The sequence below is a fragment of the Enterobacter cloacae complex sp. OE43NF genome (assembly GCF_023544405.1).
GTDB classification, from domain to species: domain Bacteria; phylum Pseudomonadota; class Gammaproteobacteria; order Enterobacterales; family Enterobacteriaceae; genus Enterobacter; species Enterobacter cloacae.
Map to the genome: position 1 here is coordinate 1 of NZ_JAMJFW010000021.1, position 57,671 is coordinate 57,671.

The 57,671-nt window shown below is 55.7% G+C and carries 54 protein-coding genes and 4 tRNA genes (1 of these 58 running past the window's edge); 14 read left to right on the plus strand and 44 right to left on the minus strand.

Annotated elements, in window-relative coordinates; translation table 11 throughout:
* Positions 1 to 127: 127 nt before the first annotated feature.
* Genes hemG through pepQ form a run of 4 tightly spaced genes read right to left on the minus strand, consistent with a single transcriptional unit; the run spans position 128 to position 4,121 of the window.
* The gene (gene hemG / locus M8370_RS11755; RefSeq protein ID WP_250021093.1) at positions 128 to 673 is read right to left on the minus strand and encodes a menaquinone-dependent protoporphyrinogen IX dehydrogenase; all 546 of its coding nucleotides are present in this window, start codon (positions 671 to 673) and stop codon (positions 128 to 130) included.
* Between the two features lie 10 nt (positions 674 to 683).
* Entirely contained in the window at positions 684 to 2,135 is a 1,452-nt protein-coding gene (trkH, locus tag M8370_RS11760) for a Trk system potassium transporter TrkH (RefSeq protein ID WP_013099227.1), read from the minus strand.
* 40 nt (positions 2,136 to 2,175) lie between these two features.
* A complete protein-coding gene (locus M8370_RS11765; protein WP_013099228.1) occupies positions 2,176 to 2,790 on the minus strand; it encodes an IMPACT family protein in 615 nt (204 codons plus the stop codon).
* Positions 2,790 to 4,121: a Xaa-Pro dipeptidase gene (pepQ, locus tag M8370_RS11770; protein WP_013099229.1), complete on the minus strand. Its 1,332-nt coding sequence runs from the start codon at positions 4,119 to 4,121 to the stop codon at positions 2,790 to 2,792. The genes M8370_RS11765 and pepQ overlap by 1 nt, the downstream gene beginning before the upstream one ends.
* A 190-nt stretch (positions 4,122 to 4,311) precedes the next feature.
* On the opposite strand from pepQ, the gene fadB reads away from it, so the two are divergent.
* Complete coding sequence (gene fadB, locus M8370_RS11775; protein ID WP_250021094.1) at positions 4,312 to 6,501, plus strand: fatty acid oxidation complex subunit alpha FadB; 2,190 nt, start codon at positions 4,312 to 4,314, stop codon at positions 6,499 to 6,501.
* 9 nt (positions 6,502 to 6,510) lie between these two features.
* Complete coding sequence (gene fadA / locus M8370_RS11780; protein WP_020688730.1) at positions 6,511 to 7,674, plus strand: acetyl-CoA C-acyltransferase FadA; 1,164 nt, start codon at positions 6,511 to 6,513, stop codon at positions 7,672 to 7,674.
* A 161-nt stretch (positions 7,675 to 7,835) separates the two neighbouring features.
* Here the strand turns inward: fadA and fre are convergent, their stop codons facing one another.
* Positions 7,836 to 8,537, minus strand: coding sequence for an NAD(P)H-flavin reductase (gene fre / locus M8370_RS11785; protein WP_062729351.1), 702 nt, complete (start codon positions 8,535 to 8,537; stop codon positions 7,836 to 7,838).
* Positions 8,538 to 8,567: 30 nt separating this feature from the next.
* A complete protein-coding gene (gene ubiD / locus M8370_RS11790) occupies positions 8,568 to 10,070 on the minus strand; it encodes a 4-hydroxy-3-polyprenylbenzoate decarboxylase (protein WP_161496900.1) in 1,503 nt (500 codons plus the stop codon).
* A 173-nt stretch (positions 10,071 to 10,243) separates the two neighbouring features.
* On the opposite strand from ubiD, the gene rfaH reads away from it, so the two are divergent.
* On the plus strand, positions 10,244 to 10,735 hold the full coding sequence (gene rfaH, locus M8370_RS11795) for a transcription/translation regulatory transformer protein RfaH (protein WP_013099234.1): 492 nt from the start codon (positions 10,244 to 10,246) through the stop codon (positions 10,733 to 10,735).
* Here rfaH and tatD read toward each other — a convergent pair.
* From tatD to udp, 9 genes are all read right to left on the minus strand, one after another.
* Complete coding sequence (gene tatD / locus M8370_RS11800; protein ID WP_250021096.1) at positions 10,732 to 11,514, minus strand: 3'-5' ssDNA/RNA exonuclease TatD; 783 nt, start codon at positions 11,512 to 11,514, stop codon at positions 10,732 to 10,734. The genes rfaH and tatD overlap by 4 nt on opposite strands.
* Positions 11,515 to 11,555: 41 nt before the next feature.
* Positions 11,556 to 12,326 (minus strand): Sec-independent protein translocase subunit TatC, encoded by a 771-nt coding sequence (gene tatC / locus M8370_RS11805; protein ID WP_013099236.1) that lies wholly within the window; start codon positions 12,324 to 12,326, stop codon positions 11,556 to 11,558.
* Between the two features lie 2 nt (positions 12,327 to 12,328).
* On the minus strand, positions 12,329 to 12,871 hold the full coding sequence (gene tatB, locus M8370_RS11810) for a Sec-independent protein translocase protein TatB (RefSeq protein WP_023621768.1): 543 nt from the start codon (positions 12,869 to 12,871) through the stop codon (positions 12,329 to 12,331).
* Between the two features lie 3 nt (positions 12,872 to 12,874).
* Positions 12,875 to 13,129: a Sec-independent protein translocase subunit TatA gene (tatA, locus tag M8370_RS11815; RefSeq protein WP_013099238.1), complete on the minus strand. Its 255-nt coding sequence runs from the start codon at positions 13,127 to 13,129 to the stop codon at positions 12,875 to 12,877.
* A 76-nt stretch (positions 13,130 to 13,205) separates the two neighbouring features.
* Positions 13,206 to 14,846 (minus strand): ubiquinone biosynthesis regulatory protein kinase UbiB, encoded by a 1,641-nt coding sequence (gene ubiB, locus M8370_RS11820; protein WP_020688734.1) that lies wholly within the window; start codon positions 14,844 to 14,846, stop codon positions 13,206 to 13,208.
* Complete coding sequence (gene ubiJ, locus M8370_RS11825) at positions 14,843 to 15,448, minus strand: ubiquinone biosynthesis protein UbiJ (RefSeq protein ID WP_029883134.1); 606 nt, start codon at positions 15,446 to 15,448, stop codon at positions 14,843 to 14,845. The genes ubiB and ubiJ overlap by 4 nt, the downstream gene beginning before the upstream one ends.
* A gap of 13 nt (positions 15,449 to 15,461) precedes the next feature.
* Positions 15,462 to 16,217: a bifunctional demethylmenaquinone methyltransferase/2-methoxy-6-polyprenyl-1,4-benzoquinol methylase UbiE gene (gene ubiE / locus M8370_RS11830; protein WP_013099241.1), complete on the minus strand. Its 756-nt coding sequence runs from the start codon at positions 16,215 to 16,217 to the stop codon at positions 15,462 to 15,464.
* Positions 16,218 to 16,283: 66 nt separating this feature from the next.
* The gene (gene rmuC, locus M8370_RS11835; protein WP_150058295.1) at positions 16,284 to 17,741 is read right to left on the minus strand and encodes a DNA recombination protein RmuC; all 1,458 of its coding nucleotides are present in this window, start codon (positions 17,739 to 17,741) and stop codon (positions 16,284 to 16,286) included.
* Positions 17,742 to 17,879: 138 nt separating this feature from the next.
* Positions 17,880 to 18,641 carry a uridine phosphorylase gene (gene udp / locus M8370_RS11840; protein WP_003860792.1) on the minus strand — a complete coding sequence of 254 codons (762 nt, stop codon included), beginning with the start codon at positions 18,639 to 18,641 and terminating at the stop codon, positions 17,880 to 17,882.
* A 255-nt stretch (positions 18,642 to 18,896) separates the two neighbouring features.
* On the opposite strand from udp, the gene M8370_RS11845 reads away from it, so the two are divergent.
* Positions 18,897 to 19,703, plus strand: coding sequence for a dienelactone hydrolase family protein (locus M8370_RS11845; protein WP_013099243.1), 807 nt, complete (start codon positions 18,897 to 18,899; stop codon positions 19,701 to 19,703).
* Positions 19,704 to 19,762: 59 nt separating this feature from the next.
* Here M8370_RS11845 and metE read toward each other — a convergent pair whose 3' ends face one another.
* Positions 19,763 to 22,024 carry a 5-methyltetrahydropteroyltriglutamate--homocysteine S-methyltransferase gene (gene metE / locus M8370_RS11850; protein WP_250021098.1) on the minus strand — a complete coding sequence of 754 codons (2,262 nt, stop codon included), beginning with the start codon at positions 22,022 to 22,024 and terminating at the stop codon, positions 19,763 to 19,765.
* A gap of 115 nt (positions 22,025 to 22,139) precedes the next feature.
* On the opposite strand from metE, the gene metR reads away from it, so the two are divergent.
* On the plus strand, positions 22,140 to 23,093 hold the full coding sequence (gene metR, locus M8370_RS11855) for an HTH-type transcriptional regulator MetR (protein ID WP_013099245.1): 954 nt from the start codon (positions 22,140 to 22,142) through the stop codon (positions 23,091 to 23,093).
* Here the strand turns inward: metR and M8370_RS11860 are convergent.
* The 3 genes from M8370_RS11860 to pldB all read right to left on the minus strand — a co-directional run bounded on the left by M8370_RS11860 (position 22,981) and on the right by pldB (position 25,781).
* Positions 22,981 to 23,880, minus strand: coding sequence for a carboxylate/amino acid/amine transporter (locus M8370_RS11860; RefSeq protein ID WP_023621553.1), 900 nt, complete (start codon positions 23,878 to 23,880; stop codon positions 22,981 to 22,983). The genes metR and M8370_RS11860 overlap by 113 nt on opposite strands.
* Before the next feature lie 82 nt (positions 23,881 to 23,962).
* On the minus strand, positions 23,963 to 24,763 hold the full coding sequence (gene yigL / locus M8370_RS11865) for a sugar/pyridoxal phosphate phosphatase YigL (RefSeq protein ID WP_013099247.1): 801 nt from the start codon (positions 24,761 to 24,763) through the stop codon (positions 23,963 to 23,965).
* A gap of 25 nt (positions 24,764 to 24,788) precedes the next feature.
* The gene (gene pldB / locus M8370_RS11870) at positions 24,789 to 25,781 is read right to left on the minus strand and encodes a lysophospholipase L2 (protein WP_013099248.1); all 993 of its coding nucleotides are present in this window, start codon (positions 25,779 to 25,781) and stop codon (positions 24,789 to 24,791) included.
* 111 nt (positions 25,782 to 25,892) lie between these two features.
* On the opposite strand from pldB, the gene rhtB reads away from it, so the two are divergent.
* Positions 25,893 to 26,513 (plus strand): homoserine/homoserine lactone efflux protein, encoded by a 621-nt coding sequence (gene rhtB / locus M8370_RS11875; RefSeq protein ID WP_013099249.1) that lies wholly within the window; start codon positions 25,893 to 25,895, stop codon positions 26,511 to 26,513.
* Here the strand turns inward: rhtB and rhtC are convergent.
* From rhtC to pldA, 3 genes are all read right to left on the minus strand, one after another.
* Positions 26,510 to 27,130 carry a threonine export protein RhtC gene (gene rhtC, locus M8370_RS11880; protein ID WP_014833703.1) on the minus strand — a complete coding sequence of 207 codons (621 nt, stop codon included), beginning with the start codon at positions 27,128 to 27,130 and terminating at the stop codon, positions 26,510 to 26,512. The two genes, rhtB and rhtC, sit on opposite strands and share 4 nt — an antisense overlap.
* A gap of 61 nt (positions 27,131 to 27,191) precedes the next feature.
* Entirely contained in the window at positions 27,192 to 29,021 is a 1,830-nt protein-coding gene (gene recQ, locus M8370_RS11885; RefSeq protein WP_038420793.1) for an ATP-dependent DNA helicase RecQ, read from the minus strand.
* A 90-nt stretch (positions 29,022 to 29,111) separates the two neighbouring features.
* The gene (pldA, locus tag M8370_RS11890; protein WP_250021100.1) at positions 29,112 to 29,981 is read right to left on the minus strand and encodes a phospholipase A; all 870 of its coding nucleotides are present in this window, start codon (positions 29,979 to 29,981) and stop codon (positions 29,112 to 29,114) included.
* A gap of 162 nt (positions 29,982 to 30,143) precedes the next feature.
* Between pldA and yigI the strand changes: the two genes are divergently transcribed.
* Entirely contained in the window at positions 30,144 to 30,611 is a 468-nt protein-coding gene (yigI, locus tag M8370_RS11895) for an acyl-CoA thioesterase YigI (protein WP_250021101.1), read from the plus strand.
* Positions 30,612 to 30,662: 51 nt separating this feature from the next.
* Positions 30,663 to 31,559 carry an EamA family transporter RarD gene (gene rarD, locus M8370_RS11900; protein WP_029883129.1) on the plus strand — a complete coding sequence of 299 codons (897 nt, stop codon included), beginning with the start codon at positions 30,663 to 30,665 and terminating at the stop codon, positions 31,557 to 31,559.
* 71 nt (positions 31,560 to 31,630) lie between these two features.
* On the opposite strand, the gene corA is transcribed toward rarD, so the two are convergent.
* The 8 genes from corA to lptM all read right to left on the minus strand — a co-directional run bounded on the left by corA (position 31,631) and on the right by lptM (position 38,592).
* Positions 31,631 to 32,581, minus strand: coding sequence for a magnesium/cobalt transporter CorA (gene corA, locus M8370_RS11905; RefSeq protein ID WP_008501540.1), 951 nt, complete (start codon positions 32,579 to 32,581; stop codon positions 31,631 to 31,633).
* A 151-nt stretch (positions 32,582 to 32,732) separates the two neighbouring features.
* A complete protein-coding gene (ysgD, locus tag M8370_RS11910) occupies positions 32,733 to 32,789 on the minus strand; it encodes a YsgD/CorL family protein (RefSeq protein ID WP_212743980.1) in 57 nt (18 codons plus the stop codon).
* A 149-nt stretch (positions 32,790 to 32,938) separates the two neighbouring features.
* Positions 32,939 to 35,101, minus strand: a complete 2,163-nt coding sequence (uvrD, locus tag M8370_RS11915; protein ID WP_013099255.1) for a DNA helicase II — start codon at positions 35,099 to 35,101, stop codon at positions 32,939 to 32,941.
* A 108-nt stretch (positions 35,102 to 35,209) separates the two neighbouring features.
* A complete protein-coding gene (gene yigB, locus M8370_RS11920; protein WP_250021102.1) occupies positions 35,210 to 35,926 on the minus strand; it encodes a 5-amino-6-(5-phospho-D-ribitylamino)uracil phosphatase YigB in 717 nt (238 codons plus the stop codon).
* Entirely contained in the window at positions 35,926 to 36,828 is a 903-nt protein-coding gene (gene xerC / locus M8370_RS11925) for a tyrosine recombinase XerC (RefSeq protein ID WP_013099257.1), read from the minus strand. Before xerC ends, yigB begins: the two co-directional genes overlap by 1 nt.
* Positions 36,825 to 37,532 carry a DUF484 domain-containing protein gene (locus M8370_RS11930; protein ID WP_013099258.1) on the minus strand — a complete coding sequence of 236 codons (708 nt, stop codon included), beginning with the start codon at positions 37,530 to 37,532 and terminating at the stop codon, positions 36,825 to 36,827. Before M8370_RS11930 ends, xerC begins: the two co-directional genes overlap by 4 nt.
* Entirely contained in the window at positions 37,529 to 38,353 is an 825-nt protein-coding gene (dapF, locus tag M8370_RS11935; protein WP_013099259.1) for a diaminopimelate epimerase, read from the minus strand. Before dapF ends, M8370_RS11930 begins: the two co-directional genes overlap by 4 nt.
* 35 nt (positions 38,354 to 38,388) lie before the next feature.
* Positions 38,389 to 38,592, minus strand: a complete 204-nt coding sequence (gene lptM, locus M8370_RS11940; RefSeq protein WP_013099260.1) for an LPS translocon maturation chaperone LptM — start codon at positions 38,590 to 38,592, stop codon at positions 38,389 to 38,391.
* Positions 38,593 to 38,727: 135 nt separating this feature from the next.
* Here lptM and cyaY point away from each other — a divergent pair, with 135 nt between their 5' ends.
* Positions 38,728 to 39,048, plus strand: a complete 321-nt coding sequence (gene cyaY, locus M8370_RS11945) for an iron donor protein CyaY (RefSeq protein WP_013099261.1) — start codon at positions 38,728 to 38,730, stop codon at positions 39,046 to 39,048.
* A gap of 95 nt (positions 39,049 to 39,143) precedes the next feature.
* Here the strand turns inward: cyaY and cyaA are convergent, their stop codons facing one another.
* Positions 39,144 to 41,687, minus strand: a complete 2,544-nt coding sequence (gene cyaA / locus M8370_RS11950; protein ID WP_013099262.1) for a class I adenylate cyclase — start codon at positions 41,685 to 41,687, stop codon at positions 39,144 to 39,146.
* A 350-nt stretch (positions 41,688 to 42,037) separates the two neighbouring features.
* Here cyaA and hemC point away from each other — a divergent pair, with 350 nt between their 5' ends.
* From hemC to M8370_RS11975, 5 genes are all read left to right on the plus strand, one after another.
* Positions 42,038 to 42,979, plus strand: coding sequence for a hydroxymethylbilane synthase (gene hemC / locus M8370_RS11955; RefSeq protein WP_032618596.1), 942 nt, complete (start codon positions 42,038 to 42,040; stop codon positions 42,977 to 42,979).
* Complete coding sequence (hemD, locus tag M8370_RS11960; protein ID WP_250021104.1) at positions 42,976 to 43,716, plus strand: uroporphyrinogen-III synthase; 741 nt, start codon at positions 42,976 to 42,978, stop codon at positions 43,714 to 43,716. Before hemC ends, hemD begins: the two co-directional genes overlap by 4 nt.
* A 21-nt stretch (positions 43,717 to 43,737) precedes the next feature.
* Complete coding sequence (hemX, locus tag M8370_RS11965) at positions 43,738 to 44,934, plus strand: uroporphyrinogen-III C-methyltransferase (protein WP_045902197.1); 1,197 nt, start codon at positions 43,738 to 43,740, stop codon at positions 44,932 to 44,934.
* A 2-nt stretch (positions 44,935 to 44,936) separates the two neighbouring features.
* Positions 44,937 to 46,136: a protoheme IX biogenesis protein HemY gene (hemY, locus tag M8370_RS11970; RefSeq protein ID WP_246932788.1), complete on the plus strand. Its 1,200-nt coding sequence runs from the start codon at positions 44,937 to 44,939 to the stop codon at positions 46,134 to 46,136.
* Between the two features lie 155 nt (positions 46,137 to 46,291).
* A complete protein-coding gene (locus M8370_RS11975; RefSeq protein ID WP_058680743.1) occupies positions 46,292 to 47,503 on the plus strand; it encodes an MFS transporter in 1,212 nt (403 codons plus the stop codon).
* A 506-nt stretch (positions 47,504 to 48,009) separates the two neighbouring features.
* Here M8370_RS11975 and M8370_RS11980 read toward each other — a convergent pair.
* The 13 genes from M8370_RS11980 to wecB form a co-directional block, all read right to left on the minus strand.
* Positions 48,010 to 48,086: transfer RNA gene (locus M8370_RS11980), tRNA-Pro, on the minus strand.
* 42 nt (positions 48,087 to 48,128) lie between these two features.
* Positions 48,129 to 48,215 (minus strand) — tRNA-Leu (locus M8370_RS11985).
* 20 nt (positions 48,216 to 48,235) lie between these two features.
* Positions 48,236 to 48,311: transfer RNA gene (locus M8370_RS11990), tRNA-His, on the minus strand.
* Positions 48,312 to 48,378: 67 nt separating this feature from the next.
* Positions 48,379 to 48,455 (minus strand) — tRNA-Arg (locus M8370_RS11995).
* Between the two features lie 102 nt (positions 48,456 to 48,557).
* On the minus strand, positions 48,558 to 49,943 hold the full coding sequence (thrP, locus tag M8370_RS12000; protein ID WP_038420798.1) for a bifunctional threonine/serine APC transporter ThrP: 1,386 nt from the start codon (positions 49,941 to 49,943) through the stop codon (positions 48,558 to 48,560).
* Between the two features lie 197 nt (positions 49,944 to 50,140).
* Complete coding sequence (gene wecG, locus M8370_RS12005; protein ID WP_194501179.1) at positions 50,141 to 50,881, minus strand: lipopolysaccharide N-acetylmannosaminouronosyltransferase; 741 nt, start codon at positions 50,879 to 50,881, stop codon at positions 50,141 to 50,143.
* Between the two features lie 12 nt (positions 50,882 to 50,893).
* A complete protein-coding gene (wzyE, locus tag M8370_RS12010; RefSeq protein WP_014833719.1) occupies positions 50,894 to 52,246 on the minus strand; it encodes an ECA oligosaccharide polymerase in 1,353 nt (450 codons plus the stop codon).
* Positions 52,243 to 53,322, minus strand: coding sequence for a TDP-N-acetylfucosamine:lipid II N-acetylfucosaminyltransferase (locus M8370_RS12015; RefSeq protein WP_250021109.1), 1,080 nt, complete (start codon positions 53,320 to 53,322; stop codon positions 52,243 to 52,245). Before M8370_RS12015 ends, wzyE begins: the two co-directional genes overlap by 4 nt.
* Positions 53,319 to 54,569, minus strand: a complete 1,251-nt coding sequence (wzxE, locus tag M8370_RS12020; protein ID WP_013099272.1) for a lipid III flippase WzxE — start codon at positions 54,567 to 54,569, stop codon at positions 53,319 to 53,321. The genes M8370_RS12015 and wzxE overlap by 4 nt, the downstream gene beginning before the upstream one ends.
* Position 54,570: 1 nt before the next feature.
* Complete coding sequence (rffA, locus tag M8370_RS12025) at positions 54,571 to 55,701, minus strand: dTDP-4-amino-4,6-dideoxygalactose transaminase (protein WP_014833721.1); 1,131 nt, start codon at positions 55,699 to 55,701, stop codon at positions 54,571 to 54,573.
* 4 nt (positions 55,702 to 55,705) lie between these two features.
* Complete coding sequence (gene rffC / locus M8370_RS12030; RefSeq protein WP_250021110.1) at positions 55,706 to 56,383, minus strand: dTDP-4-amino-4,6-dideoxy-D-galactose acyltransferase; 678 nt, start codon at positions 56,381 to 56,383, stop codon at positions 55,706 to 55,708.
* A complete protein-coding gene (wecC, locus tag M8370_RS12035) occupies positions 56,380 to 57,642 on the minus strand; it encodes a UDP-N-acetyl-D-mannosamine dehydrogenase (RefSeq protein WP_062935474.1) in 1,263 nt (420 codons plus the stop codon). Before wecC ends, rffC begins: the two co-directional genes overlap by 4 nt.
* Positions 57,639 to 57,671: the 3' portion of a non-hydrolyzing UDP-N-acetylglucosamine 2-epimerase gene (gene wecB, locus M8370_RS12040; RefSeq protein WP_028028026.1), read on the minus strand. It continues 1,098 nt past the right edge of the window; the window shows 33 of its 1,131 coding nt (coding positions 1,099–1,131); the start codon falls outside the window, past its right edge; the stop codon is at positions 57,639 to 57,641. The genes wecC and wecB overlap by 4 nt, the downstream gene beginning before the upstream one ends.

The window sequence follows — 57,671 nt, forward strand, 5'->3', positions numbered from 1 at the left end:
CCTGCTGACCCGGCGGCGTGTGTGCCGTTGTTCCGTGTCAGTGGAGGCGCATTATAGGGAGTTATTCTGAAGTGACAAGCACAAAATACAAAAAACTTTTCGTTCGCTCACTTTTCAAACTCCACGCTTAAATACGCCGCGATTCGGGTGATAAATGCGCGATTCCCCGGGCAAAACTGCTCACCTGCGTCCAGTCGGTGTAAACCACTTCTTTACGCGTATCGGTTTCACCGCCGGTCATTTTCATAATCAGCCGAATCATAAAGCGGTCATACCAGCGGTAGCGGGGATAACGCAGCGCCCCTGCAAAGACGGCACACAGGTCTGGCTGCCACGGCGAATTCAGCAAAAACTTGCGCGTGTAGCTGTTGGTCTGCGGTGTACGTTTTTCAGGTTTGCGGGCCACCAGATTGACCGAGTAGAACGCCCCGGGCAGCTTATTGAGCGCTGCCGTATGCTTTTTCACAAAGCGATCCAGCGCAGGATGGAAATGCCCGTAACGTATAGACGCCCCAATCACCACGCGGTCGTAATCCTGCCAGGCGATTTGCTCCGTACGGTTCAGGTTCACCACATCAGAGTAAATGCCCAGCTCTTGTAGTTCAGAAGCCAGATAAGAGGCAATCTCACGCGTTTGCCCGTCTCGCGTAGAGAACAGAATAAGTGTTTTCACCGACGACTCCTTACTCGCGCCAGAATGTTGGGGTGAACAGCACCAGCAGCGTAAAGACCTCAAGACGCCCAAACAGCATATTGGCGATTAGGATCCATTTCGCGACCGGGTTCATACTGGCAAAGTTATCCGCCACGACCCCCAGGCCAGGCCCGAGGTTATTAAGTGTTGCCACAACGGACGCAAAGGCAGAGAAATCATCCACCCCCGTCGCGATGATTGCCAGCATACTGACGATAAAGACCAGGGCATACGCCGAGAAAAATCCCCACACCGCTTCGAGAATACGTTCCGGCAGGGCACGGTTGCCCAGCTTGATGCTATAGACTGCATTCGGGTGAACCAGGCGTTTTAATTCACGGTTCCCCTGCTTGAAGAGCAGCAGAATACGAATCACCTTCAGGCCACCGCCCGTCGACCCTGCGCAACCACCAATAAATGCCGAGCACAGCAGCAGCACAGGCAGGAACAGCGGCCAGCGCGCAATGCTGTCCGTGGTAAAACCTGCGGTTGTCGCCATCGACACCACCTGGAAGAACGCCTGGTTTAGCGTGGTCAATGCCGAGTTATAGACATCATGGAACCAGAGCACCAGCGTACAGATGACCACCAGCGTGAGCTGGACGCCAATAAACATACGGAACTCCGGGTCGCGCCAGTACACCTTCAGGCTACGTCCGCTGAGTAATGAGAAGTGTAGACCGTAGTTACAGCCGGAGATCAGCAGGAAAATAGCAATAATGGTGTTGATCGTTGGACTATCAAAGTAGCCCACACTGGCATCGTGGGTAGAGAATCCGCCGATGGCGATTGTCGCGAAGCTGTGCCCGATGGCATCGAACGCGGGCATACCGGCAAACCACAGCGCCAGCGCACAGGCAACAGTCAGTAAAACATAAATCAGCCACAGGGTCTTCGCCGTCTCGGCAATACGCGGGCGCATCTTGTTATCTTTCAGTGGCCCTGGCATTTCTGCCCTGTATAGCTGCATGCCCCCGACGCCCAGGATAGGAAGGATGGCCACCGCCAGAACAATGATCCCCATACCACCGAACCATTGCAGCATCTGGCGATAAAAGAGAATGGCGTGGGGTAACGAATCCAGCCCAACCAGCGTAGTCGCGCCGGTAGTCGTTAAGCCGGAGAAGGATTCAAAAAAGGCATCCGTGATGCTCAGATTGGGCTGTTCAGAGAAGATAAAGGGCAGCGAACCGACGCTTCCCAGCACCGTCCAGAACAGCACCACAATCAGAAACCCTTCACGTGATTTCAGCTCACCTTTCTGACGACGGTTTGGCCACCACAGCAGCGAGCCAATCGCCAGCGCAACAAAGAAGGTCTGGGTAAATGCCCGCCCCGCGCCGTCCCGGTAGATAAGCGCCACCAGTCCTGGGAGAATCATTGTCCCGGAAAAAAGTATGACCAGCAGTCCAACGATTCGGGTTATGGCACGAAAATGCATCTCTGCCGCTTCCTTTGGTATTCAAAAAGTGAGGTGGGGATTATTCTTCAATCGGCAGCAATTGCAACGAACCGCGACTAAAATCCGCCAGTTTTGCCGAAAAAGCAGCCTGTTCAGCCTGAGGAAGCGCCACGCGCAATTGCACCATTGCCTGGTAATCACTGTGTGCAATCACACCGTTAAACTGTTTAAGCAGCGCTTCGACACCCGATAGCTGGGCGTAGTCGCACAACAAAGTATATTCGGTGAGTGGCGTTTTGCGGGTAGTGACCAACATATTAAGCGCCTGCTGTACGCCCCCGCCATACGCTTTCACCAGCCCACCGGTACCTAATAAAATGCCGCCGTAGTAGCGAACAACCACGGCGGTGATTTCACCCACGCCACTGCCCATGAGCTGGGAAAGCATAGGTTTACCGGCAGTACCCGCCGGTTCACCGTCATCAGAAAAACCCAGCTGCTGCGAATCGTCTGGCGGCCCGGCGACCCACGCCACGCAGTGGTGACGGGCGTCGGGATGCGCAGCGCGGACAGACTCAACAAACGCCTTTGCCGCCTCTACGCCATCGGTATGTGCCAGCAGCGTAATAAAGCGGCTTTTCTTGATTTCTTCAACAAAGGTGACCGGCTCAGCCGGTATCAGCCAGCTTTCCATCAGGCCAGCTTCAGGTCTCGCGTCATATTCTCGATACCGTTCTCATGAATCACGACGTTATCTTCGATACGAATACCGCCAAACGGCTTCAGCGCGTCAATTTTTTCCCAGTTGAAGTGCTTGCTGAACTGACCTTCGCGCCATGGCGCTAACAGCGATTCGATAAAGTAGATCCCCGGCTCGATGGTCAGCACCATGCGCGGCTCAAGGATACGCGTGCAACGCAGGTAAGGATATTTAGACGGCGCGGCGAGGTGCGTGCCGGTATCATCCTGCATAAAGCCCGCAACATCATGAACCTGCAGACCCAGCGGGTGGCCGATACCGTGCGGCATAAAGGGTCCGGTCAGATCGTTTTCGACCATCGCCTCTTCGCTCATGTCTTTCACGATCTGGTGTTTACGCAGCAGTTTAGCGATGCGCTGATGGAACTGGATATGGTAATCCACATAGCTGGTTCCGGCTTTCATGGTGCTGATAAGCGCCAGTTGCTCATCGTTGACGTCTTTAATCAGATGCGCAAAATCGGTATCCGCATTGGCCGCCCAGGTACGGGTCAGGTCAGCCGCGTAGCCGTTGTACTCTGCGCCTGCGTCCAGCAGGAAGCTGCGCATCTCAGACGGCACATGGTGATCCAGTTTGGTGTAATGCAGCACAGAGGCATGCTCATTCAGAGCGACAATGTTGCTGTACGGCACATCGGTGTCACGGTGACCGGTCGCGGTGAGGTACGCCTGATTGATATCGAACTCGCTCATACCGGACTGGAAGGCTTCATGCGCTGCACGGTGACCATTCACCGCCGTTTTTTGCGCTTCACGCATGCAGTAAAGTTCGTAGTCGGTTTTATACGCGCGGTAATAGTGCAGGAAATCCAGCACCCCTTTCGGGTTGAGTTTGTCTGCCGGGATATCCAGACCCAGCGCACGCTCCGGGACCGGGCCAATGTAGGCAATATTGCCACGCGCGGCAGGCAACTGGCTGCCAATACCGTCGGCTTTTGGTAAAGCCATGACGTCCACTTCTTCTGTCCAGAAGCTGGTCGGCAGCGGCTCAACGTTGTGCCAGTAATCCACAGGCAGATAGAACCACAGTTTCGGCTTGTTCACGCCATCCACCAGCAACCAGCAATTTGGCACCTGTGTTACCGGCACCCAGGCTTTAAACTGCGGGTTAACCTTAAACGGATACGCATGGTCATCCAGGAAGGTATTCATCAGCTCGCCGGAGTGGATTAACAGCGCATCCAGCTTAAAGCGGGCAAGTACATCACGGGTACGTTCCTGTAGGGTAACGATATGATTTTTATAAAGCGAAGCCAGTGAGTCCATCATTCTTCCTTTCGTTTTTTTGACCTCAAGTCCTCGCATCTTAGCACACCTGTCTCCGGCTGCGTGATTTCCACCGACCGTGATCAATGCAGCAATTTCTTAATGAGTAATTTGCATTTTATTAACATAAATCCCACACTCCGACTCATCTGGTATGACCAGATCCACTTGCTGGATTCAGGAGACTGACATGCTCTACAAAGGCGACACCCTGTACCTCAACTGGCTGGAAGATGGCATTGCCGAACTGGTGTTCGATGCCCCCGGCTCAGTCAACAAGCTTGATACCGCGACGGTGGCCAGTCTTGGCCAGGCGCTGGATGTACTTGAAAAGCAAACTGATTTAAAGGGGCTGCTGCTGCGCTCGAACAAAGCGGCCTTTATTGTTGGTGCCGATATCACCGAATTTCTTTCACTGTTCCTGGTGCCTGAAGAACAGCTGAGCCAGTGGCTGCACTTTGCCAACAGCGTCTTTAATCGTCTGGAAGATCTGCCTGTCCCGACCCTTTCCGCCGTTAACGGCTACGCGCTGGGCGGCGGCTGTGAATGCGTGTTGGCCACCGACTACCGCCTCGCCACACCGGATCTGCGCATCGGCCTGCCGGAAACCAAACTGGGCATTATGCCGGGCTTTGGCGGCTCCGTACGTATGCCGCGCATGCTGGGTGCCGACAGCGCGCTGGAAATTATTGCCGCAGGTAAAGATGTTGGCGCAGAGCAGGCGCAAAAAATCGGCCTGGTTGATGGCGTCGTGAAGCCAGAAAAACTGATTGAAGGCTCCCTCGCCATTCTGCGTCAGGCCATTAACGGCGATCTCGACTGGAAGGCCAAACGCCAGCCGAAACTGGAGCCGTTAAAGCTCAGCAAGATTGAAGCAGCCATGAGTTTCACCATCGCCAAGGGGATGGTGATGCAGACGGCGGGTAAACACTACCCGGCGCCGATCACGGCGGTGAAAACCATCGAAGCCGCAGCCCGCTTTGGCCGTGACGAAGCCCTGAAACTCGAAAACCAGAGCTTTGTCCCGCTGGCACATACCAATGAAGCCCGTGCGCTGGTGGGTATCTTCCTCAACGATCAGTTCGTGAAAGGTAAAGCAAAACAGCTGACGAAAAACGTTGAGACGCCAAAACATGCGGCGGTACTTGGCGCTGGCATTATGGGCGGTGGCATCGCTTACCAGTCCGCCTGGAAGGGCGTGCCGGTGGTGATGAAAGACATCAGCGAGAAATCCCTGACGCTGGGGATGACCGAAGCGGCCAAGCTGCTCAATAAACAGCTGGAACGCGGCAAAATTGACGGTCTGAAACTCTCAGGCGTGATCTCTACTATCCAGCCCGTACTGGAATACACCGGTTTTGACCGCGTCGATGTGGTGGTTGAGGCCGTGGTAGAGAACCCGAAAGTGAAGAAAGCGGTACTGGCCGAAACGGAAGAGAAAGTGCGTCCGGAGACCGTACTGGCCTCTAACACCTCGACGATTCCGATTAGCGAGCTGGCAAGCGTCCTGAAGCGCCCGGAAAACTTCTGCGGAATGCATTTCTTCAACCCGGTGCATCGCATGCCACTGGTCGAAGTGATCCGCGGCGAAAAAACCTCTGACGACACCATCGCAAAAGTGGTGGCGTGGGCCATTAAGATGGGCAAAACCCCGATTGTGGTCAACGACTGCCCGGGCTTCTTCGTCAACCGCGTACTGTTCCCTTACTTCGCTGGTTTCAGCCAGCTGCTGCGCGACGGCGCGGACTTCCGCAAAGTCGACAAAGTGATGGAAAAACAGTTCGGCTGGCCGATGGGGCCGGCGTATCTGCTGGATGTGGTTGGCATTGATACCGCGCATCACGCGCAAGCGGTTATGGCGGCGGGCTTCCCACAGCGCATGCAGAAAGATTATCGCGATGCGATTGACGCCCTGTTTGACGCCAACCGCTTTGGTCAGAAAAACGGTCTGGGCTTCTGGCGCTATAAAGAAGACAGCAAAGGCAAACCGAAGAAAGAAGAAGATCCGGCGGTGGATAGCCTGCTGGCCGGGGTTAGCCAGCCAAAACGTGACTTCACGGACGATGAAATCATCGCCCGGATGATGATTCCGATGATCAACGAAGTGGTGCGTTGCCTGGAAGAAGGCATTATCGCCAGTCCGGCAGAAGCCGATATGGCGCTGGTCTATGGCCTGGGCTTCCCTCCGTTCCACGGTGGCGCGTTCCGCTGGCTGGATACGCTCGGCAGCGCCCGCTATCTCGATATGGTGCAGCAGTATCAGCACCTCGGCCCGCTGTATGACGTGCCGGAAGGGCTGCGTAATAAAGCGCGCCATAACGAATCCTATTACCCAGCAGTTGAGCCAGCCCGTCCGGTTGGCGAGCTGAAAACGGCTTAAGGAGTCACAATGGAAAAGGTTGTCATTGTTGATGCGATTCGCACCCCGATGGGCCGTTCAAAAGGCGGCGCATTCCGTAACGTGCGTGCAGAGGATCTCTCAGCGCACCTGATGCGTAGCCTGCTGGCGCGTAATCCGGCGCTGGACCCGGCTGCGCTCGACGATATCTACTGGGGCTGTGTGCAACAGACGCTTGAGCAGGGCTTCAACATCGCCCGCAATGCTTCGCTGCTGGCGGAGATCCCACATTCGGTGCCGGCAGTTACCGTCAACCGTCTGTGCGGCTCCTCAATGCAGGCACTGCATGATGCGGCGCGTATGATCATGACCGGTGACGCGCAGGCCTGCCTGGTCGGCGGCGTGGAGCACATGGGCCATGTGCCAATGAGCCACGGGGTCGATTTCCACCCGGGCATGAGCCGTAACGTGGCGAAAGCCGCAGGAATGATGGGCCTGACCGCTGAAATGCTGTCCCGCCTGCACGGAATTAGCCGTGAAATGCAGGATACCTTCGCCGCGCGTTCTCATGCTCGTGCATGGGCCGCCACGCAATCCGGCGCGTTTAAGAATGAGATCATCCCGACCGGCGGCCATGATGCTGATGGCGTTCTGAAGCAGTTCAGCTACGACGAAGTGATCCGCCCGGAAACCACCGTTGAAGCGCTATCCACCCTGCGCCCGGCGTTTGACCCGGTCACCGGTACGGTCACGGCAGGTACCTCGTCGGCGCTGTCTGACGGAGCGGCCGCGATGCTGGTAATGAGCGAAAGCCGCGCCCGCGAGCTGGGGTTAACGCCTCGCGCCCGGGTGCGCTCAATGGCGGTGGTAGGCTGCGATCCTTCTATCATGGGTTACGGCCCGGTTCCGGCCTCGAAGCTGGCGCTGAAGAAAGCGGGATTGACCACCAGTGATATCGACGTGTTCGAGATGAACGAAGCCTTCGCCGCGCAGATCCTGCCGTGCATTAAAGATCTGGGGCTGATGGAGCAGATCGACGAGAAAATTAACCTCAACGGCGGCGCGATCGCCCTCGGTCACCCGCTGGGCTGCTCCGGGGCGCGTATCAGCACAACGCTGATTAACCTGATGGAACGCAAAGACGCGCAGTTTGGTCTGGCAACGATGTGTATTGGGTTGGGTCAGGGTATCGCAACGGTGTTTGAGAGAGTGTAAGGCTATAACGTAGGCCCGATAAGCATCGCGCCATCGGGCTTTTGCCGGGAGGTGCTGCGCTTTCCCGGCCTACGAGAGGTACCTCGCCGCAAGTGACGCCATTTGCGAAGAGAGACAGTTTAGTTGCCGTTCTTCCCGCCTGTCAGGGGCGGGTTTTTTATTTAGATAAACGCAAAAGCATCGCCAAACAGACGATCTTCACGCGCATCACGTTCGTTACAGAACAGGTCACGGGCAATTTTCGCCATCTCAAAGCGGCCAGCGATATAGATATCGTGCCCTGCCAGCGTGCCATGATCCTGCAGTACCGCCGTCAGCACTGTGCCGCTACGCCCACGCCAGCCCTCTTCCGGCTGCTCAACCACCGGTTCAACACGCAGGTTGCGATGGTTAACGCTCAGCGCTTCAAGCTCAGAGAGATCGTAGAGATGTTTCTCTTCGCGGCCACCCCAGTAGATAGTGATATCACGGTTCGGGTTACGCGCCAGGGCCGTCAACAGAATAGAGCGCACGTAGGAGAAGCCTGTACCACCGGCAATCAGGATCAGCGGACGGTCTTCATCGTCACGCAGCCATGCATCACCGTGTGGAATATCCACCACGATCTCGCGCTCTTTAAGAATGCGGTCCATGACGGCCATTGCATACAGGTTAAGCTCTGACGCACCAATATGAAGCTCAATAAATTCCTGCTCCGCTGGCGTTGAGGCCATAGAGAAAGGACGCTTATCACGTTCATCCATCACGACCATCAGGTACTGACCAGCACGGAAAGAGAATGCCGCTTCAGGCACTAAACGGACGCGATATACGGTGTCGGTGATAGCATCTACCGAGGTCACTTTACAGCTTAAGGTTGTCATTCGCTCTCTCTGTCGGGAAGTCTATAGGGCTTAACGGTCAGCCTGCGGTTTACCGTTATTCATTATGGCCAGTTCGTCCCAGATCGCGTCAATTCGCGCGGTCACAGCAGGATCTTTCTTGATCGGGCGACCCCATTCACGGTCGGTTTCGCCAGGCCATTTATTTGTGGCATCCAGTCCCATTTTTGAGCCAAGACCGGAGACCGGCGAGGCAAAATCCAGATAATCTATCGGCGTGTTTTCCACTAACACCGTATCGCGCGCCGGATCCATTCGCGTGGTAATGGCCCAGATAACATCATTCCAGTCGCGGGCGTTAACGTCATCATCGCAGACAATCACAAATTTGGTATACATAAACTGGCGCAGGAAAGACCATACGCCCATCATCACGCGTTTAGCGTGACCAGGATACTGCTTCTTCATTGTGACCACCGCCAGGCGATACGAGCATCCTTCCGGCGGCAGATAGAAATCAACAATTTCCGGGAACTGCTTTTGCAGGATCGGCACAAACACCTCATTCAGCGCCACGCCCAGTACTGCAGGTTCATCCGGTGGACGTCCGGTATAGGTGGAGTGATAAATCGCATCTTCACGCTGGGTAATGTGCGTGACGGTAAACACCGGGAAGTTATCCACTTCGTTATAATAGCCCGTGTGGTCACCGTACGGGCCTTCGGGTGCCAGCTCGCCCTGTTCAATGTAACCTTCCAGGACAATCTCTGCACTCGCGGGCACTTCGAGGTCGTTAGAGATACACTTCACGACTTCCGTTTTGGTGCCACGCAGCAGTCCTGCAAAGGCATATTCAGAGAGTGTATCCGGCACTGGCGTTACCGCGCCCAGAATGGTGGCGGGATCGGCACCTAACGCAACTGAGACCGGAAAACGCTCGCCCGGGTGTGCAGCGCACCACTCCTGGAAATCCAGCGCGCCGCCGCGATGCGACAGCCAGCGCATGATGAGCTTATTCTTGCCAATCAGCTGCTGGCGGTAAATACCCAGATTTTGACGCTCTTTATGCGGCCCGCGTGTGACGGTGAGCCCCCAGGTAATGAGTGGCGCGGCATCTTCAGGCCAGCACTGCATGATCGGGATTTTGGTCAGATCTACCGCATCCCCTTCCAGCACTTTCTGCTGGCACGGCGCGCCGCGCAGACGTTTGGTTGGCATGTTCAGCACCTGCTTAAACTGCGGCAGCTTGTCGAACAGATCGCGGAAGCCTTTCGGTGGCTCCGGCTCTTTCAGAAACGCCAGCAATTTACCCACTTCACGTAACGCTGTGACGTCCTCCTGGCCCATGCCCAACGCCACACGGCGAGGGGTTCCAAACAGGTTGCACAGCACCGGCATTGAATAACCCTTTGGGTTTTCAAACAGAAGCGCCGGGCCACCGGCACGCAGGGTGCGGTCAGCAATTTCTGTCATTTCCAGATAAGGATCGACAGGAAGCGTAATGCGTTTGAGTTCGCCCTGCTTTTCCAGCAGCGTCAGGAAGTCGCGGAGATCGTGGTATTTCATGCAGTTAATCATGGCCTCTCTGTAAGCGCTTCATTATACGGCGTAAGCCTGCGTGATGCTGTAATTTTGTTAAATTAGCGTGAACTTCTGCATCCTGTTCCCTTTTCGGCCATTATAATCAACTTAGCGATCCCGCCAGGGTTTTGATATGCTTGCGCCCGAAACTAAGGGAAAGAGTGATTATGCAGGCCTGGTATTTACTGTATTGCAAACGCGGGCAACTTCAGCGCGCGCAGGAACATTTAGAACGTCAGTCTGTAAATTGCCTGACACCCGTGATCACGCTTGAAAAAATGCAGCGCGGGAAGCGCACAACCGTCAGTGAGCCGCTATTTCCGAACTATTTGTTCGTGGAATTCGACCCGGAAGTGATCCACACCACCACCATCAGCGCCACGCGCGGCGTCAGCCATTTTGTTCGTTTTGGTGCGCACCCGGCAACGGTGCCGTCGACGGTGATCCATCAGCTTTCGGTTTATCAACAACCTGAAGATATTACCGACCCAGAAACCCCGTACGCAGGAGACAGTGTCGTCATCACCGAAGGTGCCTTCGAAGGCCTGCAGGCGATTTTCGCCGAGCCGGACGGTGAAGCACGCTCCATGTTATTGCTCAATCTGCTTAATAAGCAGGTGCTACAGAGCGTGAAAAACACCGACTTCCGCAAAGTTTAAAAATCAATGCCAAACAGGCGACGCACGTTGTCATCCGTCTGCGCAGATAACCCGTGCGGATCCTCTCCGCGCCACTGCGCCACGCTCGTGACAATATGCCCCAGCCATGCCGGTTCGTTACGTCGCGATGCCGGTTTTGGTTTCATATCACGCGGCAATAAATAAGGCGCGTCGGTTTCTAGGAGCAACCGGTCGGCCGGGATCACCGGCAACAGTTCGCGAAGCTCCAGCCCGCGGCGTTCATCGCACACCCAGCCGGTAATCCCCAAATAAAGCCCACGATCCAGACAGTCCAGCGCCTCCTGACGTGAACCGGTAAAACAGTGCAGCACCGCGCCTGGCAGTTTATCCAGCCAGGGATCCAGCAGCGCGAGGAAGCGCTCATGCGCGTCGCGACAGTGCATAAACACCGGCATTTCAAGCTCGGCCGCCAGGGCAAGTTGCGCCGTAAACGCTTTTTCCTGCTCGGCAGGGGTGGAAAAATTGCGGTTGAAATCGAGCCCACATTCCCCGATAGCCACCACTTCGGCAGTTTTCGCCAGCCTGTGAATGATTTCAGCGCTCTCCGACGTCCACTGGCTGCTGTCATGAGGATGCACGCCCGCGGTAGACCAGCAGCGATCGTAGCGTTGGGCCAGCTGTCGCGCCTGCTCGCTTTCATGCAGGTTGGTGCCTGTCAGCAACAATCCTTTTACGCCGGCGGCAAACGCGCGCGCCACGACGTCGTCGCGATCTTTGGCAAACTGTGAACTGGTCAGGTTAAGTCCAATATCAAACATGCAATTCCCCATATGACAACCGCCCTGACGGGCGGCTGGTTTTACTCTTCAGTGCTCTTTTCAGAGACGTCGTCTTCATCCTCTGACCGACGCCCTTTCCCCACATAGAAACGTGAGAAGAAGACGCCTACCTCAAACAGACAGTACATCGGTATGGCCAGCAGCGTTTGCGAGAAGACATCGGGCGGCGTCAGCAGCATGCCGACCACAAATGCGCCGACCAGAATATACGGACGCTTTTTACGCAGGTCTTCTGGTGTGGTTACACCCACCCAGCAAAGCAGCACAATCGCAACCGGCACTTCGAACGCCACGCCGAATGCCATAAACAGCGCCATCACAAAGCTGAGGTAGCTGGCAATATCGGTCGACACCTGTACCCCTTCCGGCGCGGTATGCGTCAGGAAGCCAAAGGCCAGCGGGAAGACAACAAAATAGGCAAACGCCATGCCGATATAGAACAGCAGCGAGCTGGAGACCAGCAGCGGGATCACCAGTTTGCGTTCATGCTTATACAGAGCGGGCGCCACAAACGCCCAGATCTGATACAGCAGGATGGGTGCAGAAGCGATCAACGATACCCAGAACGTGAGCTTAATGGGCGTAAAGAACGGCGAAGCAACGTCCGTCGCGATCATCGTTGCGCCCAGCGGCATCTGCTTTATCAGCGGCGCGGAGACAACCTGGTAGATGTCGTTGGCGAAATAAACCAGGCATAAGAAAATAACGAAAACCGCAATAATGCAGTTTAACAGGCGCTTACGCAGCTCAATGAGGTGCGTAATGAGCGGTTGAGTATCATCTACTGCCATGTTTACGCTTTATCACTCGACGAGGGGGATGATTCGGTAACAGGCGCGGCGGGCTTTGCTTCAGCCGCGTTGACCACAGGGTCTTCCGGCTGCGCCTGTTTTTTCAGTTCAGGTTCCTGCGGCGTATGTTCAGGCGCGGTGGCCTGATGCTCCGCGCTGGCAGGCGTTACGCCCTCGCGCTGCGCTTCACTGTTCTTCACCACCGGGTTATGGATGGTGTTCGCTTCATCGCTCGCTTTTTCAGGATCGTTAACGCTGTAGGAGCGCTTCATGGATTCTGCCGCTTCGCGCAGTTCATCCATGGAGGCTTTCAGTTCCGGCGTCAGGTTATCCATGCTCGCCTTCTCAACCTTTTTCAGGCTTTCCTGAAACTCCTGCAGCTTAAGTTCCTGCGCCAGCTCGTTCTGTACGGTGGATGCCAGCGAACGAAGCGCACGCACCCACCCCACAACCGTTTTTACTGCAACGGGTAAACGCTGTGGCCCCAGCACGATGAGGCCAATCACAAAGACCAGCAGCAGCTCACTAAAACCAATGTCGAACACGACTTACACCTGCTCTTTATCGTGGCGTTTAGCGTCTTCCTTTTTGGCATCTTCTTGCTTGTCGGAGATGGATTTAGCAGTAAAGTCAGCGTCCTGGCTGGTTTTATCCTGCTTGCTCTCATCATCGCTCATTGCTTTCTTGAAGCCTTTGATAGACGCGCCCAGATCGGAACCGATAGAACCGAGCTTTTTGGTGCCAAACAGCAGCACGACGATGACGGCAATAATGACTAATTGCCAGATACTGATACCACCCATACATATTCCTCAGAGATAGATGATTAATTAGTCAGACCGCATTATACGTATGCGACCTGGTGATAGCGATGCCTGTTCAGCGCGTCTTTCTCCAGCCAACGAACCAGACCACTATTCCGGCAGCCATTAGCCAGGCGGGCATCATCTGCCAGTCCGGACGGTTGATTAATAACAACGTACCACTGAGCAGCAGGGTTGCGCCAATGCCAAACAGATAGCGAGACTGGCCCTGGCGTACGCGGTTCGACTGAAGCTCGTGGGCGATTTTATCCATGCTGAGCTGAAGGTTCTTGCTCTGACGCAAACTGTCATACACCAGTTCAGGAAGTTCCGGCATTTTTTCAACCCAGAACGGGGCTTTCTCTTTGAAAGCTCGTACCAGAGCCGGAATGCCAACCTGATCCTTAATCCAGGATTCCAGGAACGGTTTCGCGGTCTTCCACAAGTCTAACTGAGGATAGAGCTGTCGACCTACACCTTCAACGTAAAGTAATGTTTTCTGAAGTAAAACAAGCTGTGGCTGCACTTCCATATTGAAGCGGCGAGCGGTGTTAAACAGATTCAGCAACACGTGACCGAACGAGATTTCCGCCAGCGGTTTTTCAAAAATCGGTTCACAGACGGTACGGATGGCAAACTCAAACTCTTCGACATTGGTGTCCGGCGGAACCCAACCTGAGTCAACGTGCAGTTCAGCCACTTTACGGTAGTCACGATTAAAGAAGGCGATAAAATTCTCCGCCAGATAACGCTTATCTTCTTTATTGAGCGAGCCGACAATACCGCAATCAATGCCGATATATTGCGGGTCGTCCGGATGCTCATAGCTCACAAAGATATTGCCCGGATGCATGTCTGCGTGGAAAAAGCTGTCGCGGAAGACCTGAGTAAAGAAGACCTGTACGCCACGTTCAGCCAGCAGCTTCATGTTCGTTCCCTGTTTCTCCAGGGCCACGACATCCGAGACGGGAATACCGTAAATACGTTCCATGACCATCATGTTCTGGCTGCAGTAGTCAGAATAGACTTCAGGAACATACAGCATCGGGCTGTTTTCAAAATTGCGCCGTAGCTGAATGGCGTTTGCCGATTCGCGCAGCAGGTTTAGTTCATCGATCAGCGTTTTTTCATATTCCCGTACCACTTCCAGCGGGCGCAGGCGGCGTCCGTCAGGGAGCAGACGCGGAACCCAGCGCGCCAGACGATAGATAAGCTTCATGTCCGCTTTGATGATCGGCAGAATATCCGGGCGGATAACTTTGATAACGACTTCTTTGCCATTCTCTTTCAGACGCGCGGTATGCACCTGGGCAATGGAGGCAGAAGCCAGCGGCTGAATGTCGAAATCGTCGAACCAGGTCTCAACAGGAATATTGCCCATCGCCTCTTCGATCTGTTTTTTCGCGCGCACGCCGTCAAACGGGGCCACGCGATCCTGCAGCAGTGCCAGCTGATCGGCAATCTGGGGCGGGAAAAGATCGCGACGGGTCGAGAGCATTTGGCCGAATTTAATCCATACCGGGCCCAGCTCCTGTAGCGCCAGACGCAGGCGTTCACCCAGCGGCTGTCCTTTGTGGCGATTAGGCATCCAGAACAACATCCGCCGCCAGATACGAAGCGGCAGCGTGATACGCATTTTGGGGATAAGCTCATCGAGCCCGTAACTCAAAAAGGTGTGGACGATAAAATAGAGGCGCCGAATTTCACCAGGCGTCATTTGCCCTCCAGTTTTTCCAGCCGTTTGGTTAACGCATCAACCGCACGTTCAACAGCCGCAGTCTCTTCCGCGAACCAGGCCACTTCCAGCGGTCCGGGGGCCATACGCCACTCTTCAGTCAGCACTTCTGCCGCATAGCGCTGCTGACGTTGCAGGCTTTTACGCAGGAAGGCGGTACCACCATGCAGGGCTTTGCCGATCCCTTCCGCTGCAATGTCGCCAATAAACGGGGCAAGCAGTTCCGCCGGGTCAAACTCGGCTAAATCGCTGAGCGCAACGAAATTTTGTACGACCTGAATGTCGCCTTCCACTTCCAGCTCACCGCTGCGGATCAGCGCCGTCAGTTGCTGGCGGTCACGCAGTTTTGGCAGCACGCTCATGCGCGTGATGACAGAGCAGTCGGCGTCTCCTTCCCACTCCCCCAGAACATCAAGCTGGCGTTCGCTGAAGACCAGCACAAGCGGCGTCGAGAACTCTTTTAAAACGATCCGCAATACCTTCCCGTTAAGTCGCTGCCGCGCGGCTTTTAGCGCTGGCGCGCGATAGAGAAAGGCATTCAGTACATTCTCGATGCCTGCGGTGACTAAGGGTTTAAAGGGCACAGGACACCTCCACTCAGAACTTATAACCGCGATGCAGTGCGACGACACCCGCCGTCATGTTGAAATACTCAACGTTTTCAAACGCCGCATCCTGCATCATAGCCTTCAGGGTGTCCTGATCCGGGTGCATGCGAATGGATTCCGCCAGATAGCGGTAGCTTTCTGCGTCGTTTGCCACCAGTTCGCCAATACGCGGCAGAACATGGAATGAATAGGCGTCGTAGGCTTTGCTCAGTGGCTCGATAATCGGTTTGGAGAACTCAAGCACCAGCAGACGTCCGCCCGGCTTCAGCACGCGATACATTGAGCGCAGCGCTTTTTCTTTATCGGTGACGTTACGCAGGCCAAAAGAGATAGTGATGCAGTCAAAGGTATTGTCCGGGAACGGCAGTGCCTCGGCGTTTGCTTGAACATATTCCACATTCCCCACCACGCCGATGTTACGCAGCTTCTCACGCCCCATTTTCAGCATGGAGTCGTTAATATCAGCCAGAACAACACGCCCGGTTTCACCCACCAGACGGGAGAATTTCGCGGTCAAATCGCCCGTGCCGCCGGCAAGGTCCAGTACCGTTTGTCCACGACGCACACCGCTACAGTCGATGGTGAAGCGCTTCCACAAGCGATGAATGCCGAATGACATCAAGTCATTCATCACATCGTACTTCGCCGCCACGGAATGAAATACGTGGGCCACCATGTCAGCTTTCTGCGCTTTGGCGACAGTCTGAAAGCCAAAGTGCGTTGTGTCTTGTGAATCGTCAACCATCTCAGAGCCTGCTTATCAGTAAAATGTTCGTGAAGTGTAACAGATTGGGCGCGTTTGCCCTACGTTTCAACCACCACGTAAGAAACGCGCCTGATGCGGGTCTGGCGATAACTCTGCCGCTAACTCGTTGTCTTCACTGTCTCTCTTTTGTCCATCAGCGCCTTCGCGCAGGCGAAACTCTTCGTCCTGTACCGTGGCTTGCTCAACCAGTTCCGGATTAATCTCGCGTTTAACCTCCACCCCCAGGCCGCGGAAGGCTTCAGCTTGCGCCAGCAGATTGCCCCGCCCGGAGGCGAGTTTTTTCATCGCCTGGCGGTAGTTATCCTGCGCGCGGTCCAGGCTTTGCCCGACCGAGGACATATCATCCACAAAGAGGCGCATTTTGTCGTACAGCTTGCTGGCGCGATCGGCAATCTGCTGCGCGTTGCGGCTCTGATGTTCATAGCGCCACAGGTTGGCAATGGTGCGTAACGCCACCAGCAGCGTGGTGGGGCTGACCAGCATAATGTTGTTTTTCAGCGCTTCAGTTATCAGTTCCGGCTGTCTGTCGAGTGCCAGCAGAAAAGCAGGCTCTACCGGGATAAACATCAGAACGTAGTCAAGCGAGCGCAAACCCGGCAACTGCTGATAGTCTTTTCTGCCCAGCAGACGAATATGGTTCCGCACGGAGGCAATGTGCTCCTGCAACGCCGATTCGCGGGTGTAGTCATCCTCCGCGTTGAAGTAACGCTCATAGGCCACCAGCGTCATTTTGGCATCAATCACCACATCTTTACCCTGCGGAAGACGCACGATCACATCTGGCTGCATTCGCGAGCGGGCGTCGTTTTCTATGCTGACCTGGGTTTCGTATTCATACCCTTCGCGCAGTCCAGAGGCTTCCAGCACCCGCGTGAGGACGACTTCACCCCAGTTACCCTGCGTTTTGTTATCCCCTTTCAGGGCGCGGGTCAGGTTGACCGCTTCCTGCGCCATTTGTGCATTCAACTGCTGCAGATTACGAATTTCGTGTGCCAGGGTGTGCCGCTCGCGGGCCTCCTGACCAAAGCTGTCCTGCACCTGACGACGGAAACCGTCCAGTTGCTCACGCAGAGGCGTCAGGAGACTGTTCAGACTCTGGCGGTTTTGTTCGTCAACGCGGCGGTTGCTGTGCTCAAAAATGCGGTTCGCGAGATTCTCAAACTGTTCGCTGAGGCGCTGCTCGCTGTTCATCATCTGGCGGATTTTGTCTTCCGCATGCAGTTGAGTGGATTCCAGGCGGGTCGTGACTTCACGGAGATCGGCTTCCAGTGAGGTGTTGATATCACGCAGATTGCGCAGTTCGTTGTTGAGTAACTCGCACTCGTCTCGCCAGTGTTCACTCAGCGCAAGCTGCTGTTTTGTCGCGCTTAACTCGGCGACTATCTCTTCACGCTCTGCCAGCTGATCGGCCTTTTGCTGCGCGTGCTGATAGCTGGAAATCAGCCAGCCTATCGCCACGCCCGCGAGCGCAATCACCGCGTAAATCAGAATTGAGAGATCCACAATGCCCCCTGCATCAACGTATTACCGCACAAAATAAGATTGTGCTGTATAAACGTCCAGTTTGAAAGGGTTTTCCTGCGAGGCGCTACGCAAAAAATAAAGGCCGAACGTGTCGGCCTTTGATGTCAGAAGAGAGGATTAGATCAGACGACGGGCCGCTTCAACCACGATTTTTACCGCATGACTTTCGGTTTGTTTCATGGTTTCGGCGTTCGGGATTTCCTGCTGGGTACGGTTGACGATAACCCCCGCCACCATACCGGCACGCAGACCCTGGCTTGCGCACATAGTCAGCAGCGTTGCAGATTCCATTTCATAGTTCATCACGCCCATAGACTGCCACTCTTCCATAGAGCCTTTAAAACGGCTCACCACACGGCCAGAGAAGGTGTCGTAACGCTCCTGACCCGGGTAGAAGGTGTCCGACGAGGCGGTTACGCCCACGTGCGTGGTTGCGCCAACGGATTTCGCTGCTTCAACCAGCGCCGTCGTACATTCAAAATCGGCAACCGCCGGGAATTCCATTGGTGCAAAGTGCAGACTCGCCCCATCCAGACGCACGGACGCGGTAGTCACCAATACATCACCCACGTTGATATGCGGCTGGATCGCACCAGTCGTCCCGATACGCAGGAACGTCCGGATGCCCAGCTGCGCCAGTTCTTCAACGGCAATGGAGGTAGATGGGCCACCGATACCGGTAGAGCACACAATCACGGCCTTACCATCCAGCTCTGCACGCCAGGTGGTGAATTCACGATGGGCTGCCAGCTTAACCGGCTTATCCATCAGCGCGGCGATCTTTTCCACACGCTCAGGATCGCCCGGGACGATCGCAAGCGTAGCCCCTTGTAAATCGTTTTTGGTGAGGCCGAGATGAAAAACATCAGACTTAGACATAGGTGACTCCTCTGTGGGTCGGTTAGTCAGAAGAAGTAAAACGGTACTTTACAGAAGCGATACGCATAATTTCGTGACACATCTCACCATGAATGAAAATGATTGCAGTAGATTTCCATAAAAAAGTGATTTACATCACATTAACAAGTTATATCGTGGTGTGCTGCACAAAAGATAGACCGTTTAAGGCACTGTGGGTTGTTAACCTGGTGTCTATATTTACCTTTGCGCTAACTCATTGGTACGGAGAATGCCATGACTGAAAAAACCGGTTTTGCACCTGCTGCGGCTCCGCATGCCTCAACCATCGTCTCAACGCCTGAAGACGCCATTACGGCGGGAGAGACCTCCATTCCCTCGCAGGGGGAAAATATGCCTGCTTACCACGCGCGACCAGCATCGGCAGACGGTCCGCTGCCGATCGTGATTGTGGTTCAGGAAATTTTCGGCGTTCATGAACATATTCGCGACCTCTGCCGCCGACTGGCGCTGGAAGGTTACCTGGCCGTTGCGCCAGAGCTCTATTTCCGTCAGGGCGATCCGAACGACTACAGCGATATCCCAACGCTTTTGAGCAACCTGGTCAGTAAAGTGCCGGATGCACAGGTGCTGGCCGATCTGGATCATGTTGCCAACTGGGCGGCGCGTAACGGCGGTGATGCGCATCGACTGATGATAACGGGGTTCTGCTGGGGCGGACGCATTAGCTGGCTGTATGCCGCGCACAATCCGCAGCTGAAAGCTGCTGTGGCCTGGTACGGTAAACTGGTGGGCGAAAAAACGCTGAACTCGCCAAAACATCCGGTTGATATCGCCACAGACTTAAATGCCCCGGTGCTGGGACTGTACGGTGGTCAGGACACGGGAATTCCACTCGATACGGTAGAGACCATGCGCCATGCGCTACGCGCGGCGAATGCGAAGGCCGACATTGTCGTGTACCCGGATGCCGGACACGCGTTTAATGCCGATTATCGCCCGAGCTATCACGCGGAATCAGCCAAAGATGGCTGGCAGCGGATGCTGGCGTGGTTTAGCCAGTACGGCGGCAAGAAAGCGTAAACATAAAAGCCCGGTGGCGGCGATGCCTTACCGGGCTACATAATGGGATCGACTCTGTCTTAACCCTGACGCAAATTCTGCGCCGCTTTCACCATATTCGCCAGCGCCGCGCGGGTTTCCGGCCAGCCGCGGGTTTTCAGACCGCAGTCCGGGTTCACCCACAGGCGCTCTGCCGGAATGCGCTGGGCGGCTTTCTTCAGCAGGGCTTCGATCCACTCCACGCTCGGCACGTTCGGGGAGTGAATGTCATATACGCCCGGCCCAATTTCGTTCGGATAATCGAACTCTTCGAATGACTCCAGCAGTTCCATATCTGAACGCGAGGTCTCGATGGTGATCACGTCGGCATCCAGTGCGGCGATGGAATCCATGATGTCGTTAAATTCGCAGTAACACATGTGGGTGTGGATCTGCGTGTCGTCCTTCGCCACTGCGGCGTTGATGCGGAACGCTTCCACACCCCACTGCAGGTAGGCGTCCCAGTCGCTGCGACGCAGCGGTAATCCCTCGCGCAGGGCCGGTTCGTCAATCTGGATGATGCCAATCCCCGCCGCTTCCAGATCCGCCACTTCATCGCGCAGCGCCAGCGCAATTTGCTTCGCGATGGTTTCACGGGTCACGTCCTCACGCGGGAAGGACCAGCAAAGAATGGTCACCGGACCGGTCAACATGCCTTTTACCGGCTTGTCGGTCAGGGACTGGGCATATTTAGCCCATTCGACGGTGATCGGGTGCGGACGGCTGACGTCACCGATCACCACCGGTGGTTTTACACAGCGGGAACCATAGCTCTGTACCCAGCCGTTTTGGGTAAAGACGAAACCGTCCAGATGTTCACCGAAGTACTCCACCATGTCGTTACGCTCTGCCTCCCCGTGAACCAGCACGTCCAGGCCTAAGCGCTCCTGCTCCACAATCGCCTGTTTGATATGTTCCGCGATGCCGGTGCGGTAGTTGGCCGCATCAAGGTTGCCCTTTTTGAAGTCCAGGCGCAGGCCGCGGATCTCGGTAGTTTGCGGGAAGGAACCGATGGTGGTGGTTGGCCACGCAGGCAAGTTGAAACGGGCGCGCTGGGCTTCTGCACGCACTTCATACGGGCTTTGACGCTGGCTGTCCTGCGCGGTGATAGCCGCCAGACGTTTTTCCACCGCCGGGTTGTGAACGCGAGACGAATGACGACGGGCCTGAATCGGAGCGCTCCATTCGGTAATCGCCGCCGTGTCGCCGCTGTTCAGGGCGTCACGCAGCAGAGTCAGCTCTTCACATTTCTGCAAGGCAAAGGCAAACCAGCTTTTCACTTCCGCATCCAGGCGGGTTTCAACGCTGAGATCGATAGGGCTGTGCAGCAGTGAACACGAAGAGGCCACCCATATTTCACGTTTGCCGACGATGTCCTTAATCTGAGCATATTTTTCTGTCAGATCGGCGCGCCAGACATTACGACCGTTCACCAGCCCGGCAGAGAGCAGCCACTCCGCTGGCAGGCGCTTGTGCAGTTCTGCAACATCATCTTTTCCATGCACCAGGTCAACGTGCAGGCCCTGCACTGGCAATTTGGTGATGGTGCCGAGGTTCGGCGTCACACCTTCAAAGTAGGTGGTAAGCAGCAGCTTCACCTGCCCGGTCAGTGCATCGTAAGCCGGTTTGAAGGCATCGAGCCACGCTTGCGGCAGTTCGAGCACCAGCGCCGGTTCGTCGATTTGCACCCACTGAATACCGCGTTTGCCCAGCTCAATCAGCACCTGTTTGTAGACCGGCAGGATATCCTTCAGCAGGCTCAGACGCTCGAACGGCTCGCCTTTGACTTTCCCTAACCACAGGTAGGTCACTGGCCCCAGCAGCACCGGTTTCACCTGGTGCCCCAGTGCCAGCGCTTCGTCCACTTCATCCAGCAACTGGGTCCAGGTCAGTTTGAACTGCTGACCTTTAACAAACTCCGGCACCATATAGTGATAGTTGGTGTTAAACCACTTGGTCATTTCCGCCGCTGCCGCTGGCTCACCGGTTGGCGCACGGCCACGGCCGATGCGGAACAGCGTGTCGATATCTACCGATCCATCGTTGTTCTGATGACGAGCCGGGACATTGCCAAGCAGCAGGCTGGTCGTCAGAACATGGTCGTACCAGGCGAAATCGCCCACCGGCAGCAGGTCTACGCCCGCCTGTTTTTGCTGCTCCCAGTGGCGGGCACGCAGTTCGCGGCCCACTGCCAGCAGCTCTTCACGCGTGGTGTTTCCTGCCCAGTAGCTTTCTTGTGCTTTTTTTAGCTCGCGACGCAGGCCAACGCGAGGGAAACCGAGAGTGTGATTGCGGATTGTCATGTCATGCCCCTTGTGAAATTCGTTATTTAGACGTCCAGATGTTTACACATCTATAATTGGCAGGTACTGTATATTCCTCAAGCGCAAAATGTTCATGGCGAAGTGAAGGACTTTCATGATCGAGATAAAACACCTGAAAACGCTACAAGCGTTGCGAAACTGCGGTTCTCTCGCGGCGGCGGCGGCCTCACTGCACCAGACTCAGTCCGCCCTTTCTCACCAGTTCAGCGATCTGGAACAACGTCTCGGCTTTCGTCTTTTTGTGCGTAAGAGCCAGCCGCTGCGCTTTACTCCCCAGGGCGAGATCCTCCTGCAGCTGGCAAATCAGGTGCTGCCGCAAATTGCCAGCGCGCTTCAGTCCTGCAATGAGCCGCAGCAAACTAAATTGCGTATCGCCATTGAGTGCCACAGCTGTATTCAGTGGCTGACCCCCGCGCTTGAGAACTTCCGCCAGAAGTGGCCGCAGGTAGAAATGGACTTTACCTCCGGCGTGACGTTTGACCCGCAGCCGTCACTCCAGCAGGGCGAGCTGGATCTGGTGATGACGTCAGACATTCTGCCGCGTAGCGGCCTGCATTATTCGCCAATGTTCGATTATGAGGTGCGTCTGGTGCTGGCACCGGATCATCCGCTGGCCAGCAAGACGCGTATCACCCCGGAAGACCTGGCGACTGAAACGCTGCTGATATACCCGGTGCAGCGCAGTCGCCTGGATATCTGGCGCCATTTCCTGCAGCCGGCGGGCATCAGCCCACAACTGAAAAGCGTGGATAATACGTTGCTGTTGATTCAGATGGTTGCCGCCAGAATGGGCATCGCGGCGCTGCCGCACTGGGTGGTAGAGAGTTTTGAACGCCAGGGCCTGGTGGTCACCAAAACCCTGGGAGAAGGACTGTGGAGCCGGCTGTACGCCGCCGTGCGCGATGGCGAGCAGCGTCAGCCGATCACGGAAGCGTTTATTCGCTCAACGCGGAACCACGCGTGCGACCATCTTCCGTTTGTGCGGAGCGCGGAGCGACCCAACGGCGATGTACCCACAGCGAAGCCAGGATCACCGCTCCCCCAATAAGGAAACTCGGCCAGTGGGGCTGTTGCTGCCAGATAGCAAGGTTTACCAGTAGCCCCGCGGGCACGTGCACGTTGTTCATGATGCCCAGCGTACCGGCGTCTACCTGAGTTGCGCCATAGTTCCACATGAAGTACCCCAGCCCCGAGGCCACCACGCCCAGCCAGACCAGAATGCCCCACTGCACGGTAGTGGTAGGTAATTTTTGCGGGTTACCCAGCATAAACCAGGCTGCGACCGCGACCACCGCCGCCCCCATATAGAACCAGGCAAACGCGTTGTGCTGCGGCATCGGGCGGGTTTCCATCAGGCGCTTGTAGCCCACCATACCAATAGCGAAGCTGATGTTTGCTAACTGCACGAACATCAGGCCGGTCCAGAAGTGATCGCTCACTTTATCGTAGCGAATAATCGCCGCGCCAATCACCGCCAGCGCTGCGCTCAACAGATAGCCCCAACGCAGACGACGCCTGCTGAGCAGGTCGTAAATCAGCGTGATATAGAGCGGCGTCAGCACCGTAAAGAGCAGGAACTCCGAGACGGACAAGTAGATATACGCCCGAAAGCTGAACAGATACATGATGCCGAGCTGCATCGCCCCCACCAGCATATACAGCAAAACGGTTTGCAGGGATTGTCCGCGCGTACGCAAAAAGGGCAGGAACACCAGCGCCGCCAGCCCCACGCGCATCAGCACCGAGAAATAGCTGTCGACCGATCCGGCAAGGTATTCGCCAATCAGGCTAAAGGAGAAGGCCCACAGGATAGTGGTGATAATGAGTAGCGCCACAATGCTTGTCTCTCAGAAAGAAGGAGAGGCATTGTAGCGAACTCTTTAGTTGACAACTGAGCAATAAATAACCAAATGAAGATTATTCAAGGAACAGCTTGCGCAGATATTTTGGTACCGCATTGTCTGCGTTGGTGCCGATCACTTCCAGCTCCGGGTGCAGGTCTTTCAGGCGCTGGTGCGCGTTCTGCATGATGCAGCCTTTACCCGCCATAGAGAGCATCTCAGCATCGTTCATGCCATCACCAAAGGCGATACAGTCTTTCAGCTCAAAGCCCATGCGTTTGGCCACCGCTTCCAGAGCGTGCCCCTTGGAAACGCCACCCGCCATCACTTCCAGGCAGGTCAGCGTGGAGAAACTTACGTTGACGCGATCGCCCCAGCGGGCGTTGATCGCCTGCTCCAGCGGCAGCAGTTCTTCGTGACTTTCGCAGGTAAAGAAGACTTTGCTGATCCCTTCCGGCTCGAGCAGACCTGGCTCATACAGGGAGTAGTTAAACACCGCTTCTTTGAAGAAGCGCATCTCTTCCGGGCGGTGGCGGTTCATGAACCAGTCATCGTCGCGGTAAACGTTCGTGACGATAGCCGGATTATTGTGCACCACACCGAACAGATCGGCGGCAATATCACGATCCAGGTTGTGGGTAAAGATCAGATTGCCATCGGTGTCGTGAACGCGCGCACCGTTGGAGGTGATCATGTACGATTTAATCTCAAGATTATCGCGGATCTGCCCCACATCCACGTGGTGGCGCCCGGTGGCAAACACAAAGTGCACGCCACGGGCAGTCAGCAGCTTTAAGGTCTCTTTCGCGTACGGCGACAGGGTGTGGTCGGGGGAAAGCAGCGTGCCATCTAAATCAGATGCAACAACCTGGTACATAGGAAAATTTAACCTCAATAGAAAATCAGTTATGCCGGTCGAAAAACTCGACGATGGCGTTAAGCGCGACTGAGCGCATAGCGTCCTTTTCAAAAAGGATCTCATGGTACGCGCCGTTGATGACCAGCGGTTTACCCCCTTCACAAGGGTGACCGGCGGCAGCGCGCAGTTCACAAAAACGGTCATGCATGCGGTTATCCACCACACGCTCTTCTTCAGCCTGAATCAGGAGTGTCGGCGTGTCATCATCACCAACGCCCGCCAGAACCTGCTCCCCGGCATGTATCCCCTCCCGCACCCAGTGCCAGGTGGGGCCGCCAACGCGCAAGCGAGGCTCATCGGCATAGAAGCGCAGGTTGCGGCGATAACGCTGACGGCTATGGGTTAAGACATTGAGGGCAAACGGCAAAGCCCGCCAGCGCCCTGTTCCGATGGCGTAACCTTCACGTATGCGCTGATGGCCCTCAGCCCAGTCGAGAAGATGGCGCACCATCCAGTCCGGAAAACGTATCACAATGCCATACATCGGCGCGGTCAGCGCAATGGCATCGCACTGGTGATCGTAGCGCTGCAAAAAGAGCGTAGAGATCGCGCCGCCCATGGAGTGCGCAAGAATATAGCGCTTACGCCACGGGCCGGGCTGCACTTCCTGCTGCCAGAAGGCGGCAAGATCGTCGACATAATCACTGAAGTTATCTACGTGGCCGCGATGGGTATCTGGCAACATTCGACCAGAAAGCCCCTGCCCGCGATGGTCTATAATTAACACGTCAAAACCCAGATGGAACAGGTCGTACGCCAGCTCGGCATATTTTATGTAGCTTTCGATACGCCCGGGGCAGACCACAATCACCCGGTCATTTTTTTCATCACGGAAACGAACAAAGCGCACCGGGATATTCCCGACGCCCGTAAACTCATCTTCCTCACGCTGACGCCAGAAATCGGTCAGCGGCCCCATGGAGAAAGCAGCAAATGCGTTTTCTCGTGTTTCCCAGTCCTTTTTCTGCTGCAACATCGGGTTTCCACCCCCCGTCATTCAGGGAATATCGTTTTTTTCGTAACTGGTCACAAAATGACTCAACAATAGCGTATTGTGGCATAAAAACAGACGATTCGGGAGTTTCAAATGACCTTCGAGTGGTGGTTCGCTTACCTGCTGACATCCATCATCCTCAGCCTGTCACCGGGTTCGGGGGCAATTAATACCATGACAACCTCCATTAACCACGGTTATCGCGGGGCGGCAGCATCCATTGCCGGTTTGCAAACCGGACTGGGGATTCACATTGTGCTGGTGGGCGTGGGTTTAGGGACGCTCTTCTCCCGCTCGGTGCTGGCATTTGAAGTGCTGAAATGGGCCGGTGCGGCGTATCTGATTTGGCTCGGCATTCAGCAGTGGCGCGCAGCAGGCTCAATTGACCTCAACACTCTTGCCCGGACGCAAACGCGCGGTCGCCTGTTTAAGCGGGCGGTGTTTGTGAATCTGACCAACCCAAAAAGCATCGTTTTTCTGGCTGCCCTGTTCCCGCAGTTTATCGTCCCGCATCAGCCGCAGGTCATGCAGTACGTAGTCCTGGGCGTGACCACCATTGTTGTCGATATTATTGTGATGATTGGCTACGCGACGCTGGCGCAGCGGATTGCAGCATGGATTAAAGGGCCTAAGCAAATGAAGGCCCTGAACAAAGTGTTTGGTTCGCTGTTTATGCTGGTTGGCGCGCTGCTTGCGTCAGCGCGTCATGCTTAGCGAGAGATAATAAGATGGATACCAAAGCCGGCGAACAGCGCGCCGGCGAAGCCGTCAATCCATTTCGCGATGCGCTGATAGCCACGGCGCATCGCCGGTAAGGCAAACAGGCTGGCAACAACGGTGAACCACGCAAACGTCTCAACCACGATCAGCAGGAAGATACCCCAGCGTGCACCCGCCCCCACGCTGTCGCCCACGAACAGGGAGAAGACGGAACCGAAATAGATAATCGCTTTCGGGTTCGCCAGGTTGGTCAGCAGCCCTTTCACAAAGCTACGGCCGCCCGTTGCCAGCTCAACTTTTGGCTCTTGCGGTTTTTTCTCTTCTTTCTTCAGCGCTCCGCGCAGCATCTGGTAGCCCATCCAGCACAGGTACAGACCGCCACCAACCATGATGATGTTATGCAGCCACGCCATCTTCGCCAGGATGAGGTTCAGGCCAAGCAGCGCCACGGCCGCCCAGACCATAACACCCATAGTGATACCCAACACCCCCATCATTGCTTCTTTGCGGGAGCGGCTGACGGCGGTTTGTGACACGAAGAAAAAGTCAGGGCCCGGGCTCATCAGCGCAACAATGTGCACCAACGCCACGGTAAGAAATAGCATTAACATAATTCGCTCGCGGGGAAATAATTCAGTGAGTCATCATCCTGGCACTTTTTTGCGCGGCTGACTACTCCTCATCATCACCATCGACATGTGAACGGATGAGCGCCATGAATTCTTTACCAAAGCGCTCCAGCTTGCGCGTGCCCACGCCGTTGACGCTCAGCATTTCGCTGGCGCTGAGCGGCATCTGCTCGGCCATCTCGATCAGCGTCGCGTCGTTGAAGACCACATATGGCGGAATGTTCTCTTCATCGGCAATCGCTTTACGCAGTTTGCGCAGTTTGGCAAACAGCTTGCGGTCGTAGTTGCCGCCGTAGGATTTCTGCATCACCCGCGGTTTCAGGGCAACTACGCGCGGCACGGCGAGCTTGAGTTCAACATCCCCACGCAGCACCGGGCGCGCGGCTTCGGTGAGCTGAAGCGCGGAGTGCTGGGCGATGTTCTGTGTGGCAAAACCGAGGTGAATCAACTGACGAATAATGCTGACCCAATGCTCGTGGCTCTGGTCTTTACCAATACCGTAGACAGGCAGCTTATCGTGGCCCATGTCGCGGATACGCTGGTTATTGGCGCCGCGCAGCACTTCCACCACGTAGCCCATCCCGAAGCGCTGATTAACACGGTATATGGTCGAAAGCGCCTTACGCGCGTCCATCAGGCCATCGTACTGCTTTGGCGGGTCGAGACAGATATCGCAGTTGCCGCACGGCTCCTGACGCCCTTCACCAAAGTAGTTGAGCAGCACCAGACGGCGGCAGGTCTGCGCTTCCGCAAACGCGCCCATGGCGTTGAGTTTGTGACGCTCGATATCCTGCAGCTGTCCCTGAGGTTTCTCTTCAAGGCAGCGGCGCAGCCACGCCATATCGGCCGGATCGTAAAACAGCATCGCTTCCGCAGGCAGACCATCACGGCCTGCGCGGCCGGTTTCCTGGTAGTAGGATTCGATATTTCGCGGAATGTCGAAGTGCACCACAAAGCGGACGTTGGGCTTGTTAATGCCCATGCCGAACGCCACCGTCGCCACCACAATCTGCAGGTCATCACGCTGGAATTTTTCCTGCACGTCGGCGCGGATGTGGTTTTCTAACCCGGCATGATAGGCCGCCGCGCTAAAGCCGCGGTTTTGCAGACGCGCAGCGGTGTCTTCCACCTTCGCGCGGCTGTTGCAGTAAATGATGCCTGACTTGCCGCGTTGCTCCTGCACATAGCGCAGAAGCTGATCCAGCGGCTTGAATTTTTCCATCAGCATATAGCGGATGTTCGGGCGGTCGAAGCTGCTGACCTGGATCAGCGGGTCGTTCAGCCCCAGCAGGCGGACGATATCCAGCCGCGTGGTGTCATCTGCCGTAGCGGTCAGCGCCATAAACGGCAGTTCAGGGAAGCGCTGACGCAGCTGACCAAGTGCCGCATATTCCGGGCGGAAATCGTGACCCCACTGCGAGATACAGTGCGCTTCATCAACGGCCAGCAGAACGGGATTCCAGTGCGCCAGATGGTCGAGGAAGTTATCCAGCATCAACCGTTCTGGTGCGATATACAGCAAGCGAATCTGTCCGGTACGGCAACCGGCCATCACCTCTTGCTGCTGCTCGCGGGTTTGCGTGGAGTTAAGACAGGCCGCCGCCACGCCGTTGGCGAGCAGCTGGTCAACCTGGTCTTTCATCAGAGAAATCAGCGGCGATACCACGACCGTCAGGCCATTAAGTACCAGCGCGGGCACCTGATAGCAGAGCGATTTACCGCCACCGGTCGGCATTACCACCAGGCAATCACGGCCTTCCAGCACGGTTTCAATGATGGTTTCCTGGCCAGGACGGAACTGCTGGTAGCCAAAGGTTTCATGCAAAACCTGTTTAGCCAGCGACTCCTGATTCAATACTTCCGCCTGCGCCACGTTAACCCCATATGCCAGAAATAAAACAGGCGCTATTTTCAGCGCCTGAGAGAGAAACTTCAACGTTTAACGCAAAAACATTCGAGCGTCTTAGAAAATATCGTTCAGCATCACGCCGACACCCACGCGGGTCTGATTGAAGTTGTAATCGATGAGCGACTCGCCGTAACCGCTGTAGACCTGCGTATAGATACGCACGTGTTTGGTCATCGGGTAGCTTAAGCCCACTTCTGCGCCGCCGTAACCGGTGTTCCAGTTGTACTGGCCCCTGGCGCTCAGCACCGCATCACCCAGCTGATAGCCAATCCTGAGCTGATAGTAGCCCATATATTTGGTGATATCCGGGTTGTCATCGGTGCTGCCCACCACGTACCACGGCTTCACTTCCACCATCATATTACCGTTTTGCGCCATCAGGCGCGTATAGGCGCGGTTCCAGCTACGTGAGGTTGGATCGGAACGGCCGTTGGAGTCATGGTTGAAGCCCACTTCAACGTCACGCAATGTCCAGCCTGCAAACTCATAATCCGTTGCGAACCCCAGGAACAGCTGGGGCTCATAGTTGGTTTCACGGAACGGTGAAGATTCACCGCTGTTGGAAAGCTGCCACCAGGATTTCTGGGTATAAGACGCACCGAGAACCGAATTCGGCCCCAGAATGCCGCGCCAGCACGGAAATGCGAGGCTGAGCTGATATTTCACCTCATCTTTGCGCGCATTCTCAGCCCAGTCATAGGAGCGAATCGCCTCTTTGTTGAGATCGCTGGTCCAGGTATAGAGCACATAGTTGGTGTCGTACGGGTAGAGCGTGAAGGGATTATCATGCTCCTGCAGCAGGTTAGCGATAATGCTACCGCGAACTGCTGGCGTATCATGCACCTCTTTGACTGTCGCTTCCTGCGCATAGGCTGTGAGAGGCAGCGCAACCGCTGCCAGTAACCCTGCCAGATACGTCCGCATCGGTGGTGTTCTCCTGCAAAATGTTAAATGATCTGAATCGTTATATGGCGCACATTCTACAGACTTCTGCAGCAACTGCTGCATCCTCGTTTCTGAAAGTGGCATTCTTGCCTGTCCGGGCATAAAATCAACATTTTATTAACATTAAGGATGTGATGTCTCATGTCAGCCATGCTAACCGCCGAAGAAGCGTTAAAACTCGTGGGCGAGATTTTTGTTTACCATATGCCGTTTAACCGCGCGCTGGGACTGGAGCTGGAGCGTTACGAAAAAGACTTTGCCCAGCTCAGCTTTAACAACCAGCCGATGATGGTAGGCAACTGGGCACAGAGCATTTTACATGGCGGGGTAATTGCCTCCGCGCTGGACGTGGCTGCAGGGCTGGTATGTGTTGGCAGCACCCTGACCCGCCATGACACCATCAACGAAGACGAGCTGCGTAAGCGCTTATCCCGCATGGGTACCATCGATTTACGCGTCGATTATCTGCGTCCCGGGCGCGGAAACCGCTTCACCTGCAGCAGCAGCCTGCTCCGCGCGGGTAATAAGGTTGCCGTGGCGCGTGTTGAACTGCATAACGAAGAACAACTTTATATCGCCAGCGCAACCGCCACTTATATGGTGGGTTGAAGCTGAAAAATCGGGTAAAGTTAATTCACTTTTTTGTCACGGATTTTCCCGATGGATGCTAAACAGACGCGGCAGGGCGTGTTACTCGCCCTTGCCGCTTATTTTATTTGGGGTGTCGCACCCGCCTACTTTAAATTTATCGCTTACGTACCGGCTGATGAGATCCTCACTCACCGCGTCATCTGGTCCTTCTTCTTCATGATCGCGCTGATGAGCGTTAGCCGTCAGTGGTCTGGCGTCAAAACGCTGCTACAAACCCCGAAGAAGATCTTCCTGCTGGCACTCTCGGCAGTACTGATTGGCGGAAACTGGCTGCTGTTTATCTGGGCGGTGAATAACCATCACATGCTCGAAGCGAGTCTGGGCTACTTTATTAACCCGCTGGTGAATATTGTGCTGGGGATGATTTTCCTCGGCGAGCGCTTCCGCCGGATGCAGTGGCTGGCGGTGATCCTCGCCTTCTGCGGCGTGCTGGTTCAGCTGTGGACCTTCGGTTCACTGCCTGTTATTGCGCTGGGGCTGGCGTTCAGCTTTGCGTTCTACGGGCTGGTGCGTAAGAAGATTGCCGTGGAAGCGCAAACCGGCATGCTGTTTGAGACCCTGTGGCTGTTGCCGGTGGCCGCTATCTATCTATTCGGCATAGCCGACAGCCCGACCAGCCACATGGGCAGCAACCCGTGGTCCCTGAATGTAATGCTGATGGCCGCAGGCGTGGTGACGACCATCCCACTGCTCTGCTTTACCGGTGCGGCAACACGCCTGCGTCTGTCCACGCTGGGCTTTTTCCAGTACATCGGCCCAACGCTGATGTTCCTGCTGGCGGTGGTGTTTTACGGCGAAGTGCCGGGTGCGGATAAGATGGTGACGTTCGCGTTTATCTGGGTGGCACTGGCGATTTTTGTCGCTGACGCGATTTATACCCAGCGCCGGGTGCGTAAAGGGCTGTGATTTTCCCCTCTCCCGGTGGGAGAGGGAATTCGATCGTAGGGCGGGTAAGCGCAGCGCCACCCGCCAGATTTTTACAGCCAGTTGCGACGCTTGAAATAGAGATACGGCGCCAGCCCGGCGAGGATCATAAAGATAATCGCCCCCGGATAGCCGAAACTCCACTTCAGCTCTGGCATAAACTCAAAGTTCATCCCATAGCTGGATGCCACCAGCGTCGGCGGCAGGAACACCACGGATACCACCGAGAAGATCTTGATAATGCGGTTCTGCTCGATGTTGATAAAGCCCATCGCCGCCTGCATCAGGAAGTTGACCTTCTGGAACAGTGATTCGTTGTGCGGCAGCAGGGATTCGATATCGCGCAGGATCTCACGCGCCTGTTCCAGCTGGCCGCCCGGCAGACGCGCCTTGCGCACCAGGAAGTTCAGCGCGCGCTGGGTATCCATCAGACACAGACGCACCTTCCAGCCGATATCTTCCAGCTCCGCCAGCGTGGAGAGCGCTTCGTCGTATTCATCGCCCTGATGGCCTTCCATGATGACGCGGCTCAGTTTTTCCAGATCGCTGTAGATATTTTCAATCTCATCCGCCAGCTGCTCAATTTTGGTTTCGAACAGATCGAGCAGCAATTCGTAAGCATTGCCGTCCACCATCGCCTGGCTGCGGGCGCGCATACGGTAGAGACGAAACGCCGGCAGTTCGCGCTCGCGCAGGGTAAACAGGCGACCGTCGCGAATGGTAAACGCCACGGTGGAGTTCCCCGCGTGGTCTTCGGCATCTTCAAAGAAGAAGAAGGAGTGAATGTGCAGGCCGTCTTCGTCTTCAAAAAAACGTGCGGATGCTTCGATGTCTTCCAGTTCCGGGCGAGTGGCCAGACTCTGCCCCAGCTCAGATTGTACGCGCAGGCGTTCATCGTCGTCCGGCTCGACCAGATCCACCCATACGGCATCAATGAGGGGCTGTGACTCTTCGGCTTCAAGCCGAGTCAGTCGGTTATTTTCGAGTTGAAATGCGCTCAACATGACCGGGACTCCCAATGCAAAAAATATCGGACAGTTCGGTGGGCACACAGAAACAAATTGGGTTTCAGACCATTAAACAGCCTGACTCAGCGCGACGGGAATAATGCAGGTCGCTGACAACCACTAAGGCCATCAGCAAGAGGAGATAGCCTTAGGAGTTGTTCCTGGATGACAGGGAATTGAGCCAGTATCTACTGGGTGTGTCCAAGGCGAATGTCCTCTTAGCGTAATCGTGCGCGCATGTTACGCCAGCAGCAACTGTGGCGTCAACACGCAACGAAACGCTGAAGGACATTAATTGACCTTCAACGTATAAGGCTAGCAGATTATTACAAAATAATGATATTTTTCTGAAAGTTACACTGCTTCCAGCTTGGCATACGCGGCCACCAGCCATTTGATCCCCTGCCCCTGGAACGCCACCTGCAGGCGGCTGTGCTCGCCGCTGCCTTCCAGATTGACGATGGTGCCTTCACCAAACTTCGAATGACGCACGCGCTGGCCCAGCTTATAGCCGGTGTCGGTTTCCGCAATCGGCGAGCCCATCCGCTGATGGCTGACCGGGCGGCTGATACTGGCACGCAGACGAACCTCTTCGACACACTCTTCCGGCAATTCGCCGATAAAGCGCGACGGACGGTGATAGACCTCTTTGCCGTACAAACGGCGGGTTTCAGCGTAGGTCAGCGTCAGCTTCTGCATCGCTCGCGTCACGCCTACGTAAGCCAGACGGCGTTCCTCTTCCAGACGCCCGCCTTCATCCAGCGACATCTGGCTCGGGAACATGCCCTCTTCCATGCCGACGATAAACACCTGCGGGAATTCGAGGCCTTTGGCAGAGTGCAGGGTCATCAGTTGAACCGCATCCTGCCAGGTATCCGCCTGCCCTTCGCCCGCTTCCAGCGCGGCGTGAGAAAGGAACGCCTGCAGCGGCATCAGGTCTTCGTCTTCTTCGTTGTAGCTGAACTGGCGCGTTGCCGTCACCAGTTCCTCTAAGTTCTCAATACGGGTCTGGCCCTTCTCGCCTTTCTCCTGCTCGTACATGGTGCGCAGGCCGGAGTCTTTGATCACCCGGTCAGTCTGCACGTGTAGCGGCATGTCGGCGGTTTCCTGCGCCAGCGCGTCAATTAATTCCAGGAAGCGCTGCAGCGCGCTGGCGGCGCGCCCGGCGAGGGCTTTTTCCTGCAACAGCTCGCGGCACGCCTGCCAGAGCGTAAGCTGACGATCGCGCGAGGCCTGACGCACCACGTCCAGCGTTCGGTCACCAATGCCGCGGGTTGGCGTATTCACCACACGTTCAAACGCCGCATCGTCGTTTCGGTTAGCGATCAGGCGCAGATACGAGAGCGCGTCTTTGATCTCCTGACGTTCGAAGAAGCGCATGCCGCCGTAGATACGGTACGGCATGCTCACCTGCAGCAGCGCCTCTTCCAGCACGCGCGACTGGGCGTTGCTGCGGTAGAGAATGGCACACTGTTCCAGCGCGCCACCGTTGTCCTGCCAGGTTTTGATGCGGTTCACCACGAAACGTGCTTCGTCGAGCTCGTTGAAGGCGCAGTAAATGGAAATCGGCTCACCGTCGACCCCATCGGTCCACAGCTTTTTACCCAGACGTCCGTTGTTGTTTTCAATCAGGGCGTTGGCCGCGCTGAGGATATTGCTGGTCGAGCGGTAGTTCTGCTCCAGACGGATGGTTTCGGCGCCGGGGAAGTCGTTGAGGAAGCGCTGAATGTTTTCCACCTGCGCGCCACGCCAGCCGTAGATGGACTGATCGTCATCGCCTACGATCATCACCTTGCCGGTATCCCCGGCCAGCAGGCGGATCCAGGCGTACTGGATGTTGTTGGTATCCTGGAATTCGTCCACCAGGATGTTGGTGAAGCGTTCACGGTAGTGCTGCAGGATATGCGGTTTGTTCAGCCACAGCTCGTGGGCGCGCAGCAACAGTTCGGCAAAGTCCACCAGCCCGGCGCGGTCACACGCTTCCTGGTAGGCCTTGTAAACGTTCTGCCAGGTCTGCTCCACCGGGTTACCAAAGCTCTGAATATGGTGCGGGCGCAACCCTTCGTCTTTCTGGCCGTTGATGTACCACATCGCCTGACGTGGCGGCCACTGTTTCTCGTCGAGATTCATCGCTTTAATCAGGCGTTTCAGCAGACGGAGCTGGTCTTCGCTGTCGAGGATCTGGAAATCCTGCGGCAGATTGGCGTCCATATGGTGCGCACGCAGCAGGCGGTGCGCCAGACCGTGGAAGGTGCCGACCCACATGCCGCCCTGGCTGGTACCCATCAACTGGGCGATACGGTGGCGCATCTCCGCCGCCGCCTTGTTGGTAAACGTGACCGCCATGATGGAGTATGGAGAGCAGTTTTCCACGCTCTGCAGCCAGGCGATACGGTGAACCAGCACGCGCGTCTTACCACTGCCCGCCCCAGCCAGCACCAGCAGGTTGGTACGCGAGGCGGCAACCGCATCACGCTGTTTGTCATTAAGGCTGTCGAGCAGGTAAGAAACGTCCATTGGCACCGTCACATAGTATTCAGGAACACAGCAAAGCGCCCGGTGGCGCTTTGCTTACCGGGCCTACAACTGCAAAAACCCTGGTAATTTATACAATATTACTGGTGATTATATCAGCGTCGTGAGGGATGCCAACCGTGAAATTTCCAGGTGCGGCAGAAGACGGCTGTCCGGGACGATCATCAGGTCCGTCTTTTCTGGCTTGATCCAGCAGGCCTGCATACCGCAGCGGATGGCACCCGCTACGTCTGTGGTCAGGTCATCACCCACATGCAACATTTCGCCGAGCGGCAGGTTCAGCTTCTCCGCCGCCAGATGATACATATCGTTAAACGGCTTCGAGCGCCCGTGCGGACCCGCCCGCAGCACAAATTCGAAGTAATCCCCCAGACCAAACAGCTCCGGCTGCGCATTGCCATTGGTGATTGCGACCAGCGGCCATTTTTCTGCCAGTTTTGCCAGGGTGTCGTGCGTTTCCTGCGGCACGTCGATACGGCTGCGCCATTTGGCGAAGTTTTCCATTGCGGCTTCAGCCCCGACGGCCGCATCCTGTGCGCTCAGCCCAGCGTTGAGCATCGCCTGCTCCACCGCACGGCGACGCCATTCGGTTACATCGTGATAAATATCCGGCTCGGTCTCACGCAGGGACTGGCGCAGCAGCTGAAAGTCCTTGTTCTGCATCGTCTTCAGCGCCGGATGGTAGTTCTGAACAAACGCCAGCGACTCCTGCTCAGTACGCAGGATCACTTCACGGTTGTCATAAAGGGTGTCATCAAGATCAAAAGTCAGGGCTGAGATGTGACCCAGTGGGCGGTAAAAACGCATTATTTCCCCCGTTTGGCGCGTGGATGCGCCGCGTCATACACCGACGCAAGGTGTTGAAAGTCTAAGTGGGTATAGATTTGGGTGGTGGAGAGATTCGCGTGGCCGAGCAGTTCCTGCACGCCACGCAGATCGCCACTCGATTCCAGCATGTGGGTGGCAAAGGAGTGGCGAAGCTTGTGCGGATGGACGTGGCTGTTGAGCCCCTGCTTAATGCCCCACTCTGCAAAGCGTTTCTGCACGTTACGCGCCGAGATCCGCTTGCCGAGTTTCGACAGGAACAGCGCATCCTCCTCGGCGCCAAACAGCCCGCGCAGATCCAGCCAGTGCTCAATCCACGAGACGGCATTACGGCCAATCGGCAGGCGGCGCTCTTTGCTGCCCTTACCCATCACCCACACTTCGCCGGACTCCAGATCGAGATGTTTTAAATCGAGATTAACCAGTTCGGAAAGACGCAGACCCGCACCGTACATGACCTCCAGCATCGCGCGATCGCGCACGGCCAGCGGGTCGTTGAGGTCAATATCCAGCAGGCGGTTTACATCGTCGACGTCGATATTTTTCGGCAGGTGACGCGGGGCTTTCGGCGTGGCGATGCCTTTCGCCGGGTTGGCTTTTAAGCCGCCCTGGCTCACCAGCCAGTCGAAGAAACTGCGCAGCGCAGAAAGCCTGAGCGCCAGACTCGCCGGGCTTAGGTTTTTTTTACGGCTACGCACAACAAACCCACGGACGGTTGCAGCGTCACATTGTTGCCAGCTTTTCAGGCCGATCTCATCGGCAATCTGCATGATGGCATCAAGCTGACGCTGATAGTTCAGCAGCGTAATGGGGCTTAGCTGACGTTCAACGCCCAGGTAGCGCAGAAAGCGCGAGACGTCAGTCGCGAGCAGGGCGTCCGTCATACACGTTCAATCCAGCGCTCCAGCAGCTCAGGCAGCATCAGGGCGATCTCCTGCAGCAGCTGCGTGCCTTGTCCCTGCTCGTAATGATGCGCGTCGCGGCTGGTAAATAACATCACCCCCAGATCGCCATCACGCCCCATCATCGACATCGCCACCGAGCCTATCGCTTTCGCCTCCGGCAGTACCACCAGCAGTTCCGGTCCGTTAAGCGGCCCAAGATAGTGATGTTCGTGGCCCAGACGCTGAATACGCAGGGGTTCAAACGCCTGGCGACTCAACGCCAGATGGGTAAAACCGGACGGCGCGCCAATGCGCCAGCGGTCAGGGAAAAGACGAATCGTTGCGCCAGCCAGCCCCAGTTCACGCGCCCAGCGGTGGAAACGGCTGAGAAATTCTTCAAGGCTGTGCGCCGAGGCCAGACGCGCCTGCAGATGCAGAAGACGATAGAACAGGCTTTCGTTCGTGTTGGCCTGCTCCATCAGCAACGTCATGTTCTCTTCAAGCTGATTGATGTGGTTGCGCGAGCGTGCCATGTGCCATTCGACCAGCGACACGGTCCCGCGAACCGGATGCGGCACACGCATCGCTTCGACGACGCGTGCATTGCGAATAAAAAACTCAGGATTGCGCAGCAGATAATCAACAACAGCCCTGTCGTCCAGTTCCGTCACCGTTTCCTGCAGTTCTTCCCCTGGTTGTTTCATAGATGGATAAACCCGTCATAGACATGTGCCGCCGGGCCAGTCATATACAGTGGATGACCCGGTCCTTTCCAGGCGATATCAAGACGACCGCCTGGTAACTCCACGCGAACCTCTTCGGCCAGTAACCCCTGAGAGATGCCGACGGCCACCGCAGCACAGGCACCGCTTCCGCAAGCCTGCGTTTCGCCCGCGCCGCGCTCGTACACGCGCAGACGGATATGCTCACGCTTCACCACCTGCATAAAACCGATATTCGCCCGTTCCGGGAAACGTTCATGGCTTTCCAGCACCGGACCCAGGGTTTCAACCGCGGCCGTTTCCACGTTATCGACCTGAATCACACAGTGTGGGTTGCCCATCGAGACGACGCCACACAATACTGTCTGCTCGGCCGCACGCATAATATAGGTCTTTTCCGCTTTGTTTGCGCGAAACGGCACCGCAGAAGGTTCGAAGTTTGGTTCGCCCATGTTCACGCGCACCAGCTCGTCATCGGTAACGCTGAGCACCATGCGGCCATTCGCCGTGCTGACACGGATATCGCGTTTGTTGGTCAACCCTTTCAGGCGGACAAAGCGGGCAAAACAGCGCGCGCCGTTGCCGCACTGATTCACCTCGCTGCCATCCGCATTGAAAATACGGTAGTGGAAATCGAGGTCGGGATCGTACGGCGGTTCAACCACCAGCAGCTGATCGAACCCCACGCCCAGGTGTCGATCCGCCAGGCGGCGGATCAGTTCCGGGGAGAAAAAGACATTCTGCGTTACCGCGTCGACGACCATAAAATCGTTACCAAGGCCATGCATTTTAGAGAACTGCATCATTTGCTCCATTGCGCGGGTACAGAACGTGATCGTCAGAGATTAACCTGAGTCGGGCCACCGTTGTTGCCACGATCGTTAGTGTCTGGCGTAGATGACTCAATGCCGCTGTTCACAGGTTTCGTCGGCGGCGGCGCGGTTTTATCCGCTGGCGGGAAGTACAGCGGCCCCTTCAGTCCACAGCCAGTCAGACTAAACAGCGTGATGAGAACGGCAAGCGTTCGGAAAGCGTTTTTCATTATAAAGTTGCCCGTAAGTTCAAATCTGTTTCTATCATCGCAGGAGAAGACACAAAAGCAAGAGTTTGCCGCTTTCCTGCAACGGGAATTATTTAGGGTTATACTGCCGGCATCACGAAAAACAGGAACAAAACCATGAACGACAGTGAATTCCATCGCCTTGCCGACACCCTGTGGATGACCATTGAAGAGCGCCTGGACGACTGGGAAGGCGACAGCGATATCGATTGTGAAATCAACGGCGGTATCCTGACCCTCAGTTTCGAAAACGGCAGCAAAATTATTATTAACCGCCAGGAGCCGCTTCACCAGGTATGGCTGGCAGCCAGACAGGGTGGCTACCATTTCGATCTGAAAGGGGATGAATGGGTTTGTGACCGTAGCGGCGAAACCTTCTGGGATCTGCTGGAGCAGGCTGCAACCGCGCAGGCGGGTGAAGATGTGAGTTTCAGGTAGTTTCTGTGCCGGGTGGCGCTGCGCTTACCCGGCCTACAGATTCGAGCTGTTGTAGGCCCGGTAAGGCGTAGCCGCCACCGGGCGAGCGAAAAGCATCACGAGAAATACTGCTGCAACAGCGGTGCGGTATCCTGATTCGCAGGCACGGCAGGCGTGACGGCCTGAGTACGGAACGGAATCACCTGCGCACGGCCATCGACATTCACAATCTGGTAGAACTGCGGCAGGTTGAAGTTGATGAAGCTGGAGCCGTAGGTGAAGCGGTCATGTGATGAGGAGTAGAAGCGGCTAACGTCACGCACCAGCTCCTCTTTACTGCCTTCGCAGTGGTGATACACCTCTGCACGGTTGGTCTCATCAAGAATATAGATGTTGAAACCGGCATCGTCTCCCGACTCTTCAAAGAAGAACTGGATAATCCCTTCACTGGCAAAGCCATCCACCACCTGCGGCAGCTTGACGTGGTTAGTCTCCACCTGAACCGACAGGCCATGCAGTTTGTTGTGGGAAATCGCGCCGTAAAACTCAATGGCGTTCTCCAGCTTCTGCACCGACACGTTCAGGCGTTCGAAGAACAGACCCCAGGTTTGCCCTGAAACACGCAGCGCTTTAAAGCGACCGGTTTCCTGACGGGTACTGGAAAGACGCAGCTCAATACACTCTGAGACTAACTGCTGCACGCGGGTACGAATCAAACCACGCAGGTGCTGACTGTAGCAGAACACTTCCACGCTGTCCGGCGGCGCGGCATCCTGGTGCATCTTGCCGAGAATGGTTTTCAACGCTTCGATCATCGCCTGCTCGCCGTTGAAGTGCAGCGTACGCACTTCGTTCCACGAGTTGCGGTACAGCAGATCCACGCTGCCGACCAGGCAATTTTGCTGCTCGCCAAAGCTGAAGACGTCCAGCTTGCGGAAGTCAAAATGCACGACCTGATTGCGGAAGGCCGCCGTCGGGTCATATTCCAGGTTGACGATAATCGCCAGATGGCGAATTTCACACGGGCTGTAGAGCGCTTTTGGCGTGGGTGCCGGCAGACGTAGCGGGAAGTGATGGGAGACATCCGCCACCATCTCCTGCAGTTTGGCTAAATCGACCACCTCGTTGCCTTTGATAAACAGGCGGGTGCGCGAGGTCAGCAGGCCGTTAAACCAGGCCCAGGCCACCAGCTTGTTCAGGTAGCGGTTATACTCCAGCGGCTGATGGCTGATGATTGAATCCATGCTTGGGGCACGGTTATACAGATACCACCCGGTGCGGTTCGCGCGGCCCGGCGGCACATAGATAAAGGTCAGGTTTGGCTCTGACAGATCGGGCGAAATTTGCGGGTTAACCAGGGTAACTTTGCCCGGCAGCGCTTCAAACGCGGCATACAGTTTGCGGGTCAATACCCCGATGTCCTGCGGGCTGGCGGACACGCTGAGGTTGTTACGGCGCGCAAAGCGGATCAGGTTACGGTAGCTTTGCATCATCGCATCAAGCAGTTCGTTGTGTGCTTCACGCACCTGATCGATTTTCCAGTTGGCGCGATTGTCGAGCATGGAGAGACGCTCTTCGCCCCATCCCCACTCTTTGACGAGCTGAGAAACCACTTCACGACGCCAGCCCACGCAGGCGCGTTCACGGCTCAATTTCTCACAAACTTTGAGATAGAAACATCGACGCACCAGGTCGAGACGCGTGGTGTCATCAATGGCTTTCAGGTATTCGGTAACGCGTTCCAGCATCATGCAGTAGGCGTCAAGCCCAAAGGAGACAATCTCCCCGTCGTGCAGACGCTGCTTGATATCTTTCGCCAGCAGGCGTGGGGTTGGGTATTCCCAGGAATAGGCTTCGAGCAACAACGTTTTCAGCACCGCTTTGTATGGTGAGTCGATGCTCTTATAAAGCTGCCAGAGGCTCGCGCCAAAGTACTCTTCGGCTGACAGGGAGCTCAGGCCGCCCAAATCCAGCCATTCGTTTGGCGTCAGTACGCCCTGCGCGTAAAGCGACATCACGTAATCATCGTAATGCTCTTCTTCTTCGCACGGAACCATATTCCACAGAATACGCTTCCCGGCCAGACGCACTGCCGTACGGTAAAATTCGTCCAGCAATAAAATGTGCTGCGTGGAGCCGCAGTCCTCACCACCCAGACTGCCGCTTTCGTTATGGCGGAAACGGTTTTCATCAATCAGGAAGAAGCTCACTTCCACGCCAAGCGATGCCGCCCAGCTTTCCAGCAGGCTACATTTACGCTGCAGCAACTGACGCTCTTCGTTATCGAGCCAGGATTGATGACAGACCCAGATGTCCAGGTCAGACGAACAGCTTTGCCCTACCGAAGAGGTGCTCCCCATGGAGTAAACGCCGGTGATAGGCAGTTCACCTTTCGGGGATTCCTGCGGCGGCATGCCACGGTAGAGTTCAAGTTCGTTGAGATAATGCTGTTGGGTTTCATCAGGCGTGAAAAGGCAAATGCCCTTGGGAACGTTACCGTCAAGGTAACCCGGCATCAGCGGATGGTGATAGTGCAATAATGTCGGCAGCAGACTGTATACCTGCTGGAAAGCAGGGCCCATGGCAGCAAGCGCGCGATCCACACGCAGTTGATTGATGGCATCCAGTCTCTGTTTCAGAGTCTCAATATAGAGGTACAAGACGTATCGCCTGATGTTTCCGGGTGTCGCAAGCTATTCAAAAACCAAAATAACAGCGAGCCCGCAGTATTTCAAAAAAATAACCGTTACCCTTTTTCGCCCTTATCATTATGCTGGTACCGACGAAAAAATGGTCTAAAACGTGATCAATTTAACACCTTGCCGATTGACCGTAAAGAAAGTTGCGCTACATACAAAGTGTAGCACCGTTCTGTACGTGTAAATTCCTTAATACGGCTGTGGCTGACGAGAACTCCCACCCTGTCCCTCTCTTCTTCATCACCGTAAAACTGCCATCCCAGAGTCAACAATGTTAGGATGGTTAGCGATTGATAATGACGGTAACAAGCATGTTAGACAATGTTTTGAGAATTGCCACACGCCAAAGCCCTCTTGCGCTCTGGCAGGCACATTATGTTAAGCAGCGCCTGGAAGCCTGCCACAGCGGCTTGCGCGTCGAGCTGGTGCCCATGGTCACGCGCGGCGATGTGATCCTTGATACGCCGCTGGCGAAAGTGGGCGGCAAAGGCTTGTTTGTCAAAGAACTGGAACTGGCATTGCTTGAGAACCGCGCCGACATCGCCGTGCATTCGATGAAAGACGTGCCCGTCGAGTTCCCGGAAGGGCTGGGACTGGTGACCATTTGCGAGCGCGAGGATCCGCGCGATGCGTTTGTCTCTAACCAGTTTGACTCGCTAGATGCGTTGCCCAAAGGCAGCGTGGTTGGCACGTCCAGTTTACGCCGCCAGTGTCAGTTGGCTGAACGCCGTCCGGATCTGATCATACGCTCGCTGCGCGGTAACGTCGGCACGCGTCTGGGCAAGCTGGATAACGGCGATTACGATGCCATTATCCTCGCGGTAGCAGGACTTAAGCGTCTGGGGCTGGAGTCACGCATTCGCGTCGCGTTGCCACCGGAGCTCTCTTTGCCGGCCGTGGGACAGGGCGCTGTAGGTATTGAGTGCCGTCTGGATGACAGGCGTACCCGTGAACTGCTTGCGCCGCTGAATCATGACGAGACGGCCATTCGCGTCAAAGCCGAGCGTGCGATGAATACCCGCCTTGAAGGGGGGTGCCAGGTGCCGATTGGCAGCTATGCTGAATTAATTAACGGTGAACTGTGGCTGCGTGCGCTGGTTGGCGCGCCGGACGGTTCGCAGATGGTACGCGGTGAGCGCCGCGGTAAACCGCAAGATGCTGAGCAGCTTGGCGTTTCGCTGGCGGAAGAGTTACTGGATAACGGTGCCCGCGAGATTCTGGCTGACGTTTACGATGGAGAGCCCCCTGCATGAGTATTCTCGTCACCCGCCCTTCTCCCGCAGGAGAGCAGTTAGTGAGCCGTCTGCGCGCACTGGGGCAGGTGGCCTGGAGTTTTCCGCTTATTGAATTCTCCCCGGGTCGGGAGTTGTCCGCGCTCGCCGACCATATGAATACCCTTCAGGAAGGCGACCTGCTGTTTGCCTTGTCGCAACATGCCGTGGAATTTGCCCATGCGCAGCTACAACAGCAGGGACTGAACTGGCCTACCGCGCCACGCTATTTCGCGATTGGCCGTGCCACCGCCCTGGCGCTGCATACCGTAAGTGGAGCAGACGTGCGTTACCCGTTAGATCGGGAAACCAGCGAAGTCTTGCTACAATTACCTGAATTACAAACCCTAATCGGAAAACGTGCGCTGATTTTACGCGGTAATGGCGGACGCGAACTGTTAGGCGAAACGCTGCGTGAACGCGGAGCTGACGTCACGTTTTGCGAATGTTATCAACGCTGTGCAAAACATTACGATGGTGCACAAGAGGCGATGCGCTGGCATACGCGCGGCATTACAACGCTGGTGGTGACCAGCGGCGAAATGCTGCAGCAACTCTGGTCGCTGGTGCCGCTTTGGTATCGTGAAAACTGGTTACTCCACTGTCGGCTTTTGGTCGTCAGTGAGCGTCTGGCGAACCTCGCCCGGGAACTGGGCTGGCAAGATATTCGGATCGCTGATAACGCCGACAACGATGCGCTGCTGCGCGCATTACAATAACTCTCATAATGGGATGCCATAATGACGGAACACGACAAATCCTCCGCCGTGGTTGAAGAGACCAGGGAGACTGTGGACATGACGCCACAGTCAGAAACGACTGAGAAAACCGTTGAGAAGAAAAACGGCAGCAACAAGACCAGCCTTGCGCTGAGCGCGATTGCCATCGCCATTGCGCTGGCAGCAGGCGTCAGCCTCTACGGCCTGGTGAAACAGCAAAGCACCAATCAGACGGCAACCAGCGACGCGCTGGTTAATCAGCTCGCCGCGCTGCAAAAAGCGCAGGAGACACAAAAAACCGAGCTGGAAGGCGTCATCAAACAGCAGGCTGCCGCGCTTGCCGATGCGAACAGCAAACAGGAAGAGCTAACCAAACAGCTGGACGAAGTACAGCAAAAAGTGGCCACCATTTCCGGTACCGATGCCAAAACCTGGCTGCTTTCTCAGGCTGATTTTCTGGTGAAACTGGCCGGGCGTAAGCTCTGGAGCGATCAGGATGTCACCACCGCCGCCGCTCTGCTGAAAAGCGCAGATGCGAGCCTGGCGGACATGAACGATCCAAGCCTCATCACCGCACGTCGCGCCATTACCGAAGACATCGCCAGCCTCTCCGCCGTTTCTCAGGTGGATTATGACGGCATCATCCTCAAGGTAAATCAGCTCTCGAACCAGATTGATAACCTGCAACTGGCAGATAATAACGACGACGATTCTCCCATGGATTCCGACGGCACCGAGCTGTCCAGCTCCCTGAGCGAGTGGCGTGTAAACCTGCAAAAAAGCTGGCAGAACTTTATGGACAGCTTCATCACCATTCGTCGCCGTGATGAAACCGCCGTGCCGCTGTTAGCGCCGAACCAGGATATCTACCTGCGTGAGAACATTCGTTCCCGTCTGCTGGTCGCGGCCCAGGCCGTGCCACGTCATCAGGAAGAGACCTACAAACAGGCGCTGGATAACGTCTCCACATGGGTACGTGCTTACTACGATACCGATGATGCCACCACCACGGCGTTCCTCGATGACATCGACAAACTGAGTCAGCAGAACATCACCATGAACGTGCCGGATAAACTGGCCAGCCAGCCGATTCTGGAAAAGCTGATGCAAACGCGCGTACGTAACCTGCTGGCACAGCCGGGCGTTCCGGCTGCGCAGACGGGTGAACCTGCACCAGCCGCCGCGCCCGCGCCTGAAAGCGCCCCACAAGGAGAGTAACGATGCTTAAAGTACTCTTACTCTTTATCCTGCTGATCGCCGGGATCGTCCTTGGGCCGATGCTTGCCGGTCACCAGGGTTACGTGTTGATCCAGACCGACAATTACAACATCGAAACCAGCGTAACGGGTCTGGTGATCATTCTGATCCTGGGCGTTGTGGTATTGCTGGCGCTGGAGTGGATCCTGCGCCGTATTTTCCGCACCGGTGCCCATACCCGTGGCTGGTTCGTTGGCCGCAAGCGCCGTCGCGCCCGTAAGCAGACCGAGCAGGCGCTGATTAAGCTCGCCGAGGGCGACTATCAGCAGGTGGAAAAGCTGATGTCCAAAAACGCCGACCACGCTGAACAACCCGTCGTGAACTATCTGTTGGCTGCTGAAGCAGCTCAACAGCGTGGTGACGAGGCCCGTGCCAATCAGCATCTGGAGCGCGCATCGGAGATGGCGTTTGACAACCAGATCCCGGTTGAGATCACCCGCGTTCGCCTGCAGCTGGCACGTAATGAAAACCATGCGGCGCGCCACGGCGTTGACCGTCTGCTGGAAATCACCCCTCGCCACCCTGAAGTGCTGCGCCTTGCCGAGCAGGCCTATATCCGTACCGGTGCATGGGGTTCACTGCTGGACATTATTCCTTCGATGGCGAAAGCCGACGTGGGTGATGATGAACATCGTGACGAACTCCAGCGCATGGCGTGGATTGGTTTGATGGATCAGGCGCGTGCCGATCTGGGCAGCGATGGTCTGAAAACCTGGTGGAAGAATCAGAGCCGCAAAACACGTCAGCAGGTTCCTCTGCAGGTGGCAATGGCGGAACACCTGATTGAATGTGACGATCATGACACGGCTCAGGAGATCCTCCTCGACGGTCTGAAGCGCCAGTACGACGATCGTCTGGTCATGGTGATCCCGCGTCTGAAAACCAACAACCCTGAGCAAATCGAAAAAGTGCTGCGTCAACAGATCAAAACCGTTGGCGATCGTCCGCTGCTCTGGAGCACGCTGGGCCAGTCGCTGATGAAACACGGTGAATGGCAGGAGGCGAGCCTCGCCTTCCGTGCGGCGTTAAAACAGCGCCCGGATGCGTTTGACTACGCGTGGCTTGCCGATACGCTCGACAAACAGCATAAACCGGAAGAAGCTGCCGCCATGCGGCGCGACGGTCTGCTTTTGACATTGCAGAATAACGGAAATCAGCAATAATCGTTAAGGAGGCCGGACGGCCTCCTTTTTTACGCACCCTTTTTGCATATCCATCAGGAAACGTTCCGGCCAATGTAACGATCTCTTTTCATTAACCTTTTTACACACACGCGCATCAGCCGCGTGGACTAAATCGTTTTTGAAAGGAAATCGTCATGAACTCGCTTTTGTATGCGCTTGTTGAAGCGCTGCGCTGTCATCGCTGGCTGCGTTTGCTGGCCTGCGCCTTTATTTTTACGTCGTTGGGAAATGGGTTAACTCAGGTTGTTGTCTTCGGTTTACTTTTAGACTGGTCGGCACCAGCCACTCTGCTTACGCTCGCCTTTCTTTTTGCAACGGTGCCTGGTTTTATCGGCAGCATCATCAGCGAAAAACTGTGCGCACACTATTCTCCCGTCTCTTTGTTGATCCTGTCAGAGGGGTTGGGCTTACTCGCCCTGTTATTCCCACTGCTGGGTATTCATTATCACAGTATTTCAGCGCTGCTTGCTGTGCAATCCACCGAAGCCCTGTTGAATGGGATGAGCTGGCCGGCCCTAACGTTGCTCTTTAAACGCGGACTCAGTAAAGCAGAGCTTCCTGCAGCAACCTGTCTTGAAAACGTGATTTTTGCGGCTCAGGTACTGCTCGGTACCGGACTGGGCGTAGTACTTTTCCAGCGAATATCGGTGATGACATTGCTGGCAATCGATGCTGCCAGCTTTCTGGGGTCAATGTTTATGCTGTGGCTGGCTGGAAGGACATTTACTGCGCAAGCACGCTCTTTATCCCCAGACGAAGGCTCCCCGGTTATGCTGCGGTGGCATGCGCTGACCCTCCGGCAAAAACGCAGTTTACTCATTTTGCCCGTTCTGGCAGCCGTCGGTTCACCCGCCATGGCGCTTTTACCGGCGCTAGCGCAGCAGATCCAACCGGAGGATGCTGCGGCTCTCGCCTTACCGCTTCTCTTTGCCAGGAGTATGGGGCAGCTTTGCGGCCCTATACTCCTGAAGAGAGACAGCCTGCCGCGGCTCACTGCGCACACACCATTGTTAATGCTCTGCCTTAGCCTCTTTTTAGCGGCTTACGGTGTGATCCCGTTTTTATCTGGTTGGATGGTGTGTGCACTGGGGATGATTTTTATTGCGCATCTGGCATCAAACGTTGTTTTCGCGGTGGGAACATATGGTGTGCTCAGCAACTTTCACTCTACGCAGACTGCTTCAGCGAGTGGAAAAGTCTGGCGCTGGCAAACGCTCAGTGCCTCTTTGTTCACCGGTATTGCAGCGGCATTAACCGCCGCGTTAGAGGCACTACAGGCAATGTATATTGTCTCTGCGGGTGCGCTGCTTCTGGCAGCCCTGGTCATGTTTCGTTACCGTGAATAAGGCATAAAAAAACGCCTGCTTTAAAAGCAGGCGTTAAAACAGGTCTGTAAGACAACATATTTGGTGCTTCACTCAACGTTATGCCCATGGTGTCTGATGAGGCCGAAGCGACATCTGTCAGTGGACGATAAGCACCGTAAATGGCTCTGCATCATTCCTGAGTTTATGAGGCACGAAGGCGAACATAAGAGATGGAATGAGCATCTACACGTATATTATTGCACGTTACATGCCAACGTTACACGAAGAAATTTTACATCGCGCAACATTTTAAGATAAAAGGAATTTCTGCTGCAAAGACCCGTCTGACGCACCATAAGATATCGGTAAAAGCGCAGAAGTGTCGTCAGAAAGAGACGGTTAAGACACTTATGAAATATTAGTTTAGTTTTCAACTAATTAAGTGTCGCTGGTTCGCGACAACAGGAAACGCGAATGTCGGGGAATGGATACAGAGGTGAAAAGCCGCAGAAAACAAAAAACCCCGCCGAAGCGGGGTTCAAAATTGGTCGGCGAGAGAGGATTCGAACCTCCGACCCACTGGTCCCAAACCAGTTGCGCTACCAAGCTGCGCTACTCGCCGATGTACTGCTTTTTGAATTTTTAGTTCAATTCATTAAAGTCGTGGTGCGAGGGGGGGGACTTGAACCCCCACGTCCGTAAGAACACTAACACCTGAAGCTAGCGCGTCTACCAATTCCGCCACCTTCGCAATTCACAACTCTTCAATAATGGGGTGGCTAATGGGATTCGAACCCACGACAACTGGAATCACAATCCAGGGCTCTACCAACTGAGCTATAGCCACCACTGTATTCTTTCACGCGGTACTGACTACTTCTCAGACCACCGCAGCTCTAGCGCCGGGACTAAAATGGCGCGCCCGACAGGATTCGAACCTGAGACCTCTGCCTCCGGAGGGCAGCGCTCTATCCAGCTGAGCTACGGGCGCTTAGCGCCGTTGCGGGGCTGGATATTACGTACCTCCGACCCCGCTGTCTAGTGCTTTTTTGAAAAAAATGCGCGTTTGGTTATGGTTTGCACATTTTGCCGTTTATTCCTCCACTTTCTGCGTGGTGGCGCGGCGCCCCAGCCCAAATAGCTTATAGGCTGCAGTGACTGCCGCCAGGAAGATCATCCCGACAAACAGCGACATGCGGGTATCATCATTAAAGTACATCCCGATTAATACGCAAATCAGGAACGCCATCGTCAAATAGTTCGCATACGGGAACAGAATCGAGCGGAACGGATGGCTGGCAATCGCCTGTTTATGCGCATGGCGGAAACGCAGCTGGCTAATCAGAATAACGAACCACGGCACCATCCCCGGTAGCACGCTGGCGCTGTAGACATAAACAAATACGCGCTGCGGGTTTGGAATAATGTAGTTCAGGCATGAGCCAATCAGCAGGATGGCAATCGACACCGCCACACCCGCAACAGGCACACCCGCGCGGGACACTTTACTCATTGCCGCAGGCAATTGGTTGTTCTTCGAAAGCGCATAGAGCATACGACCACAGCTGTACATTCCGCTGTTACAGCCAGACAACGCCGCCGTCAGGACGACAAAGTTGATGATACCTGCTGCCGCCGTAATACCAATCTTCGCGAATGTTAAGACAAACGGGCTGCCTGTCGTGCCGATCTCATTCCACGGGAAGATGGTCACGATAACGAAGATCGCCCCCACATAGAAAATCAGGATACGCCACAGCACCTTACCCACCGCACTACGCAGCGTGACCTGCGGGTTCTTCGCTTCACCGGCTGTAATACCGATAAGCTCAACGCCCTGATAGGACGCGACCACGATACACAGCGCCGTCAGGAAGCCTTTCCAGCCACCAGCGAAGAAGCCGCCGTGCCCGGTCAGGTTACCGAAGCCAATCGCGTGACCACCGTTGCCAAAGCCGAAGAAGATGACGCCGAGTCCAACCACAATCATCACGATGATGGTGGTGACTTTAATCATCGCAAACCAGAACTCGATTTCACCATAAAGGCGAACGGCTGCCAGGTTTGCCATTGCCACCAGCCCCACAGCAATCAGCGCCGGTATCCACTGGACCATATCCGGGAACCAGAACTGCACATACACCCCGATTGCGGTAATCTCCGAGATACCCACCGCCATCCACATAAACCAGTATGACCAGGCCGTCAGATAGCCGAAGAACGGGCTCATGTAGCGGTGCGCATAGACGGCGAAAGAGCCGGTCACTGGCTCCAGGAAGAGCATTTCGCCCATCGAACGCATGATGAAGAAAACGAACAGGCCAGCAATAATATATGCCAGCAGAACGGATGGCCCGGCCCATTTGAGCGTGCTTGCAGAGCCCATAAACAGGCCCACACCAATAGTGCCGCCCAGCGCTATCAGTTCAATATGACGAGCTTCCAGCCCACGCTGTAGCTCCGGTTTTTTCTCTGCCATAGATCCTCGGTTGTGTTTGCTGTTTCCCGGCTTAATACCAGGTATTGTTTTTTAGGGGTACTAAAATACGGAGCGAATGGTTTCTTAAATTCTGCAAAATGGCAAACAATGCATTAAAAAAATAAATGCATTGCACAGTTTCGCAGCAGTTTTGCAGGGGAGTTGCAGCGCGAACAGCATATCGCGCTACATTTTGATTACATTTTCCCGGTGTAGTGCCAGGCGAGATAACGCAGCAGACGGAGCTGGCGTTTAATACGTGTTGGTTGCGACAGCAGGCGGTACAGCCACTCCAGTCCCAGGTTTTGCCATACCTTCGGCGCACGTTTTACATGGCCAGTGAAGACGTCATAGGTCCCGCCGACGCCCATATAGAGGGCATCCGGGCAAACCAGACGGCAATCACGCATCAAAATTTCCTGGCGCGGTGAGCCCATCGCCACGGTGACAATTTTCGCCCCGCTGTCGCGCACGCGGTCAAACAGCGCCTGCCGATCCTCAGATTTAAAATAGCCGTCCTGGCTACCCACAATATTAACATTCCACTGACGCCGCAGCTTCTGCTCGGTCTGCGCCAGGACCTCAGGCTTACCGCCAATAAGAAATACGGGCGTGCCTTCTGCCCCTGCACGTGCCATCAGCTGTTCCCAGAGATCGGCCCCCGCGACGCGTGAAACATTAGCACCAGGAAACTTTTTGCGGATCGAGCGTACCACGCTGATACCGTCCGCGTATTTAAACTCGGCGGCGTCTATCAGACTTCTGACTTCAGCGTTATCTTCTACCGCCAGCATTTTCTCCGCATTGATGGCGACCAGCGTACCGGATTTCATCTGGCCTCCCGCAAAGAGAAAATCCAGCGCGTGTTGCATATCGCGCCAGCCAATAAGCTGCAGGCCACGCAGCGCGTAGCGCGGTGCAGAGGTTGTGTCGGTCATGACTATCCTTACTCAGACTTGCGACAGCGTTCTGCTGCCCTGTGGCTCGCGCTTATGCACAAGCCCTGCACTGTCAAACAGCCAGTACAGCAGTTTGGCCAGCAGCAGGCAGACGCCGAAAACGACCATGAAGAAAACCACGCGCGAGACAAATGAATCCAGCCCCTCGCGCGCCAGAACGATCATATTGAAAATGGCACCAAAGCAGAAACTGTGCAAAATGGCGGCCTTGTAGCGATTGGTCTCTTCGTTGCCGAGCACATAGAGCCAGTCAAACCATTTGATAATCAGCCCTACCACAACCGCGCCCGGCAGAATAAACCAGCTTCCGCCCATGACCACCAGCGAACCAATCAGCGTAGGGGAAATGGCCAGACCTGAATGGTTGTTCAGCACTTCCCAGGTGAAGTAGTTCGCTGTGTTGAGCACGGCACCCGGGCGGTCAGGCCACAGCCACGACGGGATAAACACATAGAAGTCACGCACAATGGGCGCCAGCCCCTGGAAATCGATTTTGTCGTAGTTTTGCAGCAGTAAAGCGAGGTTTTCCCACGGCGAGAAGGTGTCGCGCGTGAGATACAGGAAGGTGTAAAACGCTTCGTCACCGGCCACGTTCAGTCCATAGCGCTTAAGGGCCAGCCAGAACATCCCCACAATGCCAAACACGCCCGCTGCCGCCAGCATCCACAGGGAGATCCATCCGCGAATGATGCCGATAAACAGGAAAATCGCAAAGGCGATAATAATGTTGGCGCGCGTCCCACCCACAATCATGTAGGTCAGGAAACCAAAGGCGACCGTGCTCACCAGGAAGAAGAGCCAGGCCTTACTGTCCTGGCGCAGGAAAAAGATCACCAGCATTGCCGGGATGAAGAAATAGAAGAAGCGCTTAAGCGCCACGCCCGAAACTTCGGCAGAAAAAATCTGACTGTAGGAGTGCAGCTTAAACAGCAAAAAGCCGTTATGCATGAAGAAGATCCCCACGCTGACCAGCGCGATGGTCATCAGCATCACCCACGTCAGATGGGTCTCTACCCTGTTCATGGTGAACAGCGGACGACGCGGCGCACTCGCTTTCACCGCACGCAGACGCGTTTTATAGGTGACGTAGTACACCGCATAGAAGCAGGTCGCCGACAAGAGTGCCTGGAGCAGGATTTCCGGCGGCGCGACACTCACGTCAAAACGGAAAACCAGAATACTGGTCAGCGGAAAACCGAAGAAGAAGGTCAAAAGAAACAGTAACGAGAAGAAGACGTTAAAGTTAAAACGCACGCGGCGGAACTCAAACCAGGTCAGAGTGGCGATAAATAGCGTGCTCAGAAGCCATACCACTAACAAGCCGCTGAATTGCAACTGGCTCATGCGTTGTCTCCTGAAGCGATACGCAGCGCACGGTGCCACGGCGTAAGGTAGTTCGGACTAAAGAAATCGATGGTACTTTTATCCACCAGCGCCAGTTGACGCTGAGCTTCACGTACCACCTCCACGTTCAGGGTATCCGTGGTGAACAGCACCGGAATGTGTTGTTCAGCCATATCCTGCCAGAACGGATTATCGCGATTAAGCACACAGGGAACGCCTGCCTGAATCAGCAGGCACAGCGTGCCAACTCCCTGCTGGCGGGCAAAGATGAAATAGCCGAGATCGCACTGGCGAAGCAGCGCCAGATATTCATCAAATTCCAGCTTATCGCGCAGGATGTTCACATTCTCCGGGCTAAACAATCCCAGGGCCTGCTGGCGAACGTCATTGATGTAAGCATCATTATTGGCCGGATAGCCCATCGGCACAACGACATTCACCGTGTCACCAAACTGCTGATGTACCGCCTTCAGCGCAGCAATATGCTCATTGCTGCGATCGCCAGAGTTACCCACCAGGATCGTCAGCTTACCCTCACGCGGCGTATCGTTTGCCATATTATTCAGCGCCGGGTTCATGCGTGTCGGGAAATAGAGCAACTCACCGCGAACGTTGGGGTGCTGTTTCGCGAAGTAATTGAGATCGCCACGGGTGGCGAAAACACAGCCAACCCGCCCCTGCGCCATACGCCGTAGCGGGTAGAAGAGTCGGAACTTCCAGCCGCGGGAGACTTCATAGAGATCGGCTCCCCAGATATGCCAGCTGCACTGGGAAGGTTTAATCCCGCCGCTCAGGAGAGCCAGCCACAGACCGGTATTAAATTGTCCATGGAAGAAGAAGCGCTGCTCACGATCCGCTTTCGCTTTCGCGACAACCGCCTTCGCCAGGGCGGCTTTATCCGGCCAGAAGGTAAGCGTCAGCGCCGGACACATCTCGCTCAGCCCCCTGTCCTGGCCTGCAACCATAAACTCGCGTGCATCGGGATTGCCCGGGGCCAGCTCATCGTTGAAGAACCGCAAAACGGTCTGGTTATGGTGTGGGATATCCGATCCCAGTATGTGAATCAGTGCAGTCATGCGCGTTTACGCCAAAGTAAAAATACGCCGCAACAGGCAGCGAAATAAACGATATAGGTTGCCATATAGGCCTGAGCCGCCCCCAGTGCACCGTGTGCCGGGATCAGCCAGTGTGAGAACGCCGTCAGGAGCGTAAACTGGCTTATCTCTGCCAGGATATACAAACGCAGCGAGGCTTTCGCAATCACCAGATACCCGAATACGTAAGCGCCTACTTTCAGTACATCCCCCACCAGCTGCCAGGCAAACAGATCGCGCATGGCGATGAATTTCGCCGAAAAGAGCAGCCAGATGGCGACATCGCGCAATAACCACACGGTAAAACTGGCCGCCGCCACGGCGGGAAGCACAAAACGCAGCGAGCGGGTAATCTCGCGGGTAATATCCTGTCGGGAGCTCAGACGCGATAAGGTTGGCAGCAACCAGACGCTAAAGGAAGCCGTTATAAATTGGAGGTAGGCGTCAGAAATGCTGCTTACGCCCTGCCAAATTCCCACCTCATCCCAGCTGTAATGCGCCGCCAGCAGGTTTCGCATCATCACGTAAGCCACTGGCAGCGTAACAGAGGTAATGAGCGCCATCAGGGTAAATTTACCCAGTTGACCCGCAAGCACCTTGTCCCACTGCGGTTTCAGGTAGCTTAAGGGGATAACGCCACGACGCATCAGCATAAACGCCGCCGGAACGACCACTAACGCAGGTACCAGCGCCAGACCCAGCAGCGCGCCTTCATACCCGCCCAGGCGGTAGCAGAAGTAATAGGCGATAACACCTATAACGCTGCCCAGGATCAGCGCAAGCGCGTTCCCGGCTGCATCACGAAACCCTTTCATCAGCGCCAGTAGCAGGTTAGCCCACGCGATCCCCATCTGAACCAGAGCGACCAGACGCACCAGCCCTTCATAATGCGTGTGTCCAAACAGCCCCTGGCTAATGGGGGCCGCCGCCAGCAGAAACACCGCGGCCAGCAGAGTAGAGAAACCTAACACCATCGCCGACGATGTGCCGACGACTTTGCGCAGCTGCGCTGCGTCATCCTGATGCTGTGCAACGTATTTCGTAACGCCGTTGAAGATCCCGGCGCCGGCCAATACCCCAAGGACGGTGACAAGCTGGCGGAAATTGCCCGCCAGACCCACCCCAGAAGGGCCGAATGAGACGGCCAACAGCTTGACGACCAGCAGCCCGGCGCCAATTTTGACAAGCGTGGACGCGGCGGTCCACACCGATGCTTTTGCCAGAGACATATCAGCCGAAATAGCTCAGAAGGGTATTAATCACCGTACGCTGGTTAACCGGCGCGAGGTTGTAGAACAGTGGCAAGCGAAGCAAACGCTCACTTTCTTTCGTGGTATAGCGGTCTTCACCCGCGAATGTCCCGAACGCTTCACCGGCCGGGCTGGAGTGCAGCGGAATGTAGTGGAACACCGCCATAATCTCAGCCTCTTTCAGCCAGGCAATCAGCTTGCTGCGATCGTCGTTATCGCGCAGTTTGATGTAGAACATATGGGCATTGTGGACGCAGTCTGCCGGAATGGTCGGCAGCGCAATACGCCCGGCTTTTGCCAGCGGTGCCAGCGCGTCGTAATAGGTCTGCCACAGGGACAAACGCTGCAGGTTAATGCGCTCTGCCGCCTCCAGCTGTGCCCACAGATACGCCGCCTGCAGATCCGCCATCAGATAGCTTGAGCCGATATCGCGCCAGGTATACTTATCAACCTGGCCACGGAAGAACTGGCTGCGGTTGGTGCCTTTTTCGCGGATCACTTCCGCACGCTCAACCAGCGCGCGGTCGTTAATCAGCGTCGCGCCGCCTTCACCACCTGCGGTATAGTTTTTGGTTTCGTGGAAGCTAAAGCAGCCGATATGGCCGATGGTGCCGAGCGCGCGTCCTTTGTAGGTGGACATCACGCCCTGAGCGGCATCTTCCACCACAAACAGGTTATGCTTTTTCGCGATCGCCATAATGGTGTCCATTTCACAGGCCACGCCCGCGTAATGGACCGGAACAATCGCCCGCGTTTTATCAGTTATCGCCGCTTCAATCAGCGTTTCATCGATATTCATGGTGTCCGGACGAATATCCACAAAGACGATTTTCGCCCCGCGTAACACAAACGCGTTCGCCGTGGAGACGAAGGTGTAGCTCGGCATAATGACTTCATCACCGGGCTGAATATCGAGCAGCAGCGCAGCCATTTCCAGCGACGCCGTACAGGAAGGGGTCAGCAGCACTTTAGCGCTGTGAAAACGCTGTTCCATCCACTGCTGGCAGCGACGGGTAAACCCACCATCACCGCAGAGTTTGCCGCTGCCCATAGCAGACTGCATATAGTCGAGTTCGGTTCCCACGACGGGTGGTGCGTTAAATGGAATCATCTTGTCACCTGTATAACCAGTAGGCGGTGGCGTCGATGTTGGCACCACTCGCAATATAACGTTTAAGCGCAGCGGTGTTGCCCATCTGGGTTGCCACCCGCAGCGTCGAGACCTGTTGCTGCTGCGCCCAGTGTAGCGCCGCCTGCATGAGTTTCTCGCCCATCCCCCGGCCGGCTAATAAGCCGATACGCGCCTCGCGCTCGTTGAGCTTGCGAAGCGAAACAAAACCCTGGATCTGGCCGTCCGCCGCGCGGAACACCAGACAAACATGATCGAACGTCCCTTTTACCGCATTCTCAATCCACTGGGCATAGAAACGTCCGCTGTCCTCAGGTGCATACCAGGGGGCACGAAAGCGGCTGCGGGCAAACGCCTGCGCCGCCATTTCGCGCAGCACCGGGATATCCTGCTTAGCGGCAACCTCCGCACCTGGCGCCTCATGCCGGGTTAGCGTAATGGCAAGATCGACTTCGCCTTCCACCAGCTGAAAACCGTGTTGCTGAAGCGCATCAAGCAGGTCGGCGCGGTCCGCCGGGATCTTCGCCTGTACCCGCTGCCAGACGCAAAAGTTGGCGTCAGTCAGTGCCGGTGCAGTTTCGCGCAAACGCAGAATGGCTGAAGGCAGGCCAAAAAAATGGCTCTCCCACTCAAGGGACTCAAGCGTCCCGTTCAGGTTGCTCAACGCCAGACACCTTTGGTATCAACAATGTAACGCTGCTGTACGGCATCGGCGGGGGTCGCTTTAAACTCTTTATGATCCACCAGCAGCACCAGTACGTCCGCCGTGGCCAGCGCGTCATCCAGCGCGGTAAGCGTGCAGTGCCCCGCCAGTTTTGCCGGCAGTTCATGAATATTCGGCTCGACCACCAGCGTTTCGCCCGTGTGCCATTGGGCAATCATCTCAGCAATTTCCATCGCCGGGCTTTCGCGCAGATCGTCGATGTTAGGTTTGAACGCCAGGCCAAAGCAGGCAATTTTCAGTTCGCTGGCCCGTTTGCCACTCTCAGCCAGACAATCTGCCACCGTGGTTTTAACCTGGTTGAGAACCCAGTGTGGCTTGCTGTCGTTAACTTCACGCGCGGTGCGGATCAGGCGTGCCTGATCGGGGTTTTGCGCCACGATAAACCATGGATCGACGGCGATACAGTGACCGCCTACGCCCGGGCCTGGCTGCAGAATGTTAACGCGCGGATGACGATTCGCCAGGCTGATTAATTCCCAGACGTTAATCCCCTGATCGGCACAAATGAGCGACAGTTCGTTGGCAAAAGCGATGTTCACGTCGCGGAAGCTGTTTTCCGTCAGTTTGCACATTTCTGCGGTACGGGCGTTCGTCACCACGCATTCGCCTTCGAGGAAAATCTTGTACAGCGCGCTGGCACGAGCGGAACAAACAGGCGTCATCCCGCCAATCACGCGGTCGTTTTTAATCAGTTCGACCATCACCTGCCCCGGCAGCACGCGCTCCGGACAGTAGGCGATATTGATATCGGCCTGCTCTCCCGCCTGCTGCGGGAAGCTTAAATCCGGCCGGGCTTCTGCCAGCCACTGTGCCATCTGCTCGGTTGCGCCAACCGGAGAAGTGGACTCCAGGATCACCAGCGCCCCTTTCTTGAGCACAGGTGCAATAGATTTCGCAGCGGCCTCGACGTAGACCATGTCGGGTTCATGGTCGCCTTTGAATGGCGTCGGCACAGCAATGAGATAAGCATCGGCTTCAACCGGCGTGGTACTGGCGCGCAGGTATCCCCCATCAACGGCCTCTTTGACCACGCGGTCGAGATCGGGCTCCACAATATGGATTTCGCCACGGTTAATGGTTTCCACCGCGCGCGCATTGATGTCCACGCCTACAACCTGTTTTTGACGAGAGGCAAATGCTGCCGCAGTAGGCAAGCCAATATAGCCAAGACCAATGACAGAGATGGTAGTAAAACTCATAGCGATACCCGATTGTGTTTAAGTGCATG

Excerpts from the sequence above, each read along its gene's own strand:
- trkH (WP_013099227.1), bottom strand. The coding sequence starts at position 2,135 with ATGCATTTTCGTGCCATAACCCGAATCGTTGGACTGCTGGTCATACTT.
- M8370_RS11765 (WP_013099228.1), bottom strand. The coding sequence starts at position 2,790 with ATGGAAAGCTGGCTGATACCGGCTGAGCCGGTCACCTTTGTTGAAGAA.
- pepQ (WP_013099229.1), bottom strand. The coding sequence starts at position 4,121 with ATGGACTCACTGGCTTCGCTTTATAAAAATCATATCGTTACCCTACAG.
- fadB (WP_250021094.1), top strand. The coding sequence starts at position 4,312 with ATGCTCTACAAAGGCGACACCCTGTACCTCAACTGGCTGGAAGATGGC.
- fadA (WP_020688730.1), top strand. The coding sequence starts at position 6,511 with ATGGAAAAGGTTGTCATTGTTGATGCGATTCGCACCCCGATGGGCCGT.
- fre (WP_062729351.1), bottom strand. The coding sequence starts at position 8,537 with ATGACAACCTTAAGCTGTAAAGTGACCTCGGTAGATGCTATCACCGAC.
- rfaH (WP_013099234.1), top strand. The coding sequence starts at position 10,244 with ATGCAGGCCTGGTATTTACTGTATTGCAAACGCGGGCAACTTCAGCGC.
- tatD (WP_250021096.1), bottom strand. The coding sequence starts at position 11,514 with ATGTTTGATATTGGACTTAACCTGACCAGTTCACAGTTTGCCAAAGAT.
- tatC (WP_013099236.1), bottom strand. The coding sequence starts at position 12,326 with ATGGCAGTAGATGATACTCAACCGCTCATTACGCACCTCATTGAGCTG.
- tatA (WP_013099238.1), bottom strand. The coding sequence starts at position 13,129 with ATGGGTGGTATCAGTATCTGGCAATTAGTCATTATTGCCGTCATCGTC.
- ubiB (WP_020688734.1), bottom strand. The coding sequence starts at position 14,846 with ATGACGCCTGGTGAAATTCGGCGCCTCTATTTTATCGTCCACACCTTT.
- ubiE (WP_013099241.1), bottom strand. The coding sequence starts at position 16,217 with ATGGTTGACGATTCACAAGACACAACGCACTTTGGCTTTCAGACTGTC.
- udp (WP_003860792.1), bottom strand. The coding sequence starts at position 18,641 with ATGTCTAAGTCTGATGTTTTTCATCTCGGCCTCACCAAAAACGATTTA.
- M8370_RS11845 (WP_013099243.1), top strand. The coding sequence starts at position 18,897 with ATGACTGAAAAAACCGGTTTTGCACCTGCTGCGGCTCCGCATGCCTCA.
- metE (WP_250021098.1), bottom strand. The coding sequence starts at position 22,024 with ATGACAATCCGCAATCACACTCTCGGTTTCCCTCGCGTTGGCCTGCGT.
- metR (WP_013099245.1), top strand. The coding sequence starts at position 22,140 with ATGATCGAGATAAAACACCTGAAAACGCTACAAGCGTTGCGAAACTGC.
- yigL (WP_013099247.1), bottom strand. The coding sequence starts at position 24,763 with ATGTACCAGGTTGTTGCATCTGATTTAGATGGCACGCTGCTTTCCCCC.
- pldB (WP_013099248.1), bottom strand. The coding sequence starts at position 25,781 with ATGTTGCAGCAGAAAAAGGACTGGGAAACACGAGAAAACGCATTTGCT.
- rhtB (WP_013099249.1), top strand. The coding sequence starts at position 25,893 with ATGACCTTCGAGTGGTGGTTCGCTTACCTGCTGACATCCATCATCCTC.
- rhtC (WP_014833703.1), bottom strand. The coding sequence starts at position 27,130 with ATGTTAATGCTATTTCTTACCGTGGCGTTGGTGCACATTGTTGCGCTG.
- pldA (WP_250021100.1), bottom strand. The coding sequence starts at position 29,981 with ATGCGGACGTATCTGGCAGGGTTACTGGCAGCGGTTGCGCTGCCTCTC.
- yigI (WP_250021101.1), top strand. The coding sequence starts at position 30,144 with ATGTCAGCCATGCTAACCGCCGAAGAAGCGTTAAAACTCGTGGGCGAG.
- rarD (WP_029883129.1), top strand. The coding sequence starts at position 30,663 with ATGGATGCTAAACAGACGCGGCAGGGCGTGTTACTCGCCCTTGCCGCT.
- corA (WP_008501540.1), bottom strand. The coding sequence starts at position 32,581 with ATGTTGAGCGCATTTCAACTCGAAAATAACCGACTGACTCGGCTTGAA.
- uvrD (WP_013099255.1), bottom strand. The coding sequence starts at position 35,101 with ATGGACGTTTCTTACCTGCTCGACAGCCTTAATGACAAACAGCGTGAT.
- yigB (WP_250021102.1), bottom strand. The coding sequence starts at position 35,926 with ATGCGTTTTTACCGCCCACTGGGTCACATCTCAGCCCTGACTTTTGAT.
- xerC (WP_013099257.1), bottom strand. The coding sequence starts at position 36,828 with ATGACGGACGCCCTGCTCGCGACTGACGTCTCGCGCTTTCTGCGCTAC.
- M8370_RS11930 (WP_013099258.1), bottom strand. The coding sequence starts at position 37,532 with ATGAAACAACCAGGGGAAGAACTGCAGGAAACGGTGACGGAACTGGAC.
- dapF (WP_013099259.1), bottom strand. The coding sequence starts at position 38,353 with ATGCAGTTCTCTAAAATGCATGGCCTTGGTAACGATTTTATGGTCGTC.
- lptM (WP_013099260.1), bottom strand. The coding sequence starts at position 38,592 with ATGAAAAACGCTTTCCGAACGCTTGCCGTTCTCATCACGCTGTTTAGT.
- cyaY (WP_013099261.1), top strand. The coding sequence starts at position 38,728 with ATGAACGACAGTGAATTCCATCGCCTTGCCGACACCCTGTGGATGACC.
- hemC (WP_032618596.1), top strand. The coding sequence starts at position 42,038 with ATGTTAGACAATGTTTTGAGAATTGCCACACGCCAAAGCCCTCTTGCG.
- hemD (WP_250021104.1), top strand. The coding sequence starts at position 42,976 with ATGAGTATTCTCGTCACCCGCCCTTCTCCCGCAGGAGAGCAGTTAGTG.
- hemX (WP_045902197.1), top strand. The coding sequence starts at position 43,738 with ATGACGGAACACGACAAATCCTCCGCCGTGGTTGAAGAGACCAGGGAG.
- hemY (WP_246932788.1), top strand. The coding sequence starts at position 44,937 with ATGCTTAAAGTACTCTTACTCTTTATCCTGCTGATCGCCGGGATCGTC.
- M8370_RS11975 (WP_058680743.1), top strand. The coding sequence starts at position 46,292 with ATGAACTCGCTTTTGTATGCGCTTGTTGAAGCGCTGCGCTGTCATCGC.
- thrP (WP_038420798.1), bottom strand. The coding sequence starts at position 49,943 with ATGGCAGAGAAAAAACCGGAGCTACAGCGTGGGCTGGAAGCTCGTCAT.
- wecG (WP_194501179.1), bottom strand. The coding sequence starts at position 50,881 with ATGACCGACACAACCTCTGCACCGCGCTACGCGCTGCGTGGCCTGCAG.
- wzyE (WP_014833719.1), bottom strand. The coding sequence starts at position 52,246 with ATGAGCCAGTTGCAATTCAGCGGCTTGTTAGTGGTATGGCTTCTGAGC.
- M8370_RS12015 (WP_250021109.1), bottom strand. The coding sequence starts at position 53,322 with ATGACTGCACTGATTCACATACTGGGATCGGATATCCCACACCATAAC.
- wzxE (WP_013099272.1), bottom strand. The coding sequence starts at position 54,569 with ATGTCTCTGGCAAAAGCATCGGTGTGGACCGCCGCGTCCACGCTTGTC.
- rffA (WP_014833721.1), bottom strand. The coding sequence starts at position 55,701 with ATGATTCCATTTAACGCACCACCCGTCGTGGGAACCGAACTCGACTAT.
- wecC (WP_062935474.1), bottom strand. The coding sequence starts at position 57,642 with ATGAGTTTTACTACCATCTCTGTCATTGGTCTTGGCTATATTGGCTTG.